Genomic DNA, 57,671 nt, shown 5'->3' with positions numbered 1-57,671 from the left:
GTATAGAATAAGCAAGGCCGATAAAAATCATATCGTACCACCACCACCACAAACTGATTTTTTTGATAATTCCATCGCGGTCTTGCTTCACTTCTTTTCATTCTAAATACTTTGTATCTACTCTGATCTTAATTTCCTCTATATCTACCATTGTTTTCCTGTTCTTCTATGATCGCATCTCAGGAGCTTTGGTTAGGGTTGTGCATGAGGGTTCCTTAAAAATAGCCGTAACTTCGATGTAATAAGTTATGCAAAAATAAAAATTGTGCCGGTTTGCCCGGCCTTTATATTTCAATTAACTTTAATCAATCTTCCAAAGCTTCATCCGCGCTCATTCCGCCGTGGATGACCTTTGAGAGAAGATTGACGAGTCTTGTTGGGTCATCTGCCTGGAACACATTCCTGCCCATTGCTACACCCTTGCAGCCTACACTTAGTGCATCGGTAACCATCTGGAGTATCTCTTTTTCAGTATCCATCTGAGGTCCGCCTGCAATAACAACAGGTACTGGACATCCGTCGATGACTTCCTTGAATGAATCAGGGTCACCTGTATAGCTGGTTTTGACGATATCCGCGCCAAGTTCTGCACCGATCCTTGCTGCGTGCTTCACATACTCCACATCATGCTCTGAAGGCACTTTTGCACCTCGGGGGTACATCATGGCAAGAAGGGGCATTCCCCATTCGTCACATTTCTTCGCGACAAAACCCAGGTCCTTCAACATTTCAGCTTCATCTTCAGCACCAACGTTGATGTGTACAGAAACCGCATCTGCGCCAACTTTGATAGCTTCTTCCATGGTAGTTACCAAGACCTTATGGTTGGGGTCAGGTCCAAGTGATGTTGATGCGGAGAGGTGAATAATAAGTCCTACATCCCTGCCGTAGCCTCTGTGACCATGCTTTGCAAGTCCCATGTGACCAAGTACTGCATTTGCACCGCCTTCTGCTACCTTGTTGACAGTTGCGGGCATGTCTATAAGGCCCTTGATAGGTCCTGCACCTACGCCGTGGTCCATTGGGATTATAATTGCATTACCAGTATTTCTGTCGAATATACGCTCCATCCTGACAGATTTGCCAATTTCGCTCATGTTATGGGAGATGGTGTATGTATTACATATCTTTTCTGGTAAATGCAATGTCAAACATCTGAAGTTCAGATGTTCTCATTCTGATAACGTCCGCTATAACCTTCTTCCACTTCTGTGTGAAGATGATAGAAAAGAAGCTGCATTATCCGTGCATCCTTTTTAAGATCGAACCCGTCCTTGTTGTGAACAACTAACATACACTCACTCCTTCCTGAGTATCCGGCATCCCATACGGCAGTCTCAAGGGTAGCTCCACATCTTATCAGTGTAGATCTTGGTTTTGCTATTGCTGCAAGGTTCTTTGGTATGTTCACGATCTCGTTCAAAAGCACCTTGTATATCCCTGGCTCGAGGTGTATCCACCCGTCCTCATTGAACTCGATTGTATCGCCCTCAGAAAGTCTCCTGCCGGAATTATCAAAATCAACCGCACCCGGACCTTCAATAGTTCTTATTTCCTTAAGTGTCATCTCAACACCGTTTGGCTGAAGCTGGATATCCATGTCGATCATGTTCTCGACAAGTGGAGGATTTGCAAGTACAAGTTCTCTCAATTCGTTTTTGGATAAAAGGGTCATGAGAGGTGGGATGGTGTGTATCGGTTATTAGAATTTCGGGAGACTAATAGTTAGGATAAGATCCAATATATTAATTATATTATCATTTTTCGAAATAATGCGAGACAAAAGGCTGAAGATATGTTTATATATAATCTTTACAGTCACTCAACTTGATATATGTAAGGTAAAGTTGTTTTGGATTTATAGTTCTTTCTTCATCTATGAATTTATGCGATCGATGATACGGTTGGTAATATCATGCAAGATTATTTCGGAAAAATGGATTTATCTCTATCAGAAGTTCCACATGGTGGGCATATTACTCTTGTGTACAAAAATGATGATGATGTAATTGATTTTGTTTCATCATTTTTAAATTCAGGTTCTAAACGCAATGATTTTTGTATCTGGATAACTCCTGAGATAAATGAATATGATTATTCGAACGCTTTTTTTGAGGAAAAGATAGCACTCATTAGCCAGAGATCATGTTCCTCTAATTTCGATCATGTCCTTGTAGATCCTGCATTACTTTCAAATGCTGAGATATTTTGTGATGTTATAATAGAACTTCTGGAAAAGAAACAGAAATATGCTATTGCAAATGGATTCAATGGATTGCGGGTTAATATCGATCTTACTGCAGACAAAGGCCAAATGCTTCCTTTTCTCAGATATTGCAGGGAGTTGATAATCTCTTCAACTTCAGCTATCGAGCTTACAACTCTGTTTACTTGCCCTCTGGAATCCTTTTCCTCTTCTGAAGTTTTCGATCTGATGGACGATAGGGGGCACACCATCCTGAAAAAGAATGGTACGTGGACATATCTGGCGGATCTGCTTAGTAAAAAGTACAGGAAACATCTGCGCTCTTCTCCGGAGCTGATGAGGAAGGAAAAAAATCTGAAGGCTATCTATAGGGACAGTCCGGTAGTTGCATTCCTCAGAAATTCGGAAAATGGTTTTCCGATTGAATTCGTATCGGATAATATCTCTCAGTTCGGATACTCGGCAGAATATCTCATGTCTCAGAAGTTTCTCTATAAGGATATAATACATCCTCTGGATATCGATGATTATCTTATATCCCTTTCAGAATACATCAAAAACAAGAGTCATGAATTTAAAAAAGAATATCGGATTCTGGATAGTGAACGTAATATTCACTGGGTCAATGAAACGTCATTGATAGAGACCGATAATTCAGGGAATCCAACTCGCTTCCAGGGTATCATTGTCGATATGACTGAAAGGAAAAAAGCAGAAGCTATGATAATTCAAGCCAAACACATTGCTGAGGTTGCAAACAAGACAAAGAGTGAATTTCTGGCTAATATGAGCCATGAACTTCGAACTCCTCTGAATGCGGTCATTGGTTTTTCAAATGTTCTTATTCATACTGATGTGGGACCTCTCAATGAAAAACAAACGCGATATATAAACAACATATCAAAAAGTGGTACACATTTGCTGGCTCTTATCAATAATATTTTGGACCTTTCAAAGATAGAGGCTGATAAAATGGAGCTTCAGACTGAAAATATTTTGTTTGTAGGTGTGTTGAATGATGTGGAATCAATTGTCTCTCCTCTTGTACAAAATAAAAAATTATGCTTGAATATGAGCATAGAAGCTGATGATATTTGCATTCATGCTGACAAGCTGAAATTAAAACAGGTCCTTTTCAATCTGGTATCCAATGCTATAAAGTTCACACCTGAAGGCGGTTAGGTAATGGTCCGGGTAGAACAGGATGCTGGCAATTTAGTTGTCAAAGTTGAAGATAACGGTATCGGAATTCCGGAATCTGCTTTTTGTGATCTTTTTAAGCCCTTTACACAGGTAGATTCAGCTTCAAATCGCCAGTATGAAGGTACAGGTCTTGGTCTTGCACTCGTCAAGAAATTAATAAGAATGCATGGTGGCAATGTGTGGGTCGAAAGTGAACTTGGCATTGGCAGTAGATTTAGTTTTAATCTTCCTCTTCCTTCTGAAGGGGTCCCATTTTAATATTCCACTTGAGGACATTGCGATTAACGCTGACAAACATAATAATTCCCGTGACTATCAATGAGAAGTATGGGATCTTGAGCATATTTGTACTGATACTTGGCATAAGGCAAGCTACTGTGACTGCCAGACTATCAGATAACGCTTCTGGAGCGCGTGTCGAGGGGAGGGCTACGCTCATCACCTCTATGATAATAAAAAACCGATTATAATTATAAAAACGATAGTGTGCACGAGATTATTCGAACTTCTTTTCTCTGTCGTGCGAAGGAAATTGCTGTCGAAAATATATTGTGTGAATATGTTCGAATAATTCTAAGTTCTATATTTTACACTTGGTCTAATAATTGCTTTTAGTGCAGTATAATGTAATAATTTTTAGAAACATCTTATATATCAAAATAGTAATTTTTAAATCATAACTTATGATATTGCGTTGATCTTAGTATTTTATTCAGTGCAGTTCAACCAATAAATGTGAATGAAAGAGTAAAAAGGAGTTTCAGAATTTCATGCCAAATTTAGAACAAGAAACAATAGATTCTATCTCTTTAGACAAAATTGCTGGACTTAAAGCCTCAGATACTTCAGAGGGATCAACAGAGGTAGAACCAGATAATGCTGATTCCTGGCTCAACAAAGGTAAGTCTCTTGGTAATTCAGGCAGTCATGAAGCTGCTTTAGAAGCCTTTAATCGATCAATAGAACTAGATCCAAATAATGCTGGCTCCTGGCTTAACAAAGGTAGGGCTCTTGATAATTTAGGTCGTTATGAAGAGGCATTAGAAGCCATTAATAGATCAATAGAACTAGAGCCAAATGATGCTGTTCTATGGTCTAAAAAAGGCGTTATACTTGGAAATTTAGGCAGAGATGAGGATGCCTTAGAAGCCTTTAACAGATCGATAGAGCTAGAGTCTGATAATGCTGCTTTATGGTTTAACAAAGGTAAATCTCTTGATAACTTAGATCGTCATGAGGATGCCTTAGAAGCTTTTGATCGATCAATAGAACTAGAACCAAATGATGCTGCTTTATGGTTTTACAAAGGTGCCATCCTTGGTAATTTAGGCCGGTATGAGGAGGCTTTGGAATCCTTTAACATATCAATAGAACTGGATCCAAATGACGCTGCTTTATGGTTTGATAAAGGGAATGCTCTTGATGATCTGGGTCGTCATGAGGAGGCTTTAGAAGCTTTTGATCAATCAATAGAACTGGATCCAAATAATGCAGATATATGGCTTAACAAAGGTAAAGTTCTTGATGATCTAGGTCGTCATGAGGAAGCTTTAGAAGCCTTTGAACGATCTGGGAATATGCTCAAAAATTCGAAGGTATATTTTGATCTGACTTGAATTTTCAGGCTAGATTAGTACTTCCATTAAAAGTATGTGAAATATAGTGGCATTGAGTGCGGTATATTCTACCAACATCTCAACCTTAAGTTAATTCTTTTTTCAATTTTTCATTTAATGCTCCACAGTAATAGTCTACTTAATGCGTTAAATTCTATCTATCCTCCTTTCCATATAAAATTGAATGTGGGAAATGTCTTATCCTTGTGTTTTTTACTGGAATTCATGGTGGTAACATGCATCCTAAACCACGGCAGAAGTTCGGCAAAAACCTTGGAGTTGGAATAAATCTTTTTCAGGGAATCAATTAAAATAAATGATGTTTGGGTTCGGAATGAGTTCGTAAACTTTATATGTATGTTATGTGCCATTTTCATATGAGCAGTTACGCTGCTTAGATCAGGTGGAGGAGTGGTAAGATGGATGAGAAAAAACCTATCATAAGAATGTATTTCGTCAAGATCAAGGAAACATTTGTTGACCTGTCTGAAGAGGAAAAGATGGAGTTCATGCATAAGGACCGCGAGAATATGGATGGACTCGGGATGAAACAAACGATGCTGATCGACTGCCGTTGGTCAAACGAAGAGTGGGATTATATTGGTATCAAGGAATGGCCAACCTTGGAGGCTCTTGTGAAGCGTGCCAAATTCGAAAAAGAAGAAATAGAAACATTCAGATACGTTGAATCGAAGACCTATTTGGGTACTCTTGAAATTGGCAAATATGGCAAAAAATGAATATCAGGGAGTTATAGAAAATTTTGCTCTGTAGAAATCCTCAAATAAAATGCAAAGTAGGTTTTCTACAGAGCTGATATACTATTTACTTTAACTTATTCTCCGGAAAGCTCGAATGTTGCGTTTGCCAAGAATACTGTACTGATAGGTACTGTCACAAGCAGGCCAATTCCCAAAAGGAATGCACCGATCATGTTGAGAACAAGCATGATAACATAAACGATTATACTTTCAACAGGGACTTTCTTTATAATCTCTATGCTTTCTGTTATTCCTTCAATGCCACTATATCCTTTAATGACAAGCAATGGCATTGTAAACATGAACAGTATTCCTACTATTGTGCTGAGTATGGATGCTATCTGCCCGAGTATTGCGGCAATCACTATATAGATCAGCATGAATGTCCAGCTTCTGATAAAATCGTCCTTGTTGAAACCTACAAAGACATCAGATATCTCGATTTGTTCTCCCCTTGCTCCCTTTACTGCCATGGAAGTAAAACCATAGGCAAGAGGTGCAATGGTAACTATCAATATTGAGCCTACAGCGGCTATCAATAAACCAACTATAAATGTTACGAGGTTATCTTTCACAACATTCCAGGAGTTCTTTAAACCTATTTCATAATCCAACATATCACTTCCTGAATATAATTATTTACAATAAAGAGTATATATTGGAAAGCATATATAACTATCTAACATAATGGTTCTGTAGAAATCCTCAAATAAAAAAGATACAAAAATGTCCGTAGGAAATGATCACTTCTAATCCTTGTATGCTATGTACAAATTAATAAAAAAAGAAATTAGAGAGAAGTTATAATTCTTCTCCCAGCCATTCGTTTACCTTTTCAGGATTGTTCTCTATCCATTTTGCTGCTGCCTCTTCCTGAGTCAATCCCTGATCAAGGTCCAGCATGATGGATTCTATATCAGAGAGCTCCATTTCATATCTTGAAAGAATTTCATAGACATCTGGCCTGTCCTCAGACAAATCTTTTCTTGCCACGAGAACAATATTGTCACCTTTACCATAGACATTCTCCGGGTCTTCCAGGAATTTTAAGTCCATGCGTGAAAATGCCCAATGTGGCTGCCAGAGTGTTACAACCATCCACTCTTCATTATCTATTGAATCCTGCAGCTCAATTACCATTCCAACGGTACTGCTTGCACTTAGTACATAATCAAGGTTGTATTCTCCAATTGCAACTTCAGTAGTTGCCATTATTCCTGCACCGGGTTCAATTCCCTGTATAACTCCCTCGAACTTGTCCTTATTTTCATTAAGTTCGTCTATGGAGTCAATAGTAACATACGTTGGAACGACCAATCCGATCTTTGCACCGGTGCTTATGTTCTTGACGTAATCAAGGTCATCCTCATATTTGTCCCAGTACAATCCCTGGGTCGTCGGTAACCATGCACCGGCAAAGAGGTCGATATCTCCCTGTGATACTCCCTGATAAACAGCTCCAAGATTAGCGTTTACAGTTTCAACTTTATATCCTTCAGACTCAAGTACCTGCTTTAGCACAAAGGTATTTGCCCTCGTATCATCCCATGGAGGATAACCAATAATGACAGGTTCTGCTTCTTCAGAGGGTGTTCCATCTTCCTGCTGGACACATCCTGCACCAACAAGGCTTATTGCAACTAGCAATACAAGTAATAATGACTTTATTTTTCCACTCAATATATCACAAACACTATTTTTTTTTATTTATGGGGTAATATGCGGTATTTCTACAATAAAAATAAAAGCTGGGTAAAACCTATTTTAGGTTTTAATAAAATTAGCTCTCTTCATTAAAAACATATGCTATAGTATTTGTAGCTTAAGTTTAGGTTAAATATTTTGATGGAGTCTGATATATAGTGAACAAATACATTACAGGAATATCGATAGTATCGTCTGATATGGTAGGTGCACCGTAGATATTTTTCTGCATGATACCGTGAATGTTTGCAGATGCAAGAATTCAATGATTATATTAATATTTAATAATAAAAAGTCCATTGTATATGTTTGTATCAGATACAAAGGATGATGAACGAAGACATGTGGTCATTATTTGCAATTGATAATGGTAAAGCAAGATTGACTCCATTCTATATGGCAAATGAATAAAGGGATGACTCTGATCTGTTGAGGAAGAAGATCATTGACATGTCCTATACTGAATGGAAGAGTGCGACAAGAAAGTTATACCATGAATTGCGGAAACGCTGTCCCTTCCATTTGGGATAATCCTACTATGACATGCGTTGATGGTAACGTCAGGGTGTGAAGCTCATAGGACAATATGGAGAAGTTTGGGAATCTAACTTAAACAATCTGTTAGGATAAGAATACTATGAAGAAACGAAAGTTGAACCATTGTAAGAACCGTAATCAGTAACAAGCGAAAAAATAGATTGACACGCTTGAACCAAAAGGTATAGAATCAGACCATTATGGCTTTTTCCACATAATGGGAAATGGACGAATGGTTCTCGGTTTATAGATGGCTTCTAAGGTATTCACAATTATTCATGTTATAGAACTTGGTAAGCCCTATATGTTCCCTTCGGGGTAGGAATTCCGTAAGGAAGGACAATGACATAGAGAGTAAAGGAAAGGAGTAGAAAGCGAATGACAGACTGTAATGGTATGTATAGGGGTTCAGAATTTGCCCTGATTCGAAAGGATGCAGACTTACTCTATGGTATCGAAACGTAAGAATGAAGGTATAACTATGAATGTAAGTCATTCAAATACACCAAATAATGAAGCAGCAGCCCTTAGTGGTTATGCCGAATTAAATGATGAGAACCTTACAGACATGTCCAACTGGAACAACATTGATTGGAATACTGTTGAATCACATGTTAATAGAATACAAGTCAGGATTACGAAAGCGGTTATTAAAGGAAATTGGAATTTAGTTAAAAGACTAAGTTATTTGCTAACCCATTCTCACTACGCTAAACTGTTAGCTGTCAGAAAGGTAATTCAGAATAAGGGTAAAAGAACAGCAGGAATCGATGGAGAATTGTGGAATACACCTGTCTCTAAGATGAAAGCTGTACTTGGATTAACTGATAAGAAATACAAGGCAAAACCATTAAAAAGAGTATTTATTGAGAAATATGGGAAAGATAAGAAACGACCTTTAGGAATTCCAACCATGCATGACAGAGCTATGCAGTCACTTTATGCCTTGGCATTAAACCCAATTGCAGAAGAAACAGCAGACATACGTTCTTTTGGATTTAGAAAATCCAGAAGTACTCATGATGCATGTGGACAAATCTTCGGATGCACATGTCGAAATAATTCTGCTCAATGGATACTGGAAGGAGACATTAAAGGTTGTTTTGACAACATTAGTCATCAATGGTTACTTGACAACATCCTAATGGATAAATCAATTCTTAAACAATTCCTTAAAGCAGGATTCATTTATAAAAATTCTCTATTTCCAACAAAAGCAGGAACACCACAAGGAGGTATTATATCACCAATATTGGCTAACATGACCTTAGATGGAATTGAAAGTTTATTGGTTGATAAATACCATCGAGGTAAAAGTGGAAGAATGACAGCACATCAAAGCAATAAACACAAAGTAAATTTTGTGAGATATGCGGATGATTTCATTGTTACTGCAAATACAAAGGAAATAGCAGAAGAAGTTAAAGGATTGATTGAAAAATTTCCTAACAAATAAAGGTCTGGAACTGTCTGATGAAAAGACTTTAATTACTCATATTGATAATGGTTTTGACTTTTTAGGCTGGAATTTTAGAAAATACAAAGGGAAACTTCTTATAAAACCGTCTAAGAAAAACATTCAGAAAGTAACTGAGAAAATCAGTAATACTATCAAAGATGGAAAATCTTGGACACAAGAAGTTTTAATAGACACCCTTAACCCAATCATTACTGGATGGTCAAATTACCATCAAGGAGTGGTTTCCAAAGAAACATTCCACTTAATAGATTACAAATTATGGAACATACTTTGGAAATGGGCTAAGAGAAGACACCCCATGAAATCAAGAACTTGGATCGTTGACAAATATTGGCATACCAAAGGAACGAGGAAATGGGTATTTTCAACAACAAGAAACCAACTTAAATTATTATCAGACAAAAGGATAGTTAGACATACAAAATTATCTCTGGATAAAAACCCTTATACTGACAAAGAATACTTTGTTGAACGCAAGTTCAATCAAGGTGCTAGTAAATTATCTGGAATGTTTAAGAAAGTTTGGATTAATCAAAAAGGCAAATGCCACATTTGTAATCTACCAATTGACATTAGTGCTGATGCAGAAGAAAGACCTCTACATCACAAGAATGGAAATCATAAAGATTACATTGTGTCAAACTTAGCTTACGTGCATGTTCACTGTCATAGACAACATCATGCTACTAATCCAAAAACAATAACTGTTGCCTGTAAAGGTTAAGAGATGCTTGAGCTGTATGAGGTGAAAGTCTCATGTACAGTTCTTAGGCGAGAAAGAGGGAGTAATCCTTCTGACTTAGCCGACAAATGGGGTTCTCTAAGGGTACTTTGCATTATATGAAGAAAATGATGTTACCGTTAAAGATACGGGAATTTCGTTGTCAGATTCATCATTGTTTGAACATTTAGATGATGTAATATAAGTTCTAAAATACATTAATAGAAGTAATTCTATTCTGTCCCATATAAAAATTTATTGAAGTTATGGGATTATTGTTTACTCTTTCTCACTGCCTTCAATTAAGCCTACTTAGTTCTGAGTAAATGCAAATATACTATAACTATTAGAAAAATGTTAGCTCAAATTTCCGAGAGATTATGCAATTTATTCACGGAACTATCTCCTTATTCAAATGATCCCTAGAGTATTGTTTATGAGCCATTCATCGATTATGAGGCAGGGGATATCAAGGAAGGATCTTATTATTTCAAACCATTGAGCAGAACAATAATGCAATATGGTGAACACCCTGAGTATAAGTTCGAGGGTGAGATTGGAGTGCTTGAAAGAAAGTAGGTTCATGCTGATTCAGTTGTTTATATTGGAAAAGAAGCTAACAATATCGATGAACAGGAATTGGATGTAAAGCAAGCTCGGTGTTCATTAACGAAAAGTGGATTGTTCAACAGATACTCAACCTGCCTCAAAAGGTAGCTGAGGAATGGGGGGTTGATATGAAGACTTTCCAGAGAATTAAGAACCGAATACTTGAGAATGGTGATATTAACTTTAATACGGTTGCTGTTAAGAGATTGCTAAATTAATTAATGAGAAAGAGGACGTTAGCCCTTTTCTCAAAAAACATTTCAGAATTTATGCCCAGCCGATCTGCTGGAGGGTTATCGTATCATTCCAGATCTTGGTCATGTTCTTGATTAAACTCCCTTCAAATTGCATCAGATAGGCATAGTCAGCTGCCGCTGTTTTTCCAGTTGGAGGCACAGGGCCCCCTGGGCCAGTCTGAGTTCCGTGGAATACAGCACACGCTGCAACGTTATTTCTTTCCTCATCTTCTGCAAGGAAAAGCAATTCATAATGGCCATCTGGCAGTGGGGTAAGTAAGTCTCTCATCCAGTCAGCATATCCTTCCACTGTGGCAATTCCATCCAATACAGCTGTCTGGGCAGAGAATGCTGCATCGGGATGACAATATTGTTTACAGCCCTCCCAGCCCTTTCCGGTTTCACATGCTTCATAGAATTTTCTTGCTGTTTCTAAGATTTCACTCATCTTTCAACCTCCATTTTCCCATCATAAGTATTCTGTCAGGTAAATAAAACTATGCTTACTAATAATTTGTTTGTAATGTTATATGAACTTAATCAAGTAGCAATTTCCAATGGAACAGGTTACTAAAAACAACGTAATAAAAAAAACAAGAAAAATTGGAATTTGAAAAAACTAATGACACATCAATTTTTAATATTTAATTAAATAGTGGCGTTTTTCTTAATTACCTGTATCCCCTCACTATTGTTAGAGGGTAATAGGTATCTTAAATTTAAGATACTCCGAATTTTATAAAGTTTTAGATTTTCAAAAATTGTCCGAAATTGTAGATTTATAATAATTTCAATTTAACATCTCAATTTTCGTTATTCATGTTTCTAGAGTAAACTTTTCATCCATATTATTCCATATCTCATGAAATTCTCTAAGATCATGCAGTGCGTCAGAATGAACTTCAATTAAGTTGGGCAATTTTCTAACCAGGGGCAATTTCCGAGTGAAAAAAGGAAGAAATGAACCATGAAGCAGCTTTTGAATGCTTTGAAGCTGCTCTGCAAATTAATCCAAACAATGCTCCAGCTCTCTTGAATAAAGGAATAACCTGTTTGCAGCTTAAACAGAATCAAATGGCATTAACTTGTTTCAATAAGCTCATTAAGATGGGATATAGGCAGAGTATTGTCTGGAAGAATAAGGGTATTGCACTATCAAGGCTTGGAGATCAGCCAGCGGCTATAGCCTCTTTTTATGAGGCTTTGAAGCTCAAGCCTGATGATGTGAAAGTGCAGGAAATGAAAAAGAAGGCGATTGAGTTGCAGAAATGAATATTTCTGCTCTCATTCCTTAATCATTTAGTTATATCTGTTTTATGTATGGTCCCAGTATCATGTCCTTATAGGCTCCACCTGCTGGAACTTTCGGATAGAGAACTTCTTCCCGGTCTGTGCAAACTTCCAGGAAACACGGTCCTTCTGAATTTAGGAAATCTTCAAGTCCCTGTTTCAGATCATTTCTGTCGCTGATCCTTTTTGCATAATTAAAGCCAAAGGAACTTGCAATATCTGCAAAATGAACATCCTTTTGCCGCTGGGTAGCTGTCCTGATCCCATCATAATTTGCATCCTGAAGATTTTGAACCATACCATCGCTTTGATTGTTTAGCAGGAGTATTTTGACAGGCATATCAAGGGAAGCTATAGTGTGGAGTTCCCCAAGATTCATTTTCAGGCTGCCATCACCGTCTATTGATATAACTCTTGCATTAGGGTTCGCATAGTGAACACCAATAGCCGTTGGCATGGAGAATCCCATTGTTCCAAATGATCCTGAGCTCATGAATGACTTCTCCTTTTGCATGGACAAATGTTGTGCTGCGAGCATCTGCTGGTTGCCGACACCGGTTGTTATCCTTGTGTTCTCATCAATGTACTTTGCCAGCAGAGCCATGACCTCGGCAGATTGGATGTATTCGGATTCACGGTTATAGTCCAGAGGCCATGAGCTTTTGAGGAATCTGGCACGCTTCTGCCACTGTTTGATATCCAGACTGATGTTCTGCTTTTTAGCATAATTCATGAGGTCACGTATGGCTGTTGGTGCATCACCTATGAATGTGAATTTTGGAGCACGCTCGATCTTTATCTGGTGCATCTTTTCGGGATTGATGTCAATGTAGGCTACATCAGTACCGATTGCAAAACCGACCTTTTCAGCAACCCTATCATCCCACCTGACTCCGATGGCAAAGAAGAAGTCGTTCTCCTGAATGAGCATGTTGGCGTATGGAGTGCCGAACATTCCCAGCATACCCATGTTGATGTCATCTCTTTCGTCAACTACACCTTTTGCCATTAGTGTGTTAACTGAAGGGATTCCAAGTTGCTCGTTAAGCTCCCTGATAGCCTGGCTTCCTGCTTCAGAGTTCAGACCGCCTCCAAGATAAAGCAAAGGTCTGCTGGATTTTGCCAATAGCTGGAAGAATTCCTCGCATTGCTCATCACTGAGATGTCGATCATCGTGATAGCTTTCCTCGAATCTCAGAATATTCATACCCATATATTCATGGAGCTTCTGCTGTTTATCCAGAGGAACGTCTATGACAACAGGCCCGGGTTTTCCTGATCTTGCAAAGTAGTAGGCATCCTTGACTATGGATTCAATGTCATCGCCATTGGATAGCTGAATAACCTTCTTGGCTGCATCCCCGAATATGCCCTTGACACTGATATGCTGGAATGAGTCGGTGCCTATCTTATGCTCTGGAACCTGACCTGCAAATACAAGCAAAGGAATGCTGTCACCATAGGCATCAGCAACGCTTGTGAGAGTATTGGTTATTGCAGGACCTGATGTGACTATGGCTACACCGACCTCGTTGCTTGAACGTGAGTATCCTGCTGCACTAAATGCACAGGACTGCTCGTTGGAGTTTACAACTATCTCAATGTCGCTCTTCTCAAGGGCGTGGAATACCGGAAGTATTGCCGCTCCCGTATATCCAAAGATATGTTTGACCCCAAGGTCTTCCAGACATTTTACAAGGACTTCTGCTCCATTCATTTCTTCCATTTCAGATCACCGTGGAAAGAAACACCAGCACAAGATACACTAATCAGTAAATTAACCAAAAACAGCGCACTTGAGCCAGAATATTTCTTTGCTCAAGCTAATAACACTACCACTACTACAGGCACATTGCGTAAACTGTGAGTTTTGGTAGAGTATGACATTGTTGGATTGGAGGGTGGAAGTGGTACTTAAGGGTTTTTGTGAGTATCTTAATAAGATACTTATGCTGCAGAATGTTTTATCTTAATAATGTATTTTCTGCTTGAATCTAAGTTTGATGATGATACTGGAGTTCTTGAAAGGAAGCGTGTTCATGCTGATGGTGTTGTTTACATTGGGAAAGAAGCCAACAATATTGATGAACAGGAATTGGATGTGAAGAAGGCTCAGGAGTTTGTTAATAAACAAGAAATCATGAGAAAGATACTTGAGTTGTCTCAAAAACAGGCTGAAATTTGGGGAGTTTCTAGGAGCAGGTTTCAGGGGATTAAGGAAAGAATGAGGGTGAATGGAGATTTGAATTTGAGTACTCCGGCAGTGAAGAGATTGGTTGAATATATTTATTCAAATAATTGAGATGTGTGTTTGAGTTAAATTAATAAGTCTAGCATATTTGTGATGCAACTAATTTATTTTACAACATGATTAATAAATTGAATGTTTAGATCAATTTATATTTTATAAGGATCATGATTACTTATGGTTTCTATGGACGATGTCAATTTAAATTTGGAATCTGAAGATCCAAGCGCCGATTCTTCAAAAAAAAGAACAAGAAACGTAACTAAATTGGAGTATCCTTTGCCAAATGGGAAAATTGATCAAAATCATAGAAAGATAATGATAACACATTTTATGCTGACTAGAAATGGAAATGGCATTGTTACATATAAGGATTTTTCACCAACTTCTCTTGGTTTTTCTAATACATCAATTAGCTCAGACCTAAAATTTTTTGAAAGTATAGGTTTAATAAAAAGTCCAAAAAATAGTTACTATGAATTAACAGAGGTTGGTTATAATTTTGCTGATAAGCTAATGTATGATAGAACAGATGAAGCAAAACAAATCTTAAAGAAAATACTTGTTGATTCGTGGTTTTATAAGAAAGCTGAAACTTATCTAGCGATTAACGATTCTGCCTCATTTAAAGATATGGTACATGAGTTTGCACATGCTGCAAAAGCAGAAATACCAAAACATCAACGAAACTTAAAAATTTTGGTTGATTATTTGGTTTTTGCAAATTTATTAACAAGTACTGATGATGATATGGTTACTTTAAGCAATGGATTTGATATATCTGAAAAAACCGATGTTCCTGAAAAATCTACTGAAAAGTTGTATGATAATGATTCACTTACAAGTGCAATAAAATCAATCCGTAAAGAAACTTCCATTGAAACAGTAGATCAGGAACCACTAATAGCAACCCTTAAAGTTAATAATCCATCAGCCTCTACCAATATCAATGTCGATATTTCAATCAGCCTCGAAATTACTCCAGATATGACTCCAGATGATATCAAAGGCAAATTGGACGCAATAATATCTTCACTTAAGGATCAGGAATGACTCAAATATTAACACACCCTTGGACAAAAGTAGAAAAGATTTTTTTTGATATTGCATCGAACAAAGATCTTTCCTATAACCAATCAGAGTTAGATACTTCATTATCATTTCTAAAAGGTATTTATTTCATTGACAAAAATTGTAATCTTACTGATATTGGAAAGTCATATTATACTGAAAAATTTGTATTGGCAGATGAAGACCAGGCATTTGAGACATTATCCTGTGCACTAAAAAAAACAAAACCAGTTCATATGATTTGTCAGATAATGTGGGGAAAGACCAACATTAGCAAAGATAACATCCTAAATCTACTCCATGTTGAAAAAATACTCGATTCATCAAAAAAGGTTAATTTAGGCTCTTTTTTATTTATTTTGAACAAATGTAATATTATAAGTTACGACAAGAAATCAGGTTTGATTAAAATACTTTATAATCCCCTTATCGAAAATATTTCTACAAAATCATTATTTATTGCTCCTGAAAAACCTTTCACAAATGTCATGCATCTTCGGAAAATTTTAGCTGAATGTGATGGTTATATTTGGTGGCTTGACAAACACTTTGGAGCAAAAGGGTTTGAGCCATTGGTAGAATCAGTTGATGCAAATAAGGTCGAACACATCAAAATTTTGACTGGCAACCCCCACATTGATGAAAAAATGAAAAACGACTTTAAACGATTTAAAGAAGAGATGAAAAATCGGGGTATTGATGCCGAATGTAGAGTTATATTAGACAAAGGTACTTTTCATGATATACATGATAGGTGGATAATTTCCAAGGATCTCATCTACAATGTTCCTCCAATTAATTCAATTTACAAAGGTCAATTTTCTGAAATTAACATTACTAATAAAATGCCTCCTTTTGAAAAATGGTGGGATTCAGCAACAGAATTATTTTCTGGATGGAATCACATTCAGAATTCAAAAAAATGATTAAATGTAATTCTTTTTACTTATTTTCTAAACAAATTAGATACAGATACGTTTTATTGTAAAAGTTCCGTTTTTTCACGTTACCTATTACCCCTCACTATTGTTAGAGGGGATAAATTCGAACCCACGAATTCCTTTGAAATCGGATTTTTAATCCGACTCATTCAATTTGGGTGAGCAACTCCTAACTAACAAACTCTGTTATGCTTGTAGATAAAAGATTAAATAGCTACGATGTTTTAAGGATACCCAAAGCTCATTTTATTTTATTTTAAAATCTGTGCGTAACATAACGATGTGTGTACAATATTTTTAAATAAAATAACTGTTTGTATCACCGCCTGTAAGCTTTATTCGGTTTGAATATAGGAACAGGACCTATCTTATCGAAGCTTGAATTCAATTAATTGACCTTTTTATGGGTGAATGATGAAAGACCAATATGATCTAATAGTTGTAGGTGCCGGCCCCGCAGGTTCGATCGCAGCGACAACAGCTGCTAAAAAAGGACTCTCTGTCCTTATGCTCGAGAAACGCCAAGAGATAGGGGAACCTGTAAGATGTGCTGAAGGTGTTGGTAAAAAAAGGTTGAGACAGCACATTGAACCGGATGAGAAGTGGGTGTGTGGTGAGGTTAGTAGTGCCAAGATAATTTCACCCAACGGTACAACCCTAACAATGGCTGAGGTGGATGCTGGATCTGAGGTTGGTTATGTCCTGGACCGGAAGATATTTGACCGTACTCTTGTGGAACTGAGTGGTGAAGCAGGTGTGGATATCATGGTAAAGGCAAGGGTCACCGGTCTTATCATCGAGGGCGAAACTGTTTGTGGTGTTGAGATGATGCATCTTGGCAAGACCTATTCAATTCGTTCTAAGCTTGTCATTGGTGCCGATGGTGTGGAATCCAAAGTTGGCAGATGGGCAGGTATCGATACGTCATTGAAGCCATCTCATATTGAAACATGTGCTCAGTTCCTTGTAAGTGGAGTTGACATTGACCAGGACTCCTGTTATTTTTACATGGGCAACAAAGTGGCACCTGGTGGATATGTCTGGCTGTTTCCGAAAGGAAATAACATGGCAAATGTGGGTATTGGCATGCTCGGCAGTCGTTCCGGAAAGAAGAAACCCATTGAATACCTGACCGAGTTCGTTGAGACAAACTATCCGAACGGTTCTATTATTGAGCACGTAGCAGGTGCAGTTCCTGCAAGTGGTCCCATCGAAAAGACCATCGCCAACGGTCTGATGCTTGTCGGGGATGCTGCAAGGCAATCTGATCCTTTCACTGGTGGCGGCATTAGCAATGCAATGGATGCGGGGATGTATGCCGGTGAGGTTGCAGCTGAGGCTATTGCTCAGAACGATGTGTCTGAAACGATGCTTCAGGAATACGAGAGACGCTGGCGTGGTTCGTTTGGTAATGAAATTGCCAATAATCTTATCGTTAAGGAGACTTTTTTCAGTCTGTCGGATGAAGACCTTGATTCACTTGCAGGGTCTATAAAGGATGTCGATTTCAAGAAGATGGACCTGATCGATTTCATAGCAGCACTTTTCAAGGCGAACAAGAAGCTTCTCTGGAACTTGCGACCGTTGTTCACACAGAAGTTAAAGCAGAAGTTCTCTGGATTGACAAAATTCAAAAAATAATCCTGGGTATTATATTTAATATCCAAATTCTTTTTTTAGAGTAATATCTCAAGTTAATGTGCCTGGCCTGCAAACCTTAGTGTACAAAAGACTAATATCCAACTACTGACCATTCAGACCTTTGATGAGTCAGATCTTATGCCCAAAATGTGGGGCGAAAACGGAAAAACTCTACAAGAACACTTGTAGGGAATGCTTTTTAAAAACATTTACTTTAGCTGAGCTTCCACTTGTTCTTCATGCAAATATCTGTGCAAAATGTGGCGCACGATTCGACAGGAACAAATGGAGGGATGAGGGTGACCTGGATGAGATAGTCATCAGGACTGTAGAAGATGCACTTTTGGTACACAACGAAGCTAATGATGTCGAGATATATGTCAACCCCCACCAGATGACCCCTCATTTTTACAAGGTAAGGGTAGAGGTCGATGCCATGGTGGAAGGTGAATCACTCCATCAGGACCTTAGGGCCGAAGTGCGTGTGGTACGTGGAGCATGTGACCGATGTAGTCGCATGGCAGGCGGTTATTTTGAAGGTATTTTACAGATAAGGGCAACTAACAGACTCCCAACCGCAGAAGAGATCGATTCCTGCAAGATGATCTCTGCTTTGATGGTAGAAAAGTTATGGAAGAAGGGAGATCGGCTTGCCTTTATAACCAACAGCAGCGATTCAAAGGATGGTACCGATCTCTATCTTGGTTCTTGCAATGCATGCCGGCATATATGTAAGAACATCTCCAATGAGCTTGGTGGCAGTTTTACAGAATCAGCTACTCTGCATAGTCACAAGGAAGGCAAGGACATATACAGAATGACCTATGCGATGAGGTTGCCGGAATTCATGTCTGGTGATATCATCCTCTTTAAGGGTGATGTTATAGAGATCAAGAACTCTGGTAAGAATACCAAGGGTATCTCTCTGTCAACAGGTTCACGGTTCCTGGTCGAAACGGATAATCTGAAAGGAGCTAAACTTATCGCTAACCGTAAAGATGCGGTGGCTGCGGTCCTTGTAGCTGTGGAGGGTGATGATATTATGGTACTTGACCCAACTACATATCTTACGGTCACATTGAAAAAACCAATGTTCTTTTCATCTTCAGCAGGCAGTGAGATTCCTGTAATAAGCACTGAACAAGGGCTTTTCGCATTGCCTGAGGATAGCGAGCATAAACTCTAAGGTGGTGTCCGTTTCTGGAGAATGTGCTTATTATCGGATATAGCAGCCGAAATATTGCTTGTTCAGCATCTAAGGCAGGTTATAATGTCTATGCCATCGATGCATTCTGTGATAAGGACCTTCAGGAGAATACAGTCGATTCCAGAGCACTTCTAACATGTGATGGTATCGACATAAAAAATATCGATGGGAAGGTCATTATCGAACTTATCGATAGTTTCGATGCCTTTCCTGATGCTATTGTTCTGGGGTCAGGCTTTGAAGAACTTGACCTTTCCGGTCTTTCCTGCAGTATATTGAACAATGCTCCTGCTGTTATGAAACAGGTATCTGACAAATCTTCCTTTGCAAAAGAGATGGAGTCTATGGGGATACCGCATCCGGTCTCCGGTATTGTCGATGAAGCGGAAGATATTGGATATCCTCTAATGGTCAAGCCAAAATGTGCAGGTGGGGGAAGGTTGAATAGGGTAGTTCAGAACGAATCGGAATTGAACAGCGCTCTTGAAGAATTACCTCTTATTGACCCAACACTGGACATCGCTGATATTATGGTACAGGAATTCCTTTCTGGATTTCCTGCAAGTGTTTCGCTTATTGCCAATGGGACGAACTCAGTTCCTATCGCAGCCAATGAGCAGCTCATAGGCGTACCCTGGCTTTCCAGTCTGCCGTTCTCATATTGCGGGAATATCACACCTTACAGGACACCTTATACCGGTCAGATGTATGAGATCTCGGAAAAGATAGCAGAGAACTTTGGACTGATTGGGTCGAATGGGGTGGATTTCTTGCTGACGGATAAAGGTCCGTTCGTGATAGAGCTGAACGCAAGGTTCCAGGGAAGTCTTGATTCAGTGGAAATGGCAACCGGTATTAATATTTTTGATATGCATGTCAAGTCCTTCGATGGCATCCTTCCCACAGGTACGCCTGATATTCTAAAATATGCAATAAGGGCGGTCATGTATGCTGATAGTGCAGTTAGCATCAATGAGCCGATATGTGATAAGATAAAGGACATGTCTATTGCTGATATTCCCACTGCGGGTTATGATGCCCTCCCGGATGATCCTCTGACCTCTATTCTTTGCAGTGGTGGTACGCGTGAAGATGTCGTGGGAAATACACTCGAAATGCGTAGTATTTTAAAGGATATATTTAAGTGAACTGCTTATGCTATCAAGCTTTAAAGGCAAATGATCAGACTATAAATTAAATAAAGTTGGATTTTGTTACGAAGCTGCCAGATAATATTTATACAAAAATTGGCTAAAAAAACACTTATCTGTGTTTTTGTGGATTAGCTATAAATAACAAAATACCTAAGAAACCTAATCTTAACGTATTTATCTATTCATGCTATCTTATTTACAAGGTGATATTAGTGACAGATTCAAATGATCCAGTCGTCCGGGGCTATCTACTGCAATTGATAGGTGAAGAGGGGATAGAGATGATAGAGAATATGCCGGAAGGTGAGGTCACCGATGAACAGATCGCTGAAGCCTCTGGTGTAATGCTCAATATCGTCAGAAGGACCCTTTTCATTATGAATGAGAACAATCTTGCCGTTTGCAGGAGGGAAAGGGATTCCAGCAGTGGATGGCTTACTTACCTCTGGCAGTTGGATCTTAGTGATATTGAATCACATCTGGTGAAGGAAAAGAAAAGGATTGTCAAGAACCTTGAAATGAGATATAATTTTGAGGTTGATAGTGTATTCTACACATGTCCGGAAGGTTGTGTAAGGTTCGAGTTCAAAGAAGCCAGCAAGAGTGAGTTCATGTGTCCGGTTTGCGGTGAGGACATGATGTTCGAAGACAATTCAAAAACGGTTAAAAAGCTGCGTGATAGGCTCGATGCGCTTGAAGCGAGCAGCTAAAGATGCTATCAGCTTTTGATGCACTAAAATTGCTTAAAGATGAAGGTTGTGCAGACAACGTTATTCGGCACTGTCAGGTCGTATCAGAGATTGCTGTGAACATTGCACGCGATTTTCAAAAAAAAGGGCATAAGGTCGATGTCCAGCTTGTTGAAGTGGGTGCTCTTCTGCATGATATCGGAAGGTCACGCACACATGACATAAGGCATGCTATTGAAGGTGCTTCAATTGGGGAAGGGCTTGGTCTTGACCCTCGTATCATCCATATCATAAGAAATCATATCGGTGCAGGCATAACTTCTGAGGAAGCAAAAGCCATGGGCCTTCCAGAAGTTGATCATCTTCCAATAAGTACCGAAGAGAAGATCGTAGCCCATGCGGATAATCTTGTAATGAGTGATGAGCGTGTTCCGCTTGAAAGATGTATTCAGCGAATGCGTGACAGGGGTATGGGCGAGGAAGCTATCCAAAGGGTGCAGGCTCTTGCTGATGAGCTTGGTTCTTATTGATCTTATGTAGTACTGTGTATATGGATGGAAACAGTTATATAATAAAAAACCCAAAGAGGGTTTGTATTGCGGGAAGCAAAACACATTTTTACCTATTGATTTTCTCGTTTTTTGCTATGAGGTATAATTAATGGATAATGATAAGCATTTAAAAGGTACAACTACTGTAGGTATAGTCTGCACAGATGGTGTAGTTCTTGCTACTGAACAGAGGGCAACCATGGGTCACTTTATTGCAAGTAAGACCGCAAAGAAGATCTATCAAATAGATGATATGGTTGGAATGACAACTGCGGGTTCTGTAGGTGATGCTCAGCAGATTGTACGTATTATAAGTGTGGAATCCAAGCTTTTTAAGATGCGCAGGCAGGAATCGGTAACTATCAAAGGTATTACCACTCTTCTTTCGAATATGCTTAGCGGTCAGAGATATTATCCACTTATGGTCCAGTTGCTTATTGGTGGCGTTGATAAGAACGGTCCTGCTATCTATTCTCTCGATGCTCTCGGAGGCAGTATCGAGGAGACAAGGGCAGTTTCAACAGGTTCCGGTTCTCCAATGGCTTACGGTGTTCTTGAAGACCGCTACACTGAGGATATGACCGTAGTGGAAGGCGTTGATCTTGCTATCCGTGCTCTTCACAATGCTATGAAGAGAGATTCAGCATCAGGCGAAAACATTGATGTTGTTGTGATCACAAAGGACAATTATGAAAGACTAGACCCTGAAGAGGTTATGAAAAAGCGTGAACTATTGAACTGATCTTAAAAGGACCATTGCTCTTTCGAGTTATGGTCCAATTCACACATTTTTTTAATATACTATAATATTTTTTTAACTTTTTTGAAATAGGAAGGCTGTTTAATGGCAATAGAAGACGTATTAGCGGATCTGAAAAAGAAAATTGAAGAAAAGGTCCCAGACAACACAACTATAACCAGTGTTGAATTTGAAGGACCGCAACTCGTTGTTTATACTGAGGATCCAAAGGACTTTGCAGACAATGGCCAGATCGTGAGAACTCTCGCGAAAACCCTACGTACAAGGATCGTTGTTCGTCCGGATCCTAAAGTATTGGTATCTCCCGAAGAAGCTATTGGGAAGATAAAGGATACCGTTCCAAAAGATGCTGTTCTATCAAATTTCCATTTTGATCCTGATGTAGGGGAAGTTGTTATCGAAGCGGAAAAACCGGGTTTGGTAATAGGTAAGCATGGTGAGACTCTCCGTGAGATCACGAAAAAGATCGGTTGGACCCCTAAAGTGGTTCGTACACCTCCAATTAAATCAAGGACCGTGAAGAACATCAGAGAGTTCATGCGTACCAATCATAAGGATAGGAAGGAAATACTCAAGGCTGTAGGCCGTAACATTCACAGGGAATGTACTTCCAAGGACCACTGGGTCAGGGTGACCTCTCTTGGCGGATGTAAAGAGGTTGGTAGAAGCTGTTTCCTATTATCAACGCCGGAATCCAAGATAATGATCGATTGTGGTGTGAACGTTGGTTCTGATGATAATATGACACCATACCTCTATCTGCCGGAAGTCCAGCCACTTAACCAGATAGATGCTGTTGTGATCACACATGCACACCTTGACCATCAGGGACTTGTTCCGCTACTTTACAAATACGGATACGAAGGTCCTATCTATTGTACATCCCCTACAAGGGATATAATGACACTTTTGCAGCTTGATTTCATCGATGTTGCTGCAAAGGAGGGTAAGAAGCCTCCGTACGAATCCACAAATGTGCGTGATGCACTCAAACATACTATTGCACTTGATTATGAAGAAGTTACAGACATTGCTCCTGATGTCAAGCTGACATTCCATAATGCAGGACACATTATCGGTTCCGCAATATCACATTTCCATATCGGTGACGGATTACATAACGTAGTTGTCACTGGTGATTACAAATATGGCCCTACCAGGCTTTTCGATCCTGCAGTGAACAAGTTCCCGCGTGTCGAGACCGTAATAACCGAATCTACATACGGTGCTTCCTCGGCAGTACAGCCATCACTAAAGGAAGCCGAGAAGAACCTTCAGCAGATCATAAAGAGTACTCTGGATAACAAAGGTATCGTGCTGATCCCTGCCTTTGCTGTGGGAAGAAGCCAAGAGGTTATGATAGTTCTTGAAGATGCTATCAGGAGAGGGATCATCGATGATGTTCCTGTCTATCTCGATGGTATGATCTGGGAAGCAACGGCGATCCATGCGACATATCCGGAATATTTGAACAATAACCTAAGGAAGCTCATATTCCAGAAAGGCCAGAACCCGTTCCTTGCAGAATGCTTCAAACCGGTAGATTCGAACGAGCTTAGAAAGAAGATCATAGAAGACCCGCATCCATGTGTGATCCTCTCTACCTCCGGTATGATGAACGCAGGACCTGTTATGGAGTATTTCAAGGCTTTTGCACCTGACCCTAACAACACGCTTGTTTTTGTCGGTTATCAGGCAGATGGTACCCTTGGAAGACGTATCCAGAAAGGCTGGAAAGAGATACCTGTTTCATCCAAGAACGGAACTGAGGTTGTAAAGATGAATATGGGCGTTGAGGTAGTTGATGGTTTCTCCGGTCACTCTGATCGAAAACAGTTAATGGAATACTTCAAGAAGATGAAACCACAACCAGAACGTGTTTTCACTGAGCATGGTGATGAACGCTCATGCATCGATCTTGCAAGTTCATTGCATAAAAAATATCGTCTGGAGACCCGGGCACTTACAAACCTTGAAACTATAAGGCTGGTGTGATATCCACACCACCTTTCATTCTTTTTTGATATCCAGCTCTTTTAGGAATTCCAGAAGTTCACTGTGATCATTAAAGACCTTATCTGCCTTTTCAAGTTTTTTTGGGTCAACGTGGGTTGATACAGCAACGCAATAAAGGCCTGCGTTCTTTGCGGATTCTACTCCCAGTGGCGCATTCTCGATAACAAGACATTTTTCTTTCTCTACGCCAAAATTTTCCACAGCCTTAAGATAAGGTTCAGGGTGAGGCTTTCCATGGGTGACGTCAGCACCTGAGATCAGCAGGTCGAATATGTCAGGATAGAGTTTATTGAACATTTTATCGATTATGGGTCGGTCAGAACCTGAAACAACAGCCAAATTGTACTTGTCCTTTTTTTCTTTTAGGAAATCATACATACCCTCGAAAGCAGTTACCTTTTCATATCGGAAGAAAAGTTCACGCTTTCTCATACGTAATTTTTCTATCAGTTCAGTAGTTGTTTCTCTTCCTGCCTTTTTAAAAACAAGCTCGATAACTCCTACAAAGTTTGAACCTTCTATATCATAGATCTCCTGCCTGACCACATCGATGCCAACTTCAGAGAAGGTCTGTATCCATGCATCAGCATGAAATAGCATAGAGTTCACAAGGACGCCATCTGCGTCGAAGATCAATGTGTTGAACATAGTTGTCAGTTCGGGTCTAATATAACTTAAAGATTACTTGCAAGTGCCTTATTTTAATTAGTATTAAAAGTAGTTCGATGGGTCCGGGGGTTAGAAAAGATTAATTACTATACGATACAACTTATTTACTGAGGTGAAATGTATGTCTAAATTTAACAAACGTGATTCTGAACGTAAAGGCGTAAAAAAGGTTGAGCTTTTGGATGATAAATTGATACACGAAAACCTCGACGATCTCAAGGGAGAGGGTGGTGAAGTACTAGATTGAGCACAACAATTAAAGTCAAGATATTTCCTGATAACCCGGATGGACAGATGATAAACGTTCCTGATGATTCTACGTATGAGGACCTTCTGAATATTATGGATATCAATCAGGAACTTGTTATTTTATTAAATGATGGAAAAGCTGTTCCTATCGACGATATAGTTGTCGAAGGTACGGTCACCATCTTAAAAGCGATATCCGGCGGCTAAAAGCAAAGCTGATCAATACGATTTAGCCAAAAAGTAATGATTTAAATAAAAGTTGGATATCCTTATTGGATATCCTTTATTTTGCAAGATCCTTTAATTTATCTATTATACGCATTCTTGCATCGTTCTCTTCTTGGACCTTTGCCTCATAATGTTTTACAATATCATTGAAAGGTGTTTTCAAAGTGTAGATCTTCGTGGGTCTACCTTTACCTGTAACCTTTTCATTATGGACCGAAATCCAATCGTGCTCGCGCATTGACCTCATTGCAACACTAACTTCCGGTTGACGGAGTCCAGTCTTCATCTCTATTTCTTGAGATGAGGATTCGCTCACATTTGAAAGATAGGCTACAGTAGTCGCAAGGTTGCGTGTCATTCCCAAACTCTTCAACGAATCGATAATCTCTTCGCTAGAGTCATCTAATAGCTTTCCACCAGTGCTAATCATGTCCATCACCGTACCAATTATATATAAAGTACATTAAGTACCCAATTTAAGATATGCGATTATTATATTTAAATCCTTATGTATCACAGCATATAGCTATGATTTTGGAATGGATGCACCACGATATATATAAGCTTTATTATAAATTGCGAGGACATCTCAAACATTGTGTTTAAAAATACCTAATATTTTATACAAATATATAATTATTTAGTATGCTATTAAATAATATTTATTGAATTTAGTCAATACATTAAAAGAAGGCGTATCATTCGCATATTTTTAATTATATATTTTTTAGATTCATCTACATTTTCTTAATATTATTTCCAGATATGCGACAATGTGCGCACCTACTATGCTAATAATATTCAAAATTTTAAACAGATTTCTAAAATTTTGGGGATTCAGCATTAAGGTTTTGCAGGATTATAGTGAACTACCACCCATTAAAATGAGTGGCTTCCTACTTCATAGCCCAGACCAACATCCATGACTCCACAGGCTCTTCCCGTAGTCCCTACGGTGCATCGATTAAGAATATTGATCGCTGCATTAACATCTCTGTCAAGTTCAAGCCCACATTCAGGACATTTGTGAATCCTAACCGATGGACCTTTCCTGACGATGTTTCCACAACCGCTGCATTCCTGTGATGTGTTGAATGGGTTAACCAATTCGACAAAATTGCCAGCCTTTTCCGCTTTGCTTTTTGCCATCTGGATAAGTTGACCCCATGCAACATCATGTATTGATTTTGCAAGATGATGATCCTTAACCATGTTCATGATGCTCAGATCTTCGAACACTATCCAGTCAAACCTGTCGACAAGAGCCCTGCTCAACTTATGGTTAAAATCAAGTCTTTGGTTACGTATCTTTCTGTGAACCTTAACAACTTTGAGTTTTTGTATAAGACGGTTTGATGAACCTTTCTTCTTTTTGCTCAGTCTCTTTTGTTGAACTGCAAGAGATCTCTCTGACTTTCGGTAATATATAGGGGAATCGAATTGTTCCCCATTGCTCAACGTGACACATGAGTTAAGCCCGACATCAATTCCTATAGATGTAACAGAGTTGATCTTTTCAGGACTTGCACCCATGTCAACAGAAAAGACTGCATACCATTGATCCCCTTCACGTTTGATGGAACATGTCTTGATCTTGCCTTCTATCTCTCGGTGCTGTTTGATCTTGATATTCCCTATCTTGGAAAATTTCAGTTTAGTACCTTCGATCTTGAAACCCGATTGAAGATATGTGAAACTGTTTTACCTGTCTTTCCCTTTGAACCTTGGATATCCCGGGGTTTCACCCGTTTTACACCTTCTGAAAAAAGCATCAAATGATTTTCCAAGTCTTCGCAAAACATCCTGTTTGACCTGTGAGAATACTTCGGTATTGAGTTCAAGATACTTGACCTGATTTATCTGGTCAAATGTCGTCAAACCTTGGTTGCATCTGTCATACGCATTCCTTCTGTCCGCAAGAAACTCGTTATAGATGTATCTGCATACGTCCAGAGTTTTGACCAGAACAATCTCCTGTTCTTTGGCTGGGTACAGACGGAATTTGTAGGATTTCCGCATATTGTGATATACGTTTTGATACTACTAATATATATCAGAACCAAGAACAAACAACTGTTTACGCAATTCATCCACCTGTTTCATCTTGCAATTACACTGCAAGACCTCCAGATTGATCTGGATGTTTTCGAAGAAATGAAACTCCCATTAAATCTTCGATTTGATGCGAGATTGAAATGGGTGGTATTCTTGCTTATTTAATTATAAAATACTCATCACGAATACATTTATATTCAATGTAAACAAATTAAACTTAGGCAAAAGTCAAAATTTCAATTATGAAATAATCTATCTATCCCCTCTAGAACTTCGTCATATGACTTTTGCCTCTCGATAATATGCCATTACAATGTCAACTGAGGGATAGTTGGCTTAAAGATCAAAAAAGTAAATGGATGAAAGTCACAGATGACCTTCGATCCTTTTATACAAATAGTATTTTTATTAGAGATTTTCAGCAATTTGAACAGCATTCAAGGCTGCTCCCTTAAGGATCTGGTCACCGCAGACAAAGAACTCAAGCCCGTGGTCTCCAAATACAAGGTTCCGCCTAATTCTGCCAACCTCAACCTCATACTTTTTAGTAGCGTTCAATGGCATTGGATAGATATTGTTCTCAATATCGTCCTTTAATTCAACGCCTTCGATCTGTCCTAATAATTTCTTTGCATCAACCGGATCGATCGTTCTTTCTGTCTCTATGACAATGCTCTCACCATGCACTCTCATGGTCGGTATCCTTACACAGGTACAGCTGATGGGGATATCTGGTTCAGAGAATATCTTCCTTGTCTCCCAAACTACCTTCATTTCCTCACGGGTGTAATCGTTTTCCTGGAAATTGTCAATATGGGGTATCGTATTGAAAGCGATAGGATATGTGAAGACCTTGTTCTTAACCTCTTTACCTTCAAGATAGTTCTTCGTTTCTTCGGTCAATTCACTCATGCCGGCTGCTCCAGCCCCGCTGGTAGCCTGATAAGTGCTGATGATGACCTTCTTCAACCCATATTCCTTATGAAGTGCGTATAAGGGGATCGCTGCAATGGCAGTTGTGCAGTTCGGGTTGGCAATAAGCTTAGAATCTCCGATCGCATCGGCATTTATCTCGGGTACCACCAACGGAACCTTATCATCGTATCTGAAAGCACTGCTGTTATCGATAACATAGCAGCCGGCACTTGTTGCCTTATCTGCATTTTCCTTGCTCCAGTCACCACTTATCGCAAAAAATGCAATATTCAGTTGTGAATAATCTGCCATATCAGCATTTTCAATAGTAATAGCTCCAAAAGGAGTCTCTATTGTCTTGCCTGCACTTCTCTTTGATGCAAAAAGCCTTAGTTCTTCCACAGGAAAGTTCCTATCGTGTAGTACTTCTATGATTTCCCTGCCTACTGCACCAGTAGCACCCATAATACCTACTTTGTATCTCATTTTAGTTCATCCCTTAGTTACTGGAAGTTCATAGAATCCCAATTCGTGAACTACTCCACGCTTACGCATGGAGCTTCCTGCTTCATAGCTCGTTCCATCGAACGCAACTCCACAGGCCCTTCCCCTCGTTCCGAAGGTGCTTCAAATATTTAGTAGATTTTGATTTTGAAGTGCAAACTTCTTGACATTGATAGCGGCGTTGATGTCCCTATCATGTTTTATATTACATTCAGGACATATCCATTCTCTATCCTTCAAGGTCATGTTACCATTGTGGAAACCACAAACATTGCATAATTTCGAAGATGGCTCGAATTGACCTATCTTTAATAGTGTCTTCCCGTAACAATCAGCTTTATATTCGAGTTGTCGGAAAAACTCACTCCATGAAACATCACTGATTGCTTGTGCAAGACAATGATTTTTTAACATACCCGAAACATTCAATGATTCCACTGCAATTGCTTGGTTCTCGCTTATTAATTTAGAAGAAGTTTTGTGCAGGAAATCGGTTCTCTGGTTTCGTATTTTTTCGTGGAGTTTTGCTACAGTATATCTGGCTTTATTTCGGTTCTTTGAACCACTTTGTTTCTTACTCATTCGGTTTTGTAAGATTTTCATCCTATCCATACTATTTCTAAGGTGTTTGGGATTATCAATTTTTTCACCATTGGAAAGTATAGCGAAGTGAGTAAGTCCAACATCTATTCCCAATGTTGATTCATCATCGAACGTTTCTTTTTCAGGTACTTCCTTTCCATCATCCACTAGAATACTGATGTAGTATTTTCCAGTAGGCGTTCTGGACAACGTAGCGGTTTTTAGTTTACCTTCAAACTTCCGATGTAACTTTGCCTTTATCGGTTGCTTTAACTTCGGAAGTTTGATTGTATTAGTTTCGAAATCCACTAAATAATGTTGCGGTATCTGGAACGATTGTACAGGATTTTTCCTTGATTTGAAATTAGGAAATCCTTTCTTCTCCCTAAAAAAACGAGTGAATGCAGATTCGAGATTGATAAGTGTATTCAATAACGATTGAGAATTGACTTCTTTTAACCATTCGTTGTTTGGTTTCAGGTCATGAACAAGGCGGTGCTGTAATTCGAATCTCGATAAGTGTTCTTTATCAACTTCATACGCTTTGTTCTTCTGCCCTAAAGCCCAATTATATGTAAACCTACATGCACCAATATGTTTTACAAGAATCTCGGTTTGAGATTCAGAAGGGTACAGTCGGTATTTGTAGGCTTTAAGCATCAATGTACTACATGTTTTAACAATATATCAATGTTTCGTAAAATGAAATTGTGTGCAAATAGTCCGGCTTTCATCCCCCACCTTACGGAAGGGGACTTCACGCCGTATAAGTTAAAAACCTATCGACAATTCAAGTCCCAATGCTAAAACACTCTATCATCAACAAAGGTTTTTCACAACATTTTCATTTATAATAATATAAAATATCTTATAATATCTTGGTTGATTGTCATAAGCGTTAAATTTATAAGTAGGAATCGGCAATGAGACTCCTGTTATATCGACAAATCATATTTAGCGGGGGCAATCAGATATCCTTGAAGATTGAGGTCTGGCAGATATTTCTCATATTGACAATAGCTTTGCTTTTCTGGTTTCTTGAATGTTTCTTATTCGGATGGATCTTATCTTAAAAGATCATATTAATGGAACTATCCCTTACAAAACTTCCATTTATAAACAAAAAAAGAAGTGGATGGTGTCATCCATTAAGAATTCTTCAAAGTTCATTTTCCATAACAGTCTTTTAGATGCTCAGCTGAAGGTGGTGTTGTAGCTAGGCTTACGACAATTGCAACGATCATTGCAATTGGAGTTGCTACAATGATAGGGTCGACAACTGTCCATGTTCCTGTGAGCAAGGTATCAACTCCGAAAAGGGCTTTGCATATTCCAAGAGGTATTGCTTCCTTTGAATGTATGAATGTCAGCCAGAACAGGCTTCCTGCTGTACCCACCAGAAGACTTGCAATCGCACCTTCTTTTGTCATCCTCTTCCAGAACAATGCACCTACGTACATGGGCAGGAAAGCCGCTGCACAGAGACCGAAGAAAATAGCAGTTGCCCTTGCGATGATGCTTATGGGCAGTATATATGCAAGGATAACACTTGTGATAATGGTCAAAGCGATCCCAAGCCTTGTTATGTTCACCGTCTGCCCGACCTCTCCTTTCTTAATGAACTCACGATAGAAGTCATGTCCGATGGCCGTTCCCATTGTATGGAACTGTGAGCTCAATGTTGACATTGCAGCTGCAAGAAGTGTCAGCATGAACAGGACAACGAACAGCTCTGGCATAGCACTGTTGATGTACTCTGGAATTATAAGGTCTGTATTTCCTTTGCCAGCTACAACTGCAATAATTCCCTGTGTTTTCTGGAAATATACGTTTGAAAGTGCACCCACCGTAAAGGCCACTCCGGTCATCATCAGTATGAACGGTCCGCCTACAAGTACGGCACGACTTAATGCCCTGTCATTCTCAACGGTCATGTATCTGACGGCAAGCTGTGGCTGTGCAAGAACCCCTATGCCAACACCAAGTACAAGTGTGGATACCAATGTCCACCAGATCGGTGATCCGAACGCTGGCATGGTTGTCCAGCCCAAATGTCCTCCGGCAACAAGTGACTCCGGCACAAGTCCTGTCATGCCTGAAAGTGCTTCGTGTGCTGCCTTTACACCACCAAGCTTGACGTATGTAAGTGCAAGAAGTACGATCATTCCAATGAACATGAAAACGCCCTGTAATGCATCGGTGTACATAACAGCGATCAGCCCGCCGGTAATGACATAAGCAGCTACTATGATAGCCAGTATGAGCACTGCAATATCATAATTGACCCCAAGAGTGGTCTCAAGAAAACGTGCTCCGCCTATCAGGACAATACCTGCATAAAGGGGCATGAAGATGCCAATGATGGCTCCTGAGAATCCCTGTATGAATCGCGACTGGAAACGTTTGCCTAATAACTCCGGAAATGTTACGGCATTAAGATGGGCACCCATACGCCTTGTGCGTTTTCCGAATACAACAAAAGCAATGAATATACCTACGACGATGTTCATCACTGCCAGCCAGAGAAGTCCCATTCCCAAAGCTCCGGCAGCTCCGCCAAAACCAATTATCGCAGAGGTACTAACAAAGGTCGCACCATAGGAAAGTGCAAGAATATATGGATGAATGCTTCTTCCGGCTACCATGTAGTCGTCTATTTCTTTCGTTTTTTTGTATCCAAGTAATCCAAGGTAGAAGATTATCATAAGATAAATAAGTACGATCACTCCAAGCAAGGGCGTGCTGACCGACATTAAAGCTCCTCCTGCTCTTCTTCATTCCATTTCAATAAACCATACACTATACAACCCAGGGCACTTATGATGCAAAGAACATAAGCCATCCAGATATAAGGGTCATCTATTCCTAACATAATTATCACCATTTTTAATGTACATTTGATTATGTCACATGTTAACATAAGCCATACATTAATGTTTCGTAGATCATTTTATCAAATTTATGTAGGATTATAAATATATTAAAAAATTATATTGATATTAGCAAGGTATATGTATTTTTATTAAAACTCAAATGAAAAAAATGAATACAGTTAGGACAACTAATTTGGCTTCAGCATACCAATTGATCTTGAAAGTGCTTCTTGAGAATAGTAATTGAAATGATGCCTGGCCATTGAACCACACATCATTTTCATATTTTCATATTCGATATTCAGATAATTTCAGGCATGGTCATGGACCCAGAAATTGCCATCGATGGTTATCTCTTTTTTCCATATGGGCACTTCTGATTTCACTCGATCCAATGTCTCACTAAGGGCTGCGAACAGTTGCTGTCGGTGGCCTGCTGCTATCACGATATACACGATATCTTCAAGTGGCATTATCTTTCCGGCTTTGTGGTGAATGAGAACATCGATGATGCCATCCTGTTGCATCATTTCTTCACGTATCTTTTGGATGCTGGCATCTGCGACCTTATCATATTTCTCGAATTCGAGCATTCTTGTCTCGTAATCCTCATTATCCGTCCTTACGATACCGATAAAAGTACCAATACCACCTGCTTTCACTATCTCTGGATTTGCTCTGACCTTTTCTATAAGGGAATTGAGTGTGACGTGGTCCGGTTGTTCCATTAGCAGTGTGACGATATTTTCAAGGTCCCAATCGACCTTTTCAGGAAGTCTTGCAATGACATTGGAAACATCCTCATCCATTTCCCCGAGAACGACCTTTGCGACATCACTGTCCTTTGCACCTTCGACGATGGCAAAATCCATTCCTGCATCAGCAAGTTCATCCAGTGCTTTTTCAAAAGAAGGGTTACGGCTGATGGTCACCAGTTCCCTGTCCGTGACGGCAGTGACCATATCGGCACCGGAATCGAAATGTTTGCCGGTATCAGTATTCTGATCATCAAGACGATGGTCAAGCATCAGTTTGACCGTTCCCACACGACCAAGGTCTGAAAGTTCCTTTACCATTCGGGTAACGAAGGTCGTTTTCCCTGTGTTCTTGTAACCTATAACTGAAATGACTTTCATGCCCATTCCTATTCCTGAATAATATATATAAGTACGGTGAACAGGTAGCAAAAGTTTATTCTTTCAAAAAATATTAAACAAAAACTTAAATATCGATTGCTTTATATTTATAAAGTATATTACTCTGTTATATGTGTGGTTATCAGGTACGAATACATGACATGCCATCGGAAGATCGGCCAAGAGAGCGCTTGTTGAAACATGGACCTAGCTTTCTTTCCAATGCAGAACTGCTTTCAGTGATCCTTCGTACAGGTTCAAAGGATGAGAATGTGGTCAGTATGTCCAGTCGTATCCTCTCGGAATACAATCTGAAACAATTGAGCCAGGCGAACATCAGCCAGCTCACAAAGATACGGGGTATCGGTCCTGCCAAAGCTACCCAGATAGCAGCAGTCTTTGAACTGGCGAGAAAGCTGGAGATCTTCACAGATGATCCTAAAAGAAAGATACGCTCGGCAAACGATGTATATTCCCTGCTCTATCCCAGACATCGTGAATTGAAAAAAGAGTATCTTACAGCCCTTTATCTTGATACGAAGAACAATATCATCAAGGAAGAGGTAATCTCCATTGGCAGCCTGAACGCAAATATCGTGCATCCGCGTGAAGTGTTCAAATCAGCTCTCATGGAATCCTCAGCGTCAGTCATACTAACACATAATCACCCCTCAGGCGACCCTGCGCCAAGCAGGGAGGACATAGCCGTAACGGAAAAGCTCGTTGAAGGCGGTAAGATCCTTGGCATCAGTGTTCTCGACCATGTGATCATCGGGGATGGTAGATATGTTAGTTTGAAAGAGGAAGGCTACATAAACTGATGGCTGAAATTCTGCATTGGAGTCACCCATGATCACAAAGCTATTTTCTTCTGTGTGAACGGACTGAGCATAAGTGAGTAATCATCTAGTGCTTTAATTTCTTGAACGCAATGTCGAGTATCAGATAGGTATCTGTAAAAATGGTGATATGTTGAGGGTATGATGACTGTTAATTTTGTGAACAAGTATTGGTAACTTTTATAGCATTCAAAAAAGAATGTCTTGCGTATGAATAACTTTAATATGTATTAATGGTTACACACTAAGTATAAAATTAAAGTTGTGGAATTGCCAATGAGTATAAAAATTTTTGTGAGTTACAGTACAGAAGACATGGGCCATATTAAACCGATCTTGGACCAGCTTAAGAATGTGGAAGATGTTGAAATTTTTTTTGCTGATAAAACACTAAATCCGGGGGACAATGTTGAACAAATTATACTAAACAACATTAAAGAAGCAGATGTTTTTCTTATGTTCAATAGTGAATCTGCATTAAAATCAAACTACGTTCAGCAGGAAATCGGGGTTGCAAAATCGAACGAAAAGGCAATTATTCCTATTTTATTAGATGCAAACAAACCGACTGCTATGTTAAATGGTATTAATTACCTGAATTTTTATAATGAAGCAAAAAGAGAAAGCGAATTTTCTAGGCTTCATGATTACATTTATACTACCATTAAAAACAAAAACAGAAACAAACTTTTAACTGGTATTGGATTATTGGCAGCTGGTTATCTGCTGACAAGATCAAACGATGGAGATGAATATGAGGACGAATTTTGAGTAACTTGGTGAAGATACACTTCCAATTGTTTGACAAAAAGATAGTGTATTCTTCAGCTTTTACCCATTTGTAAAATCCAACAATTTCTTTAGATTTCTTTTGAAACGATTTACTTTCGGAATTTTCCTGACCACATCGCACTTAAAGCAAACGTTGCGACAAACAGAATGATTGCCAAAAATTCATTTCCTGCTAAAAATGCAACAACTCCGCCAAGCCCTAAAGCTGCCGGCCCCGATCCTGCTGATAATCCAGACATAGCAAAATAATATACGTTTTATCTATATAATACTTGTTAGTTAGCCAAAAAATATTAAAGCATTCTTATTTTTTATTCTAGAAAGAGAAACTTTTCCTTTTTGTTTTTAGGGCTTAAATACTTCTAAATCTATATCGATTTTTAATGGTGCTAACATTGGAAAATAGATTACTATTCCATAAGATACTAAATCCTGAATTTTTCCATACGGCTGGCGAGTGGACGGATCTGGAAGGCTACATAAACTGATGGCTGAATTATTTTTTATCACTTATGATGAGCTTTTAACAAAAGCTTTAAACCATTACCCATAATTCATCCAATCAGATGAAAGAAGTAGAACTTACAGATCCCTATACGATCCCCTACAGGGGTATCTATGCGGTCTGTGATGAAAATAACGAATATGCAGAGATAATCGAGCATACGAATTGCTATAGTGGTGCTGCATGGTCACGTTTCCATTATGCCCGGTCACCCCTTGTACAAAGCGCACGTGCAGTGGGCAACATGAGCCGCTACCTAGTGAAAGCTGAGGTTTGCGATCTTACACTTAAGCCATCTGTGGCTGCTGCTGGTTTCGAATCAGTTGTGGTTGACGGGGATGAGGTATCCATCACCTATGCAGGTCTTGGAGGCGGAGGCGTAGGTGCCACTAAATGCAGGGCATTAGCACAGGGAGTGCTACGCTATGATGTGGGTGACTCAGGTGGCGGAAAGGCTGCCAAAGGCACCATAGTCGTTCCAAGGCGGCAGCGTGTACTTATCGGGATAGATGATACAGATACGAAGGAAGAAGGAGCTACGTGGTCAATGACACACAACATTGCTACGGCACTTAATAGCAATGAATCCGTCTATCTTTCCCATTCCCTTGTTCAATTGTTCCCGGTGGCGGCTAAAACACAGAATTGCGTATCCACAGTGCTTGAATTTGGTTGTGTGAGCGAGGAAGCTAAGAAAGAGCTCCTTGAAGACCTGAAAAACGCACTGCTCAAATACAGCGTGTCCGATGAGACCGGCATGGTAGTACTGTCCTCTTTCGATGCGTCCCATATGGAAGAATACAGCACCATGTGTCGCAGCGGGGAGCTGACCAAGGATATTGCAATGGAACATGCACGGAAGAATGGTGTTGAGGTCTGGCTCGATGGCAATGGCGTGATAGGTGCATTGGGATCTCTTGCATGGTTTGCTCGTCCTGATGAATCGATCGATCTGGAAGCTAAGTTATGAACGATCCTGAGGGTCAGACTGGACCTGTGGAGGTCACGGGGCTTGAAGCCCTTTATGCTGCAGCCATGGACTGTGGTGTAAAGATGATAACGGCAGTTGCCGGGTTTCCCACGACAGCCGTGATCGAACATTTTGAGAAGAACAGTCCCGCTGAAGTGACCACCCTTTGGATGACCAATGAGAAGGCCGCACTGGAGACCGCACTCGGTGCTTCCGTTTCAGGCAGAAGGGCACTGACCATAACAAAACACGTTGGCATGAATGTCCTTTCTGACCCTCTTGTAACCTCTGTCACACATACGATCGGTGCAGGACTTGTAATAATAGCAGGCGATGATCCGGGGGTCAGAGCATCCCAGAACGAGCAGGATTCTCGCTGGTACGGTGAGGTGGCAGAGGTCGCGGTGTTCGACCCGTCGAACCCGGAAGCTGCATACAGGTCACTTATCAGAGCATTCGAACTCTCCGAAAGTACAAAGACCCCTGTTATAGTCAGGATAACGGACCGTCTGGAAAAAGCCACAGGTCCTGTCACAAGGTCCGAGGACATTAAGAAGACAGAAGCTACATTTGACAGGTCTGTCTGGAAGTTGACAATGCGTGGCAAGCACCAGCATTTTCACATAAATGTACAGCCATTGCTTGTGGATGAAGCAGAGAACACTTCTCTGACTCGATATGTTAAAGCAGGCAAGACAGGCATAATTTCTTCTGGCTATCCCTCTTTGCTTGTAGATGAGCTATTGTCCGAAAGGCAGCTTGAGGTTTCGCATCTTTCACTTAATGTTGTATCTCCACTTCCTGTCAGGAAATTAAGAGATTTCATATCCGACCATGAAAAAGTTCTCGTTGTCGAGGAAAGTGAAGCCTTTATCGAATCCCATATCAGTATCTGCAAGAACGTACTGGGAAAGATGAGTGGGCACCTCCCATATGGTCGCATTGAAAAAGAGCAGATCGGTTTTGCGATCGAGAACATCGATAAAGATAAGGTAACCAAATATACTTTTATTCAGACCATTGAGGGAAAGGTTTCACGCTCTTTGTGCGAGGACTGTCTTTTCCTGCCGGTCTACAGAATGCTTCATGATCTGGATATTTTCATAGCAGGTGATATGGGCTGCTCCATACGCAGTGCCTCTGCACCCCTTGAAGCCGTTGATGTTGGATTTGCACTTGGTGCTGCTATTTCCACAGCTGCAGGTTTCGATAAAAAGTCCGTTGCTGTCATAGGTGACTTCGGATTGTCACATTCCGGCATAGTAGGCCTGATAAATGCTGTCGAGACCAAACGTGACGTGCTCGTCATGGTGCTGGACAACAGGACAGCAGCAATGACAGGCGGACAATCCACACCTGACCTTACAGAAGCTGTAAAAGCGCTCTGTGATGATGTCATTGTCTTTGAGTTCAATGATCCGGAGCTTGCCGGTAGCAGGATAAATGAACTTGAAGAGCTTGTGAGGGATAAGCTTGCAGTTGATGGAGTTTCTGTTATTTATGTCAGGGCTGACTGTGTTCTGTATAGGTGAAGAATGGGGGATGGGGAATTTGGATGGTTTGATTCATAGCCCTCAATTTATTTTTTGATAATATATGGTGTCTAAAAATGCTACTTTCTGAATAATTTGATCGTTTAGGGGTTTCAGGTCTTATCTCTCGCATAATAATTTGGGGATATAAATATCTTAGAAAATAGATGCTCAAAAATTTTAAAAGTAAATTTAAGACAAAATATCAAAAAACCATTTAATTCATGATTTTTTGGGCTCTCTAGAAATCTTCAATATTTGGACGAGAATTTAAGTAAACCAAAATTTAAAATGTACTGGCAAATATTGATACTTATTTCCTATGTCCACCTGATGATGGCGATTTTGATAGGGTTTCTACAGAGCCGATAAATGAACGAAAGCAATCCTGACAGTACCTTTTCCCGCCCTGCGATTTTTATCAGATGCCAAACATCATAGCTTTGTTGATACCAATCACAGATTCTCATTCTTTTTTGTAACCGACATCATCGATATTGACCGTTATACTTATTTTATCAAACTATGTTTGATACTTATGCAGGTAATCCATCTGTCCTGCCACACTGTAGTGATCCTCCCCATTGAAAGCCACTATTTCAATACAAATGTTGCTTTGATAATCGGAAAGTATTTCAGCAAGAAGTAATAAGACCACTGTCCCAAAAGCATTATCTGATGCATCTGGTGTGCTGGCCTTTGTAATGATTGCTGTGCCGGCAAGTGCAGAAGATACTAAAGGCTACTTATAGTTAAATGCATAACATTTGGGCTCTGTAGAAATCCTCTTTTCTATTTTCAACTAAGCTACTCTTTTTTATAATAAGAAGTCCCCTGTGAATGTTCTCCAACAAAAACACAAGGGGACGATTGTGTTATTTCTAACAAATACTTATATTTTATTGATATGGCATTACAAATAACAAAATATTCACATTTTCCACTCTACAGTTGTAAGTATTCAAAACAAACTTACACGCAACATCAGCTACTGACGCTGATTTTGTTTAAGGAATATTTGGGTGAAGATTATCGCGATTTTGTTGATCTAGTGGAACTTATGGATTCTGTCCAATCAAAACTTGAACTAAACAAGGTACCGCATTATACTACAATTCAAAAATTTGTAACTCGTAGTTATTCTGCTGTATTGGATGTTATCTTTAAAAGAACACTTGACCTATTTTACAAAAATAGAGACGTAATTGATATTAATGCAATTGATTCTACTGGATTCACAAGTGGGTACTGTAGAAACTATTATTCTTGGAGAATTAAAAAGTGGAGACGAAGTTATGTGAAGACTAGTGTTTCTGTTGATGTTCATAAATTTGTGATCACTGGTTACAAGATTTCTGGCAAACCAGTTCATGACGCAAAACATGCAAAGACATTGCTGTCGCAATGTCACCGCAATAGGAGATCAAGATATTATGTAATGGACAAGGCATATGATTCAGAACAGATCCATGAACTCACAAGGGAAAAACTTGGATCAATAGCAATCGTTCCACTAAGACAACGTAAACGAAAAAGAATTAAGGGAAGATATCGAAAGAAGATGATACATGAATTTGATAGTAATATCTACTCGATGCGGAATTTGAGTGAAACGATGTTTTCGGTTTTGAAAAGAAAGTATGGAGAAAACTTGCGTGCAAGAAAGTATAGAAATCAGGTAAAGGAAGTCAAATTTAAAGTGATATTACATAATCTTGACAGACTTTTCAAGACTGTGTTTTTAGTTTGGATGAGCATTTCTACAGAGCCAACATTTGATACATAATTCTCTATGTAAATTTAAGATTTGGAATAATTATCTATGAGATACTAATGTATAAAATATTTCGCTATTAACTATAATTGGAGGTTTAAACCCCCATATCTTTATTTATACAAAATATATATTGTGTTGCATTTTTTGGTTTTTATTGATCAAGCCTTATATTGTAGTAACTCTAGCTTATTCAGTGATATTTTGGATTATAACTTCTTTTCAGAACCATTGGTTCGCAAAGAATATATTGCAAAGAAAGTATATGACATCATTTACAATATTATTTAGTCAGATATAAACAAATAAGAATAATGATTAATATATGAAATGAGTATTATATATTTTGTATGATTCTTGTTTCACTATATTTGGAGAAGAGACAAAATGAATACAAACGATGTCATTGACCTCTCCGGAGTGAGCCCTCAGCAGATGTTCCTTGAGTCCTATCCGGAGAAGCCCTTAGCAACCAGCACGCTGTACATTAAACGATTCACTACCACGAATTTAGATAAGTCACAAAACCATACAGTTGACGGGGTGCATATTGTGTTGGCACAGGATAATCCGAATGGGCTGTGGGACGTGCTTCACGTCGACCGAAACACTCAGAAACTCGACCCTCAGGACCCTTATGTGGCAACGCGTTCTCTGCAAATCTGCTGCGATACCATCGAGATACACGGTGAGTTGTCTGTGCCCGAGGCCGACGTGACAATCTATGCGCGGCGTCTGGTGTGGGCAACGGCCGACGCAGCCATCAATACGTCGCCGCTTCCTTGGGTGATCCCCAAGGCTGGGAACGCCGTTAGATCTGATCCTGGGAAGAACGGAGTAGCAGGACGGAACGCGGGCACATTTCAGTTGTTTGTGTCGGAGGTTGATTCTGCCGACGACTCGTGGCCTCGACTGTTAGCTCTGGGTGGACGTGGGCAGGATCCCGGAGCAGGTATGGACGGAAATCCGGGTGTGAAAATGGGCAGCTATTCGAGTATTCCCTTCAAAGTCACAGATTCCGACATTTCCAAGAGTTCGGTCACGGTCAACTTCAAGCCTGTCGCCGTCTACGTCGACTACGAGTGGAGGTGGGCCCTCTCCCAAGTTGCCCATGGCAAGTGCGGGGAAAACTCGTTTCCTACAAATGGAGGCAACGCACTAGCCCCCGGCATCCCGGGAGATGGGGGGAACGGCGGCAGCCTCACTACCAATCTCGCGGCTGTGGTGCCGAGTTTTAAGAACACCGGCGGGCAAGCAGGAACCAAGGAGAGCGATTACCGGGGTGGCAAGCCTGGCATTCCAAGGTCGTGTGGAAAGTACAAAGTCAAGCTTTGGGAAAACCTCTTCGGCACCAACAACGCCCACAAAGAGGTAACCAAGACCAACTCAAACAAGACCGCAAAGGGGGAAGATGCCAAGGCCCAAAGTGCACCTCATGGAGCAGGGAGTACGCCCGAACCCAGCGTCATACCTGAAACCAATGCGTGGTTGCATCCCCTTGGTCTCCAGAAGACGCTCGAATACACTCGGGACCTGTTTCTGTCAGGGAATCGAGTCGAGGTGCAGGATCTGCTTTGCATCTACGAGGGTGTGCTTGCAGTGCCGCTACCGAACAACAATGCTTGGGATGACGGCACCATGGCACAGTGGACGGCGGCGCAGAGCGAAGTCGCCTCGATGCTGCAGCGCCTGCGTGGCCATCTCGACTATTTCGGCAACGCTGCAGGCTATACGCCACTATTGTCTCTACAGGGAACAATCAAGTTGTACGCAGAGGAGACGCGGCGGGCACTTCGAACACTCCTGCTCGCCGGCTGGATCGATGCCAAGGAGCGTGATGCCAAGGAAACCGCCAAGGCCCTCGGAGACGCCATCATCAGCCTGAATGAGGATAGCCAGCAGGCTGCCGCTCAGGTGGCCAGCTCAGAGGTCGAGATTAGCAAGGTAATGAACCGCATTGATGCTCTCGAGCAAGAGCTGAACAGCATGAGCAATCAGCTGGAGATTTTGCGGAACAATCTCCTTAGCCAGGCCCAGGGTGATCTTGATAAGCAGGGGCAGATCAAGTTCGCGATCAAGATGGCTGCTGCCTTATGTCAGGTAGTCCCGGTAGGCCAGCCGGCTCTGGGCACTGTCGGTTCGCTGGCTAGCGTGGCGACCGATTTCATCGGAGGCGATGATGCTGGCGCGCCGGACACGGTTTCCAAGATGGGGGATATGCTCACGAAAGCGCGCGAAGCAGGCAAGAAGGCCAAGGAAGCCGGCAAGGAAGCCGGCAAAGAGAAGGGGAGTGCACCGGCCAAGGATGCGCAGAGTGCGAAGGACGGGGTATCGGCGTGGGCAAAGGTAGGCGACGGCCTGGGGCCAGCCCTCTCCCAGGTTTCGCAGGGTCTGCAGGCTTTGCAGGTGCCACAGTCGGAGGTCGAGGCCGAGCTGCAACGATTGGAATCTGAGAGCGAGGAATGGAACAAGCTCGCCAAGGATATCCGCGATCTCAATGAGAGAAAGGCTGCTTTCTTCAGCAATTTGATGGACGCATTCCAATCGCTAGGCGATGGCTACGCCCGGGTTTCATCCAATGCTGCGGCTGTCTTCATCATGCAGCAGGAGCGCAGTAAGAATCATGGCAAGCTGAACCCGGTGGCCATGGGCTGCGTTCGGCAGATGGGACAACAGTCCCGTCTCACCCTGCTCCGGCATCTATATTTCATGGTGAAGGCATACGAGACAACCGTGCTCAAATCCATAAAAGTCGACTGGAAGCTGACAGAAGTGGCCGACAAAATCAACGAGCTTCTGAAATCGGAAGACGAGTTCAATGCCGCCTCGCTGGACCTGCAAGCCACGGTACTCGAACCGCTTTACCAGAAGAATCTGGACACGGTACGCAACCAACTGCTGGATGATTTCAGCTTCAACGAGACCACGATCACCCTTCAGCTGGGCCTGAGCAGCAAGCAGACTCCTGAGGTCATAGCTGCCTTGAACGATTCTGGAAATGTGGTGGTAGACCCGCTCGCATATGGACTGGTTCTCCCTGATCAACAGCTCGCCCGCCTGAGCAATGTCGTGCTCAAGAAGCTCGAGTTTGACCCGAACGGGCCAGCGTTGACAGAGACAGATAACGTCATAGTTTCCGTTCAGCCCGCCCATAGTGGGACCATTCGAAAAGCAGAGGCGCTGTACTCCGTCTACAGCGATGAGACTCGCAAGTGGAGTTGGACCTTGCTAGCTTCCGGGGAAATCCGTGCGAGTGAAATTAGCAAGGGGAATGAGGATGTGCTCGATCTGGTGCTTGGCAGCGGAGCGGAGAATATCAAACAAAAAGTATCCCTGCCACCGGTTTGGTCGGATCTGTCCATCAACGTATTGTATTCACCGGAGTTGCGGATGAACCAGAGGCCTCGCATCACCAAACTCTATTTCGAGTTCAGCTCTGATGTCACCTCGGCACCCGATGATCAGCGTGTCCTGAACGTGCAGTCACTGGGATCTACGCCGGGCGCCGTCATAAAGTGCTCACCCGACCTGGCCAATCGCAGCGATGGGTTTTACCGCATGATTCGCATCTTTTCTAAGGGCGACAGTGTCCGCTTGAATGTTCCTTCTCATGTTGCCGGATCCGCATTCGACGCCTGGGACATAGTAGGGCGACAGATCAACCGGATTGGTGTCAAACAGACAGAGGTCGACATCAAGATTGACGAACATGTGCTCGCTCAATGCCACTGGAGCCGCTACCAGGATCAGATACAGCCGATTGTCCTGTCCCAAACACTTGTCTTTGAGGACATAGCCGAGATTGCAGAAAACCATGAAGATGAAAACATACGTCGTGAGCTGATGGACTTTCTCTCGGCCGCGCCCCCAGTTCGAGACTTTCCTATACGGGTCGAAGCCTCCGATATCGCCTCAGTGGTTGGGGTAGTACCCACGTTGAATGATGCCGATCTGTTAGAAGAAGGGGATGAAGGGTGGAAACTAGTGAACTACCGAGGCATTGTTGGTTGGGTAAACGCGTAAGTTTGGCTGAGGGTACAGCACTAGAAATTGAGACTTTGTGGCATGGTGTCAGATTTTATCGACTCGCCTAACCAAGGCATCTAGGCGACGGCTTGCAGCCGCAAAGGTTGGGCGAAGTCGAAAGCTTTTGCCTGATTTTATCAGAATCATGCCTGTCAATTTCATAAGATAGATTCTGGAAATCGCCTGTCTTCCTACAAGCTGATGACTTAACTTTCTCGCCTTGAGCAACAGGACAGATTTCCAGAAATTCTTCTTCTTCTTCCTATACTCGACCTTACTGTTCATCAGAGAATTAAACTCATCAGTAACCTTCCTTGCTCCAGTAGGTCTAAGCCTTAATGAAAAACTCTCAGTCCTGATAAAGTCCTTACTATCCATAACTCCCTTTTCGATCAGGTTCATAACAGCAATATCAACAATGAAACTAATCGCTCTTTTAATCTTAGGGAACTTACCTGTAAGTAGCTTTGATTCTAAAATATCAGGGAGTAAGTATTGATCTTTTTATATTGAACAATGGTTCTCCGGTATCTCAGATATATCATTGATCTTCTTCAATTCATTTTTTAGATCGCAGGAACATGGACAGCATCTCAAGTTCATCGTAAGGTATCTGCATTTCTTGCAGGGACTCTCTGGAATAGAAATCCGAAGCTTCCTTTGCATAAGACTCAAGGCTTGTCTCCCATTGCAGCAGTTTTTCAGCTTTTTCAGCAGCAGGAATATCTGCTGTCGATATTGTGTCCATTGCCCAGGCTGATATGTCTTTGATGATCATAAAACCCAATGGACATGGTTGTAATCCCAATGATATCCCTGAATCGTTCACTTTGAATGGGTACATACCACAAACAGTTAGTCTTTTTTCATAGATCTCACATCTGTTGGTCGGGTTAAGAAATGAACATGGGCTGGTCATAACATAAAGAGCTGGAACAAGAAGATCACTTTTAATATCCTTCACTTTTTCAGGATAATTTTCTTTTAAAAAGTTGAACTCATCTTCGAATATATGGACTTGTCCATTCCTGCAACATTCTGCCTTACAGCTATCAGGACATTCATAATGTTGCAGAATGTTCTGTATTGTATTGTAGTGAATAGCTTTTTTTACCATCATAACAGAGTTCAAAATAGTAAATCTCCATTTTTAGAAATTATTTTGTAAATTAAAAACAAGAAGTATCTTCAATAAGGAGATAGCACATATATAGAGACTTTGCTTTACTAAATTGTCCTTCTTGAGTTCTTTGTCTGTTATGAACCATGGAGAAAATTACTTGGACCAATACAAGTAAGCTAATTTCACGGTATCATTATCCATCCTAGCCCCCCTTCCCCACTAGGTCTATGAGGTCCCGACAAATAAGAAATGAAAATAAATGAAATAAAAAAATGATGTAGATAAGGCTCATTTAACCTTATCTCCATTTTTTTAATTCAGGTTGACCCTCTGATTAGTTGCGATATAAACAACACCCTCACAGATATTGCATGCATGGTCAGCAATGCGTTCCAGATATCTGAGAACAAAGATAAGATCGACAGCATTCGGGATCAGGGTTGCATCCTCTATCATCAGGTTCACCAGTTTTTGCCAGGTGGAATAGAACAATCTGTCAACCTGACTATCTTCTTCAGCAGTAGCCTTTGCAAGTTCAGCATCATTTTCAGCATAGGCTTTCATTGAATTCTCCATCATCATTTGTGTGATGGATGCGATCGTGTTGATCTCCGCCAAAGGTATGACGTGCTCACCTTCGATCTTACTAACAAGTTCCGCTATGTTCACTGCAAAATCGCTCATTCTTTCAAGGTCGATGGCTATCTTATAAGAAGCGGTAATCAAACGAAGGTCCTTTGCCATTGGTTGCTGTAAGGCCAGCAAGTGCACGGTAGCTTTCTCTACATCATATTCAAGATCATCAACAATGGAATCCATCTCAATGACATTCTTTGCAAGTTCAAGGTCAAGATATTCCAATGCCTGTATGGAATTCACCAGCATTTTCTGGGATAGAACTCCCATCTCCTGAATTTCCGACCTGAGGTCCTCAAGTCGCTGACTGAATCTTTCTCTGACCATGATATCAACCGAATCTTCCTGTTATGTAATCCTCGGTGCTCTTCACCTGCGGATCTTCAAATATGTGCTTTGTCCTTCCAAACTCGATAAGTTCTCCAAGCAGGAAGAACGCCGTATGGTCGGAAATACGTGCTGCTTGTTGCATATTGTGTGTCACAATGACAATGGTGTAATCCTTTTTAAGTTCAAGAATAAGATCCTCGATCTTGGATGTGGATATAGGGTCAAGAGCGCTGCATGGTTCGTCGAACAGTAGTATTTCAGGCTTGACTGCAAGTGCTCTTGCAATGCACAACCTTTGCTGTTGTCCGCCACTAAGCGAAAAAGCCGGATCTCCAAGCCTGTCCTGTACCTCTCCCATAAGGGCAGCATCATTGAGTGCCTTGTGTACCCTTTCATTGGTCTCGGATTTTGAACAACCATGTATCTTTGGACCATATGCTATATTATCATAGATCGACATGGGGAAAGGATTTGGCTTCTGGAAGACCATGCCAACCTTTTTCCTCAGGTCAACGACATCCACATCCTTTTCGTAGATGTTCTCATCATCAACAAGTACTTCTCCTTCTATTCTGCATGATTTTACCAGATCGTTCATACGGTTCAGACATCTGAGGAAAGTGGATTTTCCACAACCTGAAGGACCTATCAAAGCAGTAACACTTTTTTCCGGTATGTCGAGTGAAATATCTTTGAGTGCGTGTTTTTCACCATACCAGAGATTGAGGTCTTTAATATTGATATTCGTATTAATTTCATTTTTAGACATAAGATCATCCTCGAATTCTCTTTTACCTGTTCAATTTGTTCCGATAATGTCTTCTTATCAGTACTGCGATGCTGTTCATCATAACAACTATCAAGAGCAGTATCAATGCTGTTCCATACTGGATCGGACGTGTTTGTGCTATACTCGTACCCGAGGTCGCCAGCACGAAAAGGTGGTATGGCAATGCCATGAACTGGGAGAACACCGAATCCGGTATTCTTGGTAAGAAGTATGCTGCACCTGTGAGCAGTATGGGTGCTGTTTCACCTGCAACCCTGCCGATACTCAGGATTATACCTGTCATCATTCCGGGGATCGCTGCAGGAAGTATGACCTTTCTTGTGGTCTGCCATTTAGTAACGCCAAGAGCAAGGGAAGCTTCCCTGTATTCCTGTGGTACTGTCATCAATGCTTCTTTGCTTGCACGGATTATCACGGGTACTATTAGCAAAGCCAACGTCAGGGAGGCTGACAGGAGCGAAGCTCCGAATCCAAAGTACTTGACGAACAATGCCAGTCCGAAAAGACCGAACACTACTGATGGTGTACCTGCAAGATTATTGATCGCCATCTCAATTGCCCAGGAAGCACGTCCCGGAGTTGAATATTCATTAAGGTAAATTGCTGAGAGTATGCCAAGAGGAATGGCAAAGGCCATTGAAAGTCCTATGAGCATCAAACTTCCCATTATAGCCGGATAAATGCCTCCCTGGGTCATTCTTTTCATCGGCATCTGGGTTATGAAATCAAGGCTGAGTGCACTGTATCCGTTGACAGTGATATAGATCACAATGATCGATACGAAAGCGAGCACAAGCGCCATGGAGAGCCTTAGCGTAGCAAATGCCAGCTTCTCGGATGTCTTTGGTCTTAAGAACATCATACTCCCTCCTGGAGTCTGTATTTCTTCTTAACGCTATCAGCGATAAGATTGATCATGAATGTTATTAGGAAAAGTACTGCGCCTACTGCGAACAGGGCATGGAAATGTTCACTTCCCTGTGGAACTTCTCCCATTTCAAGGGCAATGGTCGCGGTCATTGTCCTTACCGGATCAAAAAGACCTTCGGGAATTCCGGGTATGATCGCAGTATTTCCTGTGACCATCATGACGGTCATGGTCTCACCGATAGCTCTTCCGATACCAAGCATAACGGCTGCGGATATTCCTGACAGTGCTGCCGGTAATACTACTCTGTAGATGGTCTGCCATTTGGTACTTCCAAGGGCAAGGGAACCTTCCTTGAGTGCAGTGGGAACTGAATTAATGGCATCCTCTGACACTGATATAATTGTAGGCAATGCCATCATTCCAAGCATGATAGAACCTGCGAGGGCTGTCTGTCCCGTGGGAAGATCTAACAGGTCCTGTAATAATGGGACCACTACGATAAGTCCGAAGAAACCGTAAACAACAGAAGGTATGCCTGCGAGGATCTCAACAAATGGTTTGATCAATTGTGCTATTTTGGGGTCTGCGAGTTCTGATATATAGATAGCAGAAGCAAGTCCAAGAGGCACTGAAAGGACAATGGCGCCGGCTGTTACGATCAATGATCCTGTCAACAGAGGCAACAATCCGAATTTTGCCGGTGATGATGAGGGATACCAAGAAGTTTCGGTTAAGAACGAAATGATGGAATAATCACCGAACAAAAGATATCCTTCTCTAAAAAGGAAAAAACAAAGAAGGAATAGGGCTACAACTGTAACTCCACTTACCATTAAGAGCGTGGATTCAATTGCCTTTTCCTTCTTTTTTCTATGCATCATGATCTATCCCTTATCCTTAGAGGGTATTAAAAAAGTTAAGCAGGGAAGTACCCTACTTCAAAGACTGTTTCTTCTCCGGTCTCGCTGGAGAGGAATTCAATGAACTCAAGTGCAAGGCCTGTTGGTTCACCGTTGGTGTAGAAATAAAGCGGTCTTGCAAGTGGGTATGTACCTGCGAGAATGTTCTCTGAGGTTGGTTCTTCAGCACCGCTGCCATTGTCCACTGCAAGTGCTTTTGTAGTACCATCAAGATAAGCAACACCGACATAACCGATAGCGTTCTTGTTCTGTGACACGGTCTGGATGATCGCTCCGGTTGATGGGTTGATAAGTGCATCAGCCCTGTATTCGTTGCCTTCCATTACTTCTTCCTTGAAGTATTCGTAAGTGCCGGAACTGCTGTCACGTGAGAGGACTACTATTTCACGGTCTTCACCACCGACCTCATTCCAGTTGGAGACGTCTCCTACATAGATCGCTTTGATCTGCTCGAATGTCAGATCCGATACGGGGTTTTCCGGGTTTACTACAACAGAGATGCCATCCCATGCAATTGTCTGCTCAACAGGATCGATGCCATTTGCCTGTGCATTCTCTATCTCTGATCCTTTCATTTCTCTTGATGTCATTGCGATGTCTATTTCGCCATCAATGAGTGCTGCGATTCCCACACCGGACCCTCCTCCGATGATGGATATACTCGTGTCAGGGTATTCCATCATGTAAACTTCAGCTTCAGCCTGTGCAAGTGGAAGAACTGTATCGGATCCCTTGATCATAATCGACTGCATTTCTGCTTCACTATCGTCATTACCAACACAACCTGCTCCGAAAAGAGCAAGTGAAGTGACCAGCAAGAGTGTGATAATATATGAGATTGATTTTTTGGACATTTTTAGACCTTCTTGAACCTATCCTTTTTGCCTGGTGGACCAGTCCTATAAAGGTGCAAATGAGTTGAAATGCATATATAGTCTCTCAGTATATTATATAGTGAAGTATATATACCCGTATAGAAGCAATAGTAATATATATTCTATATATTTATCGAGAAATTAAATATCGATCTAAAATTTAAAAAGAATGATCTAACACCTTTCATTAAGATGTTAAAGCAAATACAAAATCTTATTATTCACCTATTGGCAAGATCGTTCTACCGAACTTTTCATTTATTATTTCAGCCAGTGCCAGGTATATTGCACTAAGGCCACAAAAGATCCCTTCATAACCAGCGAATTGCTTCAATGCTGCATTTCCTGTGAGATCGGATATGGCCAGCAATAAGAATAACAATGTCAATGATCCGAAGACGACTTGCAAGGCCCTGTTAGCTTTGAAGGTACCTATGAACATCCCGAAGGTGAACAGTCCCCACATGAATAGATATGCTGACATTTCTATTGCGCTTGGAGCTTCTCCTATGCCTAATTTTGGTGCGATCAGTATGAATACTAAAGTAAGCCAGAATGCTCCATATGACGTGAATGCCGTTGTCCCAAAGGTATTACCATTTTTCCATTCCATTACCCCTGCTATAATTTGAGCGATTCCCCCATAAAACAGACCCATGGCTAAGATAGTTACTCCCAGTCCAAAGAATCCTGCATTATGCAAATTAAGTAACACCGTGGTCATTCCAAACCCCATTAATCCCAATGGTGCCGGATTTGCTGTTGTGATCTTGATCACACTTTCATCCATCTCATACTCCCCCCTTATCAATTACCATATCACTTACAATAAAGTTTATGGGTGATGTAGATATAAACATTATCAATTATTAGTGCTTAATTTTTGAATTATTAATATATGATCAATTGAATGCCTTCATCAAAAATGGACAATCTTATAATGCATAAACATGTAAATTCAGATATCTTTTCACACATCATATATTATCCAAACTAACATCGGAGATCCAAAACCATGACCGATATCCTCATCACAAACACAAAGGTCTTCTACAACAATATTCTGCAGCCTGGTGAAGTCCAGATCAATGACGGGAAGATCCAACGGATCGCAAAGAATATCACTTCAGCAGACCCGGACCTTCTTATCGACGCAAAGGGAGCATTGACAATTCCTGGGGGTATTGATGTACATGTGCATTTCAGGGAGCCTGGAATGATAAAAAAAGAGGACTGGTACACAGGGTCATGTTCAGCGGCTGCTGGTGGTACTACTACTGTTGTCGAGCATCCGAACACCATTCCACCTACCATTGACAAATCATCCTTCAAAGAAAAACTTAAACTCGCAAACCGCAAATCGATAATTGATTTCGGCATCAATGGTGGTGTAACAAAGAACCTCGAGTCACTTTCCCTTCTTTGGGAATTGGGAGTCACATCGTTTGGAGAGATATTCATGGCCGAGTCCACAGGCGGGCTGAATATAGACGAGAAGGACTTTTCGGAAGCTCTCGGGATAATCAAGGAACTTGATGCTGTCGCCTGTATACATGCAGAGGATGAGAACATCCGCCTTGAGAATGAGAAATTGTTAAAACATGATCTTTCTCCCAATTCACATTCCAGGATACGCTCGAATCTGTGTGAGGGAATTGCTGTCCAGAATGCGCTTGAGACCATCGCAGAAAAGGGGACAAGGTCACACTTTTGTCACATCAGTACACTTGATGCATTGGGCCTGATACGCAAAGAGGCATATGTGGCCAAAAATGAAGGACGTGAGAGCAAAGTCACCTGTGAGACGGCACCACACCACCTTTTCCTTTCGACAAGGGACTGGGACAGGCTTGGCACTTTCGGGAAGATGAACCCTCCACTGCGTGATCGCAGGAACGTAAAAGCGCTGATGAATGCCATAAATGATGGAACTGTAAATGCGATAGCTTCCGATCACGCACCGCATACCGAATTTGACAAGGACCTTGACATCAGGAGTGCACCCTCCGGTGTGCCAGGTGTGGAGACACTTATGCCTCTTATGCTCATGGCCGTCAAGAAGAACCTGCTTCCAATTGGCAGGATGATCGAGGTAACAAGCCGAAACCCTGCTCGTATCTTTGGTCTTGATACAAAGCATTCAAAGGGCGTATTTGCTGAAGGGTATGATGCTGATCTGATCATTGTGGATACACACACTGCTGCCCCCATAAAAGCAGACAAGCTTCACAGTAAAGCCGGATGGACACCATTTGAGAACATGGATGCAATATTCCCGAAAATGACCATTTCAAAAGGCGAGGTCATCTGGGATGAGGAGTTAATTGCCGAGAAGGGGCGTGGCAAATTCCTTGAAGGTTATGGCAGTCCTGAGGAAGAATTATGTACATAAATTATGATATTGTGGACATAAATGTAAATCTTTAAATACTTAGACACCAACATAATTATATGGCTCGAAATAAGTTCCCTGTTCACACTACATTAAGTTCTGAAGCTGTTAAAATACTTGAACGATATGAAAAGGAACTCGGAGCCAAGAATCTGGTACTTGAAAAGGCATTGCTGTCACTTGACAGTACCAAGTTCAAATCCAAGATAGATATCAACAATATCGATAAAGCCATAAAGAGAATAGGCACAGGTGTATTAGGACTCGACGAAATGCTTGAAGGTGGTATTCCAAAAGGGTTCTCCGTGGTTGTCACAGGACCTCCGGGCACAGGCAAAACAACTCTTGGCATGCAATTTTTAATGGAAGGCGTAAAAGCTGATGAAAAGTGTCTTTTCTTTTCGTTTGAAGAACGTATCCCACAGCTCATCCAGCATTTTATGCGGTTTGGCTGGGACCTTGGAAGTCACATCGATGATGGATATCTTGAGATATTCGGGATGTCAATGCTGACATTTGAAGATATCGGAGAGATAATAGAAACCTACAAACCACAAAGAATAGTGTTCGATTCACTGAATGTGTTCACAGATCCGCAAGAGTTCCGTAGATCCGTGTCCTGGCGTTCTTTGCATAAACTTCTCAAAAAGATGAACATCACCACACTCCTTGTTACTGAAAAGGAATTTGGTATAAGAGCAAGGTCATATGATACATATGATTTTGTAGGCGATGGCATAATTTTCCTGGACAAGATACAGGTAAACGAAGTAGAACCTACTCTCACACCTGTTATGGCAGTCCAGAAGATGAGGGGTACAAAAGTTGACACAACGCCTCAGCCATTCAGGTTTACAGATAAAGGGATCGCAAAATATAGAACTGTCAATCTCATGTCAAACAAACTTCAGGAAAGAATGAATGCGGCTCATAGTTCCTTATCAGAGGAACCACGAGACCAGTGAAGCCAAGATCGCTGTACTATATATTGCTTTGAACATTCCAACTCCGCCGATGCTAATAACGGCACTTCCCTTTTTTTCCCTGTCTACCATCAAAAGAGTAGCTATGCTTCCAAAAATTATTCCGCCTATGCCGGAAATGAATATGACAGATGCTACGTTATCAGGGGAGATTATAAGTGCAAAAGGAATAGCAAGCATACCTATGTAATCAGGTACAATAACACCTATACCATTTCTAAATTCAGATAGGAATATCACAGCTACCATCATTATCAACATAACTTCAAGGGCAACGAAGTCCGCCTGGAATACGAGAAGGAATATCATTACAAGGAAAGGTATGATAAATCCGCCGAAGTTCAGGGAGATCACAGTGTTAAAAGCCTGTTTACTGCTGTAGGAAAGCTCCTTTACCAGTGGGATCGAAAACATCTCTTCAAGGATCAGTGCATCCTTATCAAGTGCCTGAAGCTTCTTTGTTTTAATGGAGCTTATCGGGATCTCAATGTTTGCAGTAACAAGCATTATGACCAGAATTAGAAACAGTGGCAAAGAGGATATTACGCTTAAAGACAGTTCTTTTTGATAGCATAGGAATGCCATAGGCAAAAGCATAAAGCCAAACAGCATGAACATGCGTTTTTCCGAATTATTGATATAGCCTCTCATTTGTTCTCTTGTATAAGTACCCCTTTTTTAGTTCTTAAATATTTCTAAAGAATATCAATTAAAGGACTGATAGGTGTCAGTTCACCTCAAACTTCAATTCACTTAAAGATCAGTTCAATTGTTCGTAAGAAGTTAGCACAAATCTCAATTCCTGGATGTCTTGTTTCTATTTCCATGAGACCTTCATCGAGCATTTTATCATAATATCATAGTTATTGAACTGACCGATGTGTGCAATGACCATATTTCCTCTTGCTAATTTTATTCTCCCTACCTGAATCAGAAAAGTTCCAAAGAGGAAATAAATAATCAATATATTTTATGATGTTATATATAAAAGAAGTGCGTATACTGTATATTCTGCAAATATATATTATTAAATGTAATACAAAAACAAAGCAAAATAAAGTAAAAATTCAAAAAGTCATAAATGGTAGTATAGGGGAAAATGATTGGAGGGGAAAATATGGCAAATGAAGAAAAACTGCTATGTCGAAATTGCAACACAGAGCTTGAGATACAAATGATAGGATTGAACACATTTTACTGTTGCAGAGAATGTCTGAGCATGATATCTGTCAGGGAAATGTCTAAGGCCAAACTGGGTATGATGAAAGCGATCGATACAATGGAAGCAAGTTCGTGAAGTTAATGGGAAGCTACTGTCCTTTTTGCATACATCATAGAGGAGTGTGCAAGAAATGGGAGAGATATTAATATGAATTATATCCCAGAGCTGCTTGCAAAGAGTATTATGTGAAGATCCTACACATCATTGTTTATTTTAGATTCAGAATATGGCAACTCCCTACAATGATCATACATTTGAAAAAAGAATGGATATGTCCTCACATATCCCTGTTATCAATCACCCTTTTGCTTTTCTTCTCACTGCGGGGAAGTTCCCCCATTCCAACGCATTCCACATCCACACTGACACCTATAAAATCTCTGAAGGCTTTCTTCAAAAAACCTGCTCTGTTCCTGTTGTTCTCAAGATCATTTGCACCATCGATCTCGACCCTGAATAACATTGAATCCCTGCCCTGGTTCCTTTCAAGAACTATCTGGTATTCGCTGCTGACACCTTCGACCCTCTGTATGACATCCTCGATCTGACCGGGATAGACGTTGACACCTTTGATCTTTATCCTGTCATCGGTACGTCCCAGCAGGCGGTCTATGCGAGGGAAGGGGCATCCACATTTGCAGGGTTCGGGTATGATACGTGTAAGGTCCCTCGTCCTGTAACGTATAAGGGGCGCACCTTCCTTTGTCAGGGTCGTTATGACAAGCTCCCCGAGAGTGCCATCGGGCAAACTCTCTTCTGTGACAGGGTCTATGATCTCAAAGAGCAGGTGGTCTGACCAGTAGTGAAGACCATCATGCATGGAACAATCTATGGCAATACCGGGTCCGTATATTTCGGTGAGGCCGAAGATGTCAAAGGTCTCGATACCGAGCTCTTGCTCGATACGGGACCTCATCTTAGGGCTCCAGCGCTCGGAGCCTATGATCCCTACCTTCAGATCGATATTGTCCCTCAACCCCCTTTTGTTGATCTCTTCTGCAAGAAGGAGGGCGTAGGATGAGGTGCTGGCAAGAGCTGTGGACTTGAGGTCGAGCAGCATCTGTAACTGTTTTTCTGTATTTCCCGGCCCCATTGGAACTGCCATTGCTCCCAGAAGCTCGGCACCTGCCTGAAAACCTATGCCTGCAGTCCAAAGTCCGTAACCGGGTGTGATCTGTATCCTGTCATTTCTGGTAAGCCCTGCCATCTGGTAGCAGCGCATCATCATACCTGCCCATACATCAACATCTCCCTGTGTATATGGGATGATGACAGGACTGCCGGTCGTACCTGATGATGAATGTATCCTTATTATATCCTCATCGGGAACAGCCTGAAGACCCAGTGGATAAGCATCCCGCAATTCCTCTTTAGTTGTTAACGGAAGCCTTGCAATATCTTCCAGGGTCTTGATGGAATCGATATCAATTCCAGCTTCTTCGAACTTTCTTTGATAGAAGGAGCTTCCCAACACAACCCTTTTGAGAAGCTTTTTGAGCTTGAAAGTTTCCTCCTCGCCATATATACTGGAACATCCATTCTCATGGTCAGGAGCGTTTTCCTTAAGATCATTATCCACATGAACATTCATTTGCATCACCTCTGGAATATCAGATGTCGATTGCTTGTTCAGGGTTCTTTATACCTGAGACCTTTTCAAGGGCCATATCAAAAGCCCTCCTGTTCACATCCCTGTACTTTTCCGGCACCATCTTCTCAAGCACATTCCACATATCCCCCGGAGGGAATGGAATGAGATCGGCACCTGAGGCTGCTGCCAGCATAGCAACATTTGCTGCCCGATAGGTTCCTGCTTGCTTTGCAAGTTGTGTGAAATCGATGGATATGATATCCTGACAGTTACTCTTCAGGAATTCAAGGACCTGATCAGGATCGTATTTGACAGATCCGTTTACAGATGGCATTACAGCATGCTCATTTACAACAATGCTGCCATTCATGCCCAAAAAATGAATGTTCCTTGCAGCTTCTGCAGGCTCAAGTCCTATCACGAGGTCGGCATTTCCTGAGGGAATAAGTGAGCCACATACCTCATCTCCGATCCTGACATGGCTGGTAACCGACCCTTCTCTCTGGGCCATGCCTATGGTCTCAGCGGTGGTTACATGCAAACCAGCATCCATGGCAGCCGTTGCAAGCAGCCGGGATGCAAGCACAACACCCTGTCCGCCCACACCTGCAATAAGAATATCGAATTTCATTGTAGATCCTCCTTTAGAACAATAGCACCTGATGGACATACCTGTGCACACAAACCGCAACCAGTGCAGTTGTCCTGTATGACCGGCGGTTTGTTGGATGGTGAGAATATGGCAGGACATCCAAGTTGAGATACACAGATCCTGCAACGTGTGCATTTATCTTCATCGACCACATATTGTCCTTCTCCTTTTGTGATCCCTACACATTTTCCTTTGAATACGACAGCAGAAGGTCCTTCAAAATCCATGGCCCTTTTTGCAATGTCTATACATTTACCAAGGTCATCGGCATCTATGGTCTCGACAAGATCTACCCCGCAGCTTCTGAGAACATCGGCAATATCGATTACCTTTGTGGAAACACCTGTGGCAGTCAGACCAATGCCCGGATGGGGTTGATGGCCTGTCATGGCCGTGGTCCTATTGTCAAGGACTGCAAGAGTGATGTCAGCATTGTTGTACACTGCACTTATCACGGCGGCTACCCCGGAATGGAAAAAGGTAGAATCGCCGATAAATGCCACCTGTTTTGCTTTTTTACCTTCTTGATAATGATGTGTATGGGACAAACCTGCTGCTATGCTGATCCCTGCTCCCATGCAAAGACATGTGTCCACCATGTTGAGAGGTTTGGCATTTCCAAGGGTGTAGCATCCGATATCTCCTGAGAATATAGTATTGATCTTTTCGGTTTTTAATTTTCCGGCTGCCTTTTTGAATGCGTAGAATACTGTCCTGTGCATGCAACCTGCACATAATGTAGGAGGTCTTACGGGAAGGGGAGGTACATTCTCTTTATCGATCACAGGTGCTGAATGAGATAGGAAAGGAACATCTGTATTGATATCTTTAAGGGAGCTGTTCATCCCATCGATAACAACATCTACATTATATTCTCCGCTTACAGGGAAATGACCATTCTTCTTTCCATGTACGTTCACATCGAGATGGTGCTTGCCTATCAATTGCAGGAGTTGTTCCTCAAGGTATGGATCAAGTTCTTCGATCACTATAATG

At 41.1% G+C, this 57,671-nt stretch carries 57 protein-coding genes; 28 read left to right on the top strand and 29 right to left on the bottom strand.

What is annotated here, in order from left to right:
* Positions 1–305: 305 nt before the first annotated feature.
* Both PBV53_RS09515 and PBV53_RS09510 read right to left on the bottom strand, forming a co-directional pair.
* Positions 306–1,097 (bottom strand): 2-amino-3,7-dideoxy-D-threo-hept-6-ulosonate synthase, encoded by a 792-nt coding sequence (locus PBV53_RS09515; RefSeq protein WP_270096949.1) that lies wholly within the window; start codon positions 1,095–1,097, stop codon positions 306–308.
* A 65-nt stretch (positions 1,098–1,162) separates the two neighbouring features.
* Positions 1,163–1,675, bottom strand: coding sequence for a deoxyuridine 5'-triphosphate nucleotidohydrolase (locus PBV53_RS09510; RefSeq protein ID WP_270096948.1), 513 nt, complete (start codon positions 1,673–1,675; stop codon positions 1,163–1,165).
* Between the two features lie 240 nt (positions 1,676–1,915).
* Here PBV53_RS09510 and PBV53_RS09505 point away from each other — a divergent pair, with 240 nt between their 5' ends.
* Together PBV53_RS09505 and PBV53_RS09500 are read left to right on the top strand one after the other, a co-directional pair.
* The gene (locus PBV53_RS09505) at positions 1,916–3,388 is read left to right on the top strand and encodes a histidine kinase dimerization/phospho-acceptor domain-containing protein (RefSeq protein WP_270096947.1); all 1,473 of its coding nucleotides are present in this window, start codon (positions 1,916–1,918) and stop codon (positions 3,386–3,388) included.
* A 3-nt stretch (positions 3,389–3,391) separates the two neighbouring features.
* Entirely contained in the window at positions 3,392–3,667 is a 276-nt protein-coding gene (locus tag PBV53_RS09500) for an ATP-binding protein (protein WP_270096946.1), read from the top strand.
* Here the strand turns inward: PBV53_RS09500 and PBV53_RS09495 are convergent.
* Positions 3,630–3,848: a hypothetical protein gene (locus PBV53_RS09495; RefSeq protein WP_270096945.1), complete on the bottom strand. Its 219-nt coding sequence runs from the start codon at positions 3,846–3,848 to the stop codon at positions 3,630–3,632. The two genes, PBV53_RS09500 and PBV53_RS09495, sit on opposite strands and share 38 nt — an antisense overlap.
* Positions 3,849–4,179: 331 nt before the next feature.
* Here PBV53_RS09495 and PBV53_RS09490 point away from each other — a divergent pair, with 331 nt between their 5' ends.
* Complete coding sequence (locus PBV53_RS09490) at positions 4,180–5,025, top strand: tetratricopeptide repeat protein (RefSeq protein ID WP_270096944.1); 846 nt, start codon at positions 4,180–4,182, stop codon at positions 5,023–5,025.
* 419 nt (positions 5,026–5,444) lie between these two features.
* A complete protein-coding gene (locus PBV53_RS09485; protein ID WP_270096943.1) occupies positions 5,445–5,765 on the top strand; it encodes a hypothetical protein in 321 nt (106 codons plus the stop codon).
* A 95-nt stretch (positions 5,766–5,860) separates the two neighbouring features.
* On the opposite strand, the gene PBV53_RS09480 is transcribed toward PBV53_RS09485, so the two are convergent.
* Positions 5,861–6,403 carry a hypothetical protein gene (locus PBV53_RS09480; RefSeq protein WP_270096942.1) on the bottom strand — a complete coding sequence of 181 codons (543 nt, stop codon included), beginning with the start codon at positions 6,401–6,403 and terminating at the stop codon, positions 5,861–5,863.
* A gap of 184 nt (positions 6,404–6,587) precedes the next feature.
* Positions 6,588–7,466 (bottom strand): glycine betaine ABC transporter substrate-binding protein, encoded by an 879-nt coding sequence (locus PBV53_RS09475; RefSeq protein ID WP_270096941.1) that lies wholly within the window; start codon positions 7,464–7,466, stop codon positions 6,588–6,590.
* 1,042 nt (positions 7,467–8,508) lie between these two features.
* On the opposite strand from PBV53_RS09475, the gene PBV53_RS09730 reads away from it, so the two are divergent.
* Positions 8,509–9,483 (top strand): reverse transcriptase N-terminal domain-containing protein, encoded by a 975-nt coding sequence (locus PBV53_RS09730; protein ID WP_270095498.1) that lies wholly within the window; start codon positions 8,509–8,511, stop codon positions 9,481–9,483.
* Positions 9,461–10,231: a group II intron maturase-specific domain-containing protein gene (locus PBV53_RS09725; protein WP_270095499.1), complete on the top strand. Its 771-nt coding sequence runs from the start codon at positions 9,461–9,463 to the stop codon at positions 10,229–10,231. Before PBV53_RS09730 ends, PBV53_RS09725 begins: the two co-directional genes overlap by 23 nt.
* A gap of 873 nt (positions 10,232–11,104) precedes the next feature.
* Here the strand turns inward: PBV53_RS09725 and PBV53_RS09460 are convergent.
* Positions 11,105–11,521 carry a nuclear transport factor 2 family protein gene (locus PBV53_RS09460; protein WP_270096940.1) on the bottom strand — a complete coding sequence of 139 codons (417 nt, stop codon included), beginning with the start codon at positions 11,519–11,521 and terminating at the stop codon, positions 11,105–11,107.
* A 512-nt stretch (positions 11,522–12,033) separates the two neighbouring features.
* Here PBV53_RS09460 and PBV53_RS09455 point away from each other — a divergent pair.
* Positions 12,034–12,345 (top strand): tetratricopeptide repeat protein, encoded by a 312-nt coding sequence (locus tag PBV53_RS09455; protein WP_270096939.1) that lies wholly within the window; start codon positions 12,034–12,036, stop codon positions 12,343–12,345.
* Positions 12,346–12,376: 31 nt separating this feature from the next.
* Here the strand turns inward: PBV53_RS09455 and PBV53_RS09450 are convergent, their stop codons facing one another.
* Positions 12,377–14,089, bottom strand: a complete 1,713-nt coding sequence (locus PBV53_RS09450) for a thiamine pyrophosphate-binding protein (RefSeq protein WP_270096938.1) — start codon at positions 14,087–14,089, stop codon at positions 12,377–12,379.
* Between the two features lie 249 nt (positions 14,090–14,338).
* Between PBV53_RS09450 and PBV53_RS09445 the strand changes: the two genes are divergently transcribed.
* The 10 genes from PBV53_RS09445 (at position 14,339) to PBV53_RS09400 (ending at position 24,620) form a co-directional block, all read left to right on the top strand.
* Positions 14,339–14,665 carry a hypothetical protein gene (locus tag PBV53_RS09445; protein WP_270096937.1) on the top strand — a complete coding sequence of 109 codons (327 nt, stop codon included), beginning with the start codon at positions 14,339–14,341 and terminating at the stop codon, positions 14,663–14,665.
* Between the two features lie 132 nt (positions 14,666–14,797).
* Positions 14,798–15,664: a hypothetical protein gene (locus PBV53_RS09440; RefSeq protein WP_270096936.1), complete on the top strand. Its 867-nt coding sequence runs from the start codon at positions 14,798–14,800 to the stop codon at positions 15,662–15,664.
* Positions 15,661–16,608: a hypothetical protein gene (locus PBV53_RS09435; RefSeq protein WP_270096935.1), complete on the top strand. Its 948-nt coding sequence runs from the start codon at positions 15,661–15,663 to the stop codon at positions 16,606–16,608. The genes PBV53_RS09440 and PBV53_RS09435 overlap by 4 nt, the downstream gene beginning before the upstream one ends.
* A 429-nt stretch (positions 16,609–17,037) precedes the next feature.
* Entirely contained in the window at positions 17,038–18,264 is a 1,227-nt protein-coding gene (locus PBV53_RS09430; RefSeq protein WP_270096963.1) for an NAD(P)/FAD-dependent oxidoreductase, read from the top strand.
* 124 nt (positions 18,265–18,388) lie between these two features.
* Positions 18,389–19,450 carry a 60S ribosomal export protein NMD3 gene (locus PBV53_RS09425; RefSeq protein ID WP_270096934.1) on the top strand — a complete coding sequence of 354 codons (1,062 nt, stop codon included), beginning with the start codon at positions 18,389–18,391 and terminating at the stop codon, positions 19,448–19,450.
* Between the two features lie 23 nt (positions 19,451–19,473).
* Entirely contained in the window at positions 19,474–20,619 is a 1,146-nt protein-coding gene (locus PBV53_RS09420; RefSeq protein WP_270096933.1) for an ATP-grasp domain-containing protein, read from the top strand.
* Between the two features lie 218 nt (positions 20,620–20,837).
* Positions 20,838–21,335 carry a transcription factor gene (locus PBV53_RS09415; protein WP_270096932.1) on the top strand — a complete coding sequence of 166 codons (498 nt, stop codon included), beginning with the start codon at positions 20,838–20,840 and terminating at the stop codon, positions 21,333–21,335.
* 2 nt (positions 21,336–21,337) lie between these two features.
* The gene (locus PBV53_RS09410) at positions 21,338–21,844 is read left to right on the top strand and encodes a TIGR00295 family protein (protein ID WP_270096931.1); all 507 of its coding nucleotides are present in this window, start codon (positions 21,338–21,340) and stop codon (positions 21,842–21,844) included.
* Positions 21,845–21,974: 130 nt separating this feature from the next.
* Entirely contained in the window at positions 21,975–22,607 is a 633-nt protein-coding gene (psmB, locus tag PBV53_RS09405; protein ID WP_270096930.1) for an archaeal proteasome endopeptidase complex subunit beta, read from the top strand.
* A 102-nt stretch (positions 22,608–22,709) separates the two neighbouring features.
* Positions 22,710–24,620, top strand: coding sequence for a beta-CASP ribonuclease aCPSF1 (locus PBV53_RS09400; protein WP_270096929.1), 1,911 nt, complete (start codon positions 22,710–22,712; stop codon positions 24,618–24,620).
* A 15-nt stretch (positions 24,621–24,635) separates the two neighbouring features.
* Here PBV53_RS09400 and PBV53_RS09395 read toward each other — a convergent pair whose 3' ends face one another.
* On the bottom strand, positions 24,636–25,289 hold the full coding sequence (locus PBV53_RS09395) for an HAD family hydrolase (protein WP_270096928.1): 654 nt from the start codon (positions 25,287–25,289) through the stop codon (positions 24,636–24,638).
* Between the two features lie 142 nt (positions 25,290–25,431).
* Here PBV53_RS09395 and PBV53_RS09390 point away from each other — a divergent pair, with 142 nt between their 5' ends.
* The gene (locus PBV53_RS09390) at positions 25,432–25,557 is read left to right on the top strand and encodes a hypothetical protein (RefSeq protein WP_256367460.1); all 126 of its coding nucleotides are present in this window, start codon (positions 25,432–25,434) and stop codon (positions 25,555–25,557) included.
* Positions 25,554–25,766 carry a ubiquitin family protein gene (locus tag PBV53_RS09385; RefSeq protein WP_270096927.1) on the top strand — a complete coding sequence of 71 codons (213 nt, stop codon included), beginning with the start codon at positions 25,554–25,556 and terminating at the stop codon, positions 25,764–25,766. The genes PBV53_RS09390 and PBV53_RS09385 overlap by 4 nt, the downstream gene beginning before the upstream one ends.
* A gap of 76 nt (positions 25,767–25,842) precedes the next feature.
* On the opposite strand, the gene mreA is transcribed toward PBV53_RS09385, so the two are convergent.
* The 8 genes from mreA to PBV53_RS09350 all read right to left on the bottom strand — a co-directional run bounded on the left by mreA (position 25,843) and on the right by PBV53_RS09350 (position 33,852).
* A complete protein-coding gene (gene mreA / locus PBV53_RS09380) occupies positions 25,843–26,217 on the bottom strand; it encodes an MreA family transcriptional regulator (protein ID WP_270096926.1) in 375 nt (124 codons plus the stop codon).
* A 449-nt stretch (positions 26,218–26,666) separates the two neighbouring features.
* A complete protein-coding gene (locus PBV53_RS09375) occupies positions 26,667–27,410 on the bottom strand; it encodes an RNA-guided endonuclease InsQ/TnpB family protein (protein WP_270096962.1) in 744 nt (247 codons plus the stop codon).
* Between the two features lie 78 nt (positions 27,411–27,488).
* Positions 27,489–27,806, bottom strand: coding sequence for a helix-turn-helix domain-containing protein (locus PBV53_RS09370; protein ID WP_270096925.1), 318 nt, complete (start codon positions 27,804–27,806; stop codon positions 27,489–27,491).
* Positions 27,807–28,250: 444 nt separating this feature from the next.
* Entirely contained in the window at positions 28,251–29,243 is a 993-nt protein-coding gene (locus tag PBV53_RS09365; protein WP_270096924.1) for an aspartate-semialdehyde dehydrogenase, read from the bottom strand.
* Positions 29,244–29,384: 141 nt separating this feature from the next.
* The gene (gene tnpB, locus PBV53_RS09360) at positions 29,385–30,503 is read right to left on the bottom strand and encodes an IS200/IS605 family element RNA-guided endonuclease TnpB (RefSeq protein WP_270096923.1); all 1,119 of its coding nucleotides are present in this window, start codon (positions 30,501–30,503) and stop codon (positions 29,385–29,387) included.
* A 506-nt stretch (positions 30,504–31,009) separates the two neighbouring features.
* Entirely contained in the window at positions 31,010–32,596 is a 1,587-nt protein-coding gene (locus tag PBV53_RS09355) for a sodium:solute symporter family protein (RefSeq protein WP_270096922.1), read from the bottom strand.
* A complete protein-coding gene (locus PBV53_RS09625; protein ID WP_331522285.1) occupies positions 32,596–32,715 on the bottom strand; it encodes a symporter small accessory protein in 120 nt (39 codons plus the stop codon). The genes PBV53_RS09355 and PBV53_RS09625 overlap by 1 nt, the downstream gene beginning before the upstream one ends.
* A 312-nt stretch (positions 32,716–33,027) precedes the next feature.
* Entirely contained in the window at positions 33,028–33,852 is an 825-nt protein-coding gene (locus PBV53_RS09350) for a molybdopterin synthase (RefSeq protein ID WP_270096921.1), read from the bottom strand.
* Positions 33,853–33,983: 131 nt separating this feature from the next.
* Here PBV53_RS09350 and radC point away from each other — a divergent pair, with 131 nt between their 5' ends.
* On the top strand, positions 33,984–34,673 hold the full coding sequence (gene radC, locus PBV53_RS09345; RefSeq protein ID WP_270096920.1) for a RadC family protein: 690 nt from the start codon (positions 33,984–33,986) through the stop codon (positions 34,671–34,673).
* A gap of 294 nt (positions 34,674–34,967) precedes the next feature.
* Positions 34,968–35,462, top strand: coding sequence for a toll/interleukin-1 receptor domain-containing protein (locus PBV53_RS09340; protein ID WP_270096919.1), 495 nt, complete (start codon positions 34,968–34,970; stop codon positions 35,460–35,462).
* Between the two features lie 110 nt (positions 35,463–35,572).
* Here PBV53_RS09340 and PBV53_RS09335 read toward each other — a convergent pair whose 3' ends face one another.
* Positions 35,573–35,722: a hypothetical protein gene (locus PBV53_RS09335; RefSeq protein ID WP_270096918.1), complete on the bottom strand. Its 150-nt coding sequence runs from the start codon at positions 35,720–35,722 to the stop codon at positions 35,573–35,575.
* A 327-nt stretch (positions 35,723–36,049) separates the two neighbouring features.
* Here PBV53_RS09335 and mmp11 point away from each other — a divergent pair, with 327 nt between their 5' ends.
* The 4 genes from mmp11 (at position 36,050) to PBV53_RS09315 (ending at position 44,287) form a co-directional block, all read left to right on the top strand.
* Complete coding sequence (mmp11, locus tag PBV53_RS09330; RefSeq protein ID WP_270096917.1) at positions 36,050–36,958, top strand: methanogenesis marker protein 11; 909 nt, start codon at positions 36,050–36,052, stop codon at positions 36,956–36,958.
* Positions 36,955–38,490, top strand: a complete 1,536-nt coding sequence (locus PBV53_RS09325) for a thiamine pyrophosphate-dependent enzyme (RefSeq protein ID WP_270096916.1) — start codon at positions 36,955–36,957, stop codon at positions 38,488–38,490. The genes mmp11 and PBV53_RS09325 overlap by 4 nt, the downstream gene beginning before the upstream one ends.
* 877 nt (positions 38,491–39,367) lie before the next feature.
* Complete coding sequence (locus PBV53_RS09320) at positions 39,368–40,276, top strand: IS5 family transposase (protein ID WP_270096961.1); 909 nt, start codon at positions 39,368–39,370, stop codon at positions 40,274–40,276.
* Between the two features lie 375 nt (positions 40,277–40,651).
* Positions 40,652–44,287 carry a hypothetical protein gene (locus PBV53_RS09315; protein WP_270096915.1) on the top strand — a complete coding sequence of 1,212 codons (3,636 nt, stop codon included), beginning with the start codon at positions 40,652–40,654 and terminating at the stop codon, positions 44,285–44,287.
* Between the two features lie 48 nt (positions 44,288–44,335).
* Here PBV53_RS09315 and PBV53_RS09310 read toward each other — a convergent pair whose 3' ends face one another.
* From PBV53_RS09310 to PBV53_RS09275, 8 genes are all read right to left on the bottom strand, one after another.
* Complete coding sequence (locus PBV53_RS09310) at positions 44,336–44,692, bottom strand: hypothetical protein (protein WP_270096914.1); 357 nt, start codon at positions 44,690–44,692, stop codon at positions 44,336–44,338.
* A gap of 157 nt (positions 44,693–44,849) precedes the next feature.
* Positions 44,850–45,422 (bottom strand): YkgJ family cysteine cluster protein, encoded by a 573-nt coding sequence (locus tag PBV53_RS09305; protein ID WP_270096913.1) that lies wholly within the window; start codon positions 45,420–45,422, stop codon positions 44,850–44,852.
* Between the two features lie 303 nt (positions 45,423–45,725).
* The gene (gene phoU, locus PBV53_RS09300) at positions 45,726–46,376 is read right to left on the bottom strand and encodes a phosphate signaling complex protein PhoU (RefSeq protein WP_270096912.1); all 651 of its coding nucleotides are present in this window, start codon (positions 46,374–46,376) and stop codon (positions 45,726–45,728) included.
* A 4-nt stretch (positions 46,377–46,380) separates the two neighbouring features.
* Entirely contained in the window at positions 46,381–47,148 is a 768-nt protein-coding gene (pstB, locus tag PBV53_RS09295; RefSeq protein WP_270096911.1) for a phosphate ABC transporter ATP-binding protein PstB, read from the bottom strand.
* Between the two features lie 22 nt (positions 47,149–47,170).
* A complete protein-coding gene (gene pstA, locus PBV53_RS09290) occupies positions 47,171–48,031 on the bottom strand; it encodes a phosphate ABC transporter permease PstA (RefSeq protein WP_270096910.1) in 861 nt (286 codons plus the stop codon).
* Entirely contained in the window at positions 48,028–48,921 is an 894-nt protein-coding gene (gene pstC, locus PBV53_RS09285; RefSeq protein ID WP_270096909.1) for a phosphate ABC transporter permease subunit PstC, read from the bottom strand. Before pstC ends, pstA begins: the two co-directional genes overlap by 4 nt.
* Before the next feature lie 35 nt (positions 48,922–48,956).
* Complete coding sequence (locus PBV53_RS09280; protein ID WP_270096908.1) at positions 48,957–49,814, bottom strand: PstS family phosphate ABC transporter substrate-binding protein; 858 nt, start codon at positions 49,812–49,814, stop codon at positions 48,957–48,959.
* Positions 49,815–50,052: 238 nt separating this feature from the next.
* Entirely contained in the window at positions 50,053–50,625 is a 573-nt protein-coding gene (locus tag PBV53_RS09275) for an acetate uptake transporter (RefSeq protein WP_270096907.1), read from the bottom strand.
* A gap of 225 nt (positions 50,626–50,850) precedes the next feature.
* Between PBV53_RS09275 and PBV53_RS09270 the strand changes: the two genes are divergently transcribed.
* Complete coding sequence (locus PBV53_RS09270) at positions 50,851–52,227, top strand: dihydroorotase (RefSeq protein ID WP_270096906.1); 1,377 nt, start codon at positions 50,851–50,853, stop codon at positions 52,225–52,227.
* A gap of 59 nt (positions 52,228–52,286) precedes the next feature.
* Positions 52,287–53,192, top strand: coding sequence for an RAD55 family ATPase (locus PBV53_RS09265; RefSeq protein ID WP_270096905.1), 906 nt, complete (start codon positions 52,287–52,289; stop codon positions 53,190–53,192).
* Here PBV53_RS09265 and PBV53_RS09260 read toward each other — a convergent pair.
* Positions 53,169–53,861: a DUF1614 domain-containing protein gene (locus tag PBV53_RS09260; RefSeq protein WP_270096904.1), complete on the bottom strand. Its 693-nt coding sequence runs from the start codon at positions 53,859–53,861 to the stop codon at positions 53,169–53,171. The genes PBV53_RS09265 and PBV53_RS09260 overlap by 24 nt on opposite strands.
* A gap of 466 nt (positions 53,862–54,327) precedes the next feature.
* Between PBV53_RS09260 and PBV53_RS09255 the strand changes: the two genes are divergently transcribed.
* Complete coding sequence (locus tag PBV53_RS09255) at positions 54,328–54,507, top strand: hypothetical protein (protein ID WP_270096903.1); 180 nt, start codon at positions 54,328–54,330, stop codon at positions 54,505–54,507.
* Between the two features lie 202 nt (positions 54,508–54,709).
* Here the strand turns inward: PBV53_RS09255 and PBV53_RS09250 are convergent, their stop codons facing one another.
* The 3 genes from PBV53_RS09250 to PBV53_RS09240 form a co-directional block, all read right to left on the bottom strand.
* Positions 54,710–56,023 carry a phenylacetate--CoA ligase family protein gene (locus tag PBV53_RS09250; RefSeq protein WP_270096902.1) on the bottom strand — a complete coding sequence of 438 codons (1,314 nt, stop codon included), beginning with the start codon at positions 56,021–56,023 and terminating at the stop codon, positions 54,710–54,712.
* Positions 56,024–56,042: 19 nt separating this feature from the next.
* Complete coding sequence (locus PBV53_RS09245) at positions 56,043–56,654, bottom strand: indolepyruvate oxidoreductase subunit beta (RefSeq protein WP_270096901.1); 612 nt, start codon at positions 56,652–56,654, stop codon at positions 56,043–56,045.
* Positions 56,651–57,671, bottom strand: a 1,021-nt coding sequence (locus PBV53_RS09240) for a thiamine pyrophosphate-dependent enzyme (RefSeq protein WP_270096900.1), incomplete at its 5' end; no start/stop codon positions are given. The genes PBV53_RS09240 and PBV53_RS09245, both read right to left, overlap by 4 nt.

It is taken from the genome of Methanococcoides alaskense (genome assembly GCF_027594145.1).
In the GTDB taxonomy this organism is placed as follows: Archaea; Halobacteriota; Methanosarcinia; order Methanosarcinales; family Methanosarcinaceae; genus Methanococcoides; species Methanococcoides alaskense.
The sequence above is the reverse complement of the archived record's forward strand: the minus strand, read 5'-3'. Positions and strand labels throughout refer to the sequence as shown.

Coding starts and splice junctions, on each gene's coding strand:
- PBV53_RS09515 (WP_270096949.1), bottom strand. CDS start 1,097: ATGAGCGAAATTGGCAAATCTGTCAGGATGGAGCGTATATTCGACAGA.
- PBV53_RS09510 (WP_270096948.1), bottom strand. CDS start 1,675: ATGACCCTTTTATCCAAAAACGAATTGAGAGAACTTGTACTTGCAAAT.
- PBV53_RS09505 (WP_270096947.1), top strand. CDS start 1,916: ATGCAAGATTATTTCGGAAAAATGGATTTATCTCTATCAGAAGTTCCA.
- PBV53_RS09500 (WP_270096946.1), top strand. CDS start 3,392: ATGGTCCGGGTAGAACAGGATGCTGGCAATTTAGTTGTCAAAGTTGAA.
- PBV53_RS09495 (WP_270096945.1), bottom strand. CDS start 3,848: ATGAGCGTAGCCCTCCCCTCGACACGCGCTCCAGAAGCGTTATCTGAT.
- PBV53_RS09490 (WP_270096944.1), top strand. CDS start 4,180: ATGCCAAATTTAGAACAAGAAACAATAGATTCTATCTCTTTAGACAAA.
- PBV53_RS09485 (WP_270096943.1), top strand. CDS start 5,445: ATGGATGAGAAAAAACCTATCATAAGAATGTATTTCGTCAAGATCAAG.
- PBV53_RS09480 (WP_270096942.1), bottom strand. CDS start 6,403: ATGTTGGATTATGAAATAGGTTTAAAGAACTCCTGGAATGTTGTGAAA.
- PBV53_RS09730 (WP_270095498.1), top strand. CDS start 8,509: ATGAATGTAAGTCATTCAAATACACCAAATAATGAAGCAGCAGCCCTT.
- PBV53_RS09460 (WP_270096940.1), bottom strand. CDS start 11,521: ATGAGTGAAATCTTAGAAACAGCAAGAAAATTCTATGAAGCATGTGAA.
- PBV53_RS09455 (WP_270096939.1), top strand. CDS start 12,034: ATGAACCATGAAGCAGCTTTTGAATGCTTTGAAGCTGCTCTGCAAATT.
- PBV53_RS09450 (WP_270096938.1), bottom strand. CDS start 14,089: ATGGAAGAAATGAATGGAGCAGAAGTCCTTGTAAAATGTCTGGAAGAC.
- PBV53_RS09445 (WP_270096937.1), top strand. CDS start 14,339: ATGTATTTTCTGCTTGAATCTAAGTTTGATGATGATACTGGAGTTCTT.
- PBV53_RS09440 (WP_270096936.1), top strand. CDS start 14,798: ATGGACGATGTCAATTTAAATTTGGAATCTGAAGATCCAAGCGCCGAT.
- PBV53_RS09435 (WP_270096935.1), top strand. CDS start 15,661: ATGACTCAAATATTAACACACCCTTGGACAAAAGTAGAAAAGATTTTT.
- PBV53_RS09430 (WP_270096963.1), top strand. CDS start 17,038: ATGAAAGACCAATATGATCTAATAGTTGTAGGTGCCGGCCCCGCAGGT.
- PBV53_RS09425 (WP_270096934.1), top strand. CDS start 18,389: ATGAGTCAGATCTTATGCCCAAAATGTGGGGCGAAAACGGAAAAACTC.
- PBV53_RS09410 (WP_270096931.1), top strand. CDS start 21,338: ATGCTATCAGCTTTTGATGCACTAAAATTGCTTAAAGATGAAGGTTGT.
- psmB (WP_270096930.1), top strand. CDS start 21,975: ATGGATAATGATAAGCATTTAAAAGGTACAACTACTGTAGGTATAGTC.
- PBV53_RS09400 (WP_270096929.1), top strand. CDS start 22,710: ATGGCAATAGAAGACGTATTAGCGGATCTGAAAAAGAAAATTGAAGAA.
- PBV53_RS09395 (WP_270096928.1), bottom strand. CDS start 25,289: ATGTTCAACACATTGATCTTCGACGCAGATGGCGTCCTTGTGAACTCT.
- PBV53_RS09390 (WP_256367460.1), top strand. CDS start 25,432: ATGTCTAAATTTAACAAACGTGATTCTGAACGTAAAGGCGTAAAAAAG.
- mreA (WP_270096926.1), bottom strand. CDS start 26,217: ATGATTAGCACTGGTGGAAAGCTATTAGATGACTCTAGCGAAGAGATT.
- PBV53_RS09370 (WP_270096925.1), bottom strand. CDS start 27,806: ATGCGGAAATCCTACAAATTCCGTCTGTACCCAGCCAAAGAACAGGAG.
- PBV53_RS09365 (WP_270096924.1), bottom strand. CDS start 29,243: ATGAGATACAAAGTAGGTATTATGGGTGCTACTGGTGCAGTAGGCAGG.
- tnpB (WP_270096923.1), bottom strand. CDS start 30,503: ATGCTTAAAGCCTACAAATACCGACTGTACCCTTCTGAATCTCAAACC.
- PBV53_RS09355 (WP_270096922.1), bottom strand. CDS start 32,596: ATGTCGGTCAGCACGCCCTTGCTTGGAGTGATCGTACTTATTTATCTT.
- PBV53_RS09625 (WP_331522285.1), bottom strand. CDS start 32,715: ATGTTAGGAATAGATGACCCTTATATCTGGATGGCTTATGTTCTTTGC.
- PBV53_RS09350 (WP_270096921.1), bottom strand. CDS start 33,852: ATGAAAGTCATTTCAGTTATAGGTTACAAGAACACAGGGAAAACGACC.
- radC (WP_270096920.1), top strand. CDS start 33,984: ATGTGTGGTTATCAGGTACGAATACATGACATGCCATCGGAAGATCGG.
- PBV53_RS09340 (WP_270096919.1), top strand. CDS start 34,968: ATGAGTATAAAAATTTTTGTGAGTTACAGTACAGAAGACATGGGCCAT.
- PBV53_RS09335 (WP_270096918.1), bottom strand. CDS start 35,722: ATGTCTGGATTATCAGCAGGATCGGGGCCGGCAGCTTTAGGGCTTGGC.
- mmp11 (WP_270096917.1), top strand. CDS start 36,050: ATGAAAGAAGTAGAACTTACAGATCCCTATACGATCCCCTACAGGGGT.
- PBV53_RS09325 (WP_270096916.1), top strand. CDS start 36,955: ATGAACGATCCTGAGGGTCAGACTGGACCTGTGGAGGTCACGGGGCTT.
- PBV53_RS09315 (WP_270096915.1), top strand. CDS start 40,652: ATGAATACAAACGATGTCATTGACCTCTCCGGAGTGAGCCCTCAGCAG.
- PBV53_RS09310 (WP_270096914.1), bottom strand. CDS start 44,692: ATGAACCTGATCGAAAAGGGAGTTATGGATAGTAAGGACTTTATCAGG.
- phoU (WP_270096912.1), bottom strand. CDS start 46,376: ATGGTCAGAGAAAGATTCAGTCAGCGACTTGAGGACCTCAGGTCGGAA.
- pstB (WP_270096911.1), bottom strand. CDS start 47,148: ATGTCTAAAAATGAAATTAATACGAATATCAATATTAAAGACCTCAAT.
- pstA (WP_270096910.1), bottom strand. CDS start 48,031: ATGATGTTCTTAAGACCAAAGACATCCGAGAAGCTGGCATTTGCTACG.
- pstC (WP_270096909.1), bottom strand. CDS start 48,921: ATGATGCATAGAAAAAAGAAGGAAAAGGCAATTGAATCCACGCTCTTA.
- PBV53_RS09280 (WP_270096908.1), bottom strand. CDS start 49,814: ATGTCCAAAAAATCAATCTCATATATTATCACACTCTTGCTGGTCACT.
- PBV53_RS09275 (WP_270096907.1), bottom strand. CDS start 50,625: ATGGATGAAAGTGTGATCAAGATCACAACAGCAAATCCGGCACCATTG.
- PBV53_RS09270 (WP_270096906.1), top strand. CDS start 50,851: ATGACCGATATCCTCATCACAAACACAAAGGTCTTCTACAACAATATT.
- PBV53_RS09265 (WP_270096905.1), top strand. CDS start 52,287: ATGGCTCGAAATAAGTTCCCTGTTCACACTACATTAAGTTCTGAAGCT.
- PBV53_RS09260 (WP_270096904.1), bottom strand. CDS start 53,861: ATGAGAGGCTATATCAATAATTCGGAAAAACGCATGTTCATGCTGTTT.
- PBV53_RS09255 (WP_270096903.1), top strand. CDS start 54,328: ATGGCAAATGAAGAAAAACTGCTATGTCGAAATTGCAACACAGAGCTT.
- PBV53_RS09250 (WP_270096902.1), bottom strand. CDS start 56,023: ATGAATGTTCATGTGGATAATGATCTTAAGGAAAACGCTCCTGACCAT.
- PBV53_RS09245 (WP_270096901.1), bottom strand. CDS start 56,654: ATGAAATTCGATATTCTTATTGCAGGTGTGGGCGGACAGGGTGTTGTG.